Genomic DNA, 57,671 nt, shown 5'->3' on the forward strand with positions numbered 1-57,671 from the left:
CGCCTCGCCCCGGCCTGCAGGAAACACTTCGGCGATTTTCAGCCGGACCATGGCGCTGCGGTAAGTCATTTATTTCAATGGCGTAATGTCATCGCTGAATAAAGAAAAACATTACTGGGGGTCCCTCTCCTGGTGGGAGAGGGTGAAGGCATCAGGCTGCACTGATGCCTCCTCCCCCGTCCTCCTCCCCCAATAAACTGCATCATGATGAGCTAACCTTAACTACCCTGTGGCAAGGTGACGTCAATTTCATCAAAGGGGATTCGTGATGTTGAACGCCTGGCACCTTCCGGTTGCCCCATTTGTTAAGCAAAACAAAGACAACCTTGTGATTACGCTCTGGCTGGCAGGGGAAAATCAGCCCGACCGCGTGATGCTACGCGCTGAAGTGGATAACGAAGAAACCGCATTGACCATGCACAAGCAACGCAGCCAGCCGCAGCCTGGCGTGACGGCATGGCGCGCGAATATCGACCTCAGCAGCGGGCAGCCGCGACGTCGCTACAGCTTCAAGCTGCTGTGGAATAACCGTCAGCTGTGGTTTACCCCGCAAGGCTTTAGCCGTTTTCCACCCGCGCGGCTGGAGCAATTTGCTGTCGATTACCCGGACCATGGTCCGCAGTGGGTCAACGATCAGGTCTTTTATCAAATCTTCCCTGACCGCTTTGCCCGCAGCCAGAAGCGCACGCCGCAGCAGGATAAGGTCTATTACCACCACGCCGCAGGTCACGACATCATCTTTAAAGCCTGGGATGAGCCGCTGACGGCGCAGGCTGGGGGATCGACGTTTTACGGTGGCGATCTGGACGGGATCAGTGAAAAACTGCCGTACCTGAAAAAACTGGGCGTCACGGCGCTGTACCTGAACCCGGTCTTTAAAGCGCCAAGCGTGCATAAATACGATACCGAAGATTATCGCCACGTTGATGAGCAGTTTGGCGGTGATGCCGCGCTGCTGCGTCTGCGGGAAAATACGCAAAAAGAAGGAATGCGCCTGATTCTGGACGGCGTGTTCAACCACAGCGGGGACTCTCACGCCTGGTTTGATCGTCACAATCAGTCGATGGGCGGTGCGTGTCATAACCCGGATTCACCCCAGCGCGACTGGTACAGCTTTAATGACGAAGGCCGGGCGCTGGACTGGTTAGGCTATGCCAGCCTGCCTAAGCTCGATTTCCAGTCACCAACGCTTGTAAACGAGATCTATGGCGGTGATGACAGCATTGTGCGCCACTGGTTAAAGGCACCGTGGAACATGGATGGCTGGCGTCTGGACGTGGTGCATATGCTCGGTGAAGCGGGTGGGGCACGTAATAATATTCAGCACGTCGCCGGGATCACCCGTTCGGCAAAAGTCGCCCAGCCGGAGGCGTTTGTCTTTGGCGAGCATTTTGGTGATGCGCGTCAGTGGCTTCAGGCCGATGCTGAAGACGCGGCGATGAACTATCGCGGCTTTACGTTCCCATTGTGGGGATTCCTTGCCAATACCGACATCTCTTACGATCCGCAGCATATCGACGCCGAAACCTGCATGGCGTGGATGGATAACTACCGCGCCAGCCTGTCGCACCAGCAGCAGCTAAGGATGTTCAACCAGCTGGATAGCCACGACACCGCGCGTTTCAAGTCGCTGCTGGGCAAAGACGTGGCGCGCCTGCCGCTGGCGGTCACCTGGCTCTTCACCTGGCCGGGGATCCCGTGTATTTACTACGGCGATGAAGTGGGGCTGGACGGTAATAACGATCCGTTCTGCCGTAAGACCTTTCCGTGGGATCCGGCAAAACAGGATGTGTCGCTGTTCAGCCTGTATCAGCGTATGGCGAAACTGCGTAAACAGAACCAGGCTTTGCGCTACGGCGGCTGCCAGGTGGTTTACGCCCACGATAACGTTGTGGTGTTTGCCCGTGTTTATAACCAACAGCGCGTGCTGGTGGCCATTAACCGGGGTGAGGCCTGTGAAGTGGTGCTGGATGATTCGCCGCTGCTCAGGGTGAAGGCATGGCAGCTGAAAGAGGGCAAAGGCGATCTGCACGAGGGCATTTTGTCTCTGCCTGCGATTTCGGCCTGCGTCTGGTTCGGTAATTAACCCCTCCTCTGCAACCGGTGTATTACGCCGGTTGCAGAATATTCCCCTAAGTCGTTCGGTTAAATTAAACAGAGCGGACAAATTTCTTTAATATCGTCTAAATCAATTCTCGCTATACTCAATTTGCTTTATCAGACAGGGCCCTTTCTCATTTAGCACACAAAAACGTTGGCTTTTAACACATTGATTAAAAGGTACTTTTATGTCTATTCGTGAACTGATTGACCCGTCCAACTCCGCTCTGATTTTTATCGATCACCAGCCGCAGATGTCCTTTGGCGTGGCAAATATTGACCGTCAGTTATTGAAAAATAATACGGTTGCACTGGCGAAAGCAGGCAAAATTTTTGATGTACCGGTTATCTATACGTCTGTAGAAACAAAAAGCTTCAGCGGCTATATCTGGCCTGAATTGCTGGCCGTCCATCCTGATGTAAAACCTATTGAACGTACCTCTATGAACTCCTGGGAAGATGACGCGTTTGTTGCGGCAGTTAAAGCTACAGGCCGCAAAAAACTCATCATTTCTGCCCTGTGGACAGAAGTATGCCTGACCTTCCCGGCTCTGATGGCGCTGGATGAAGGCTTCGAAGTGTATGTGGTGACAGATACCTCCGGCGGGACCTCTGTTGATGCGCACGAACGCGCTATCGACCGTATGGTGCAGGCTGGTGCAGTGCCTGTGACCTGGCAGCAGGTGTTGCTTGAGTACCAGCGTGACTGGTCACGTAAAGGCACTTATGACGCGGTAATGGATCTGGTGCGTGAGCACAGCGGGGCGTACGGCATGGGCGTTGATTATGCCTATACCCTCGTTCACGGTGCGCCAGAGCGCAAAGCGTAATCCTTTCAGGGCGGGGTTCTCCCGCCCATCAATGACCAGGAAATTTTTATGGCGCAAACATCACATGTGACGCTGGTGATCACTCATACGTTACTCCCGGGACAGGCCGGGCGATACGAACAGTGGCTTGGCAAAATCATGCCCATCGCGGCTGAATTCCCCGGACATCTGGGGGCGAACGTTATCCGCCCGTCCGAAGGACAGAGCCTGTGGACGGTGATTATTCGTTTCGACACCATCGAGCACCTTTATGCCTGGACGCAGTCCGATACCCGTAATGTACTGGTGAAAGAGATTGAGCCGCTGCTGGCGGAAGGCGATAAAACGGAAGTACGCACCGAGGCGGCGTTCTGGTTCACTCCGCCAGAGACAAACGTGCGTAAACCAAAGCAGTGGAAACAGTTTCTTATCACCCTGCTGGTTATCTTCCCCAGTACCAATGTGGTGCCGCTGGTGACGGGCGCGCTGCTTCCTGGCCTGAAAGGCTCTTTACTGCTGCATTTGATTAACGATGCCTGTGTGGTCGCGCTGGTGGTCTGGCTGTGGATGCCCATCGTGACCCGTCTGTTTGCCGGATGGCTGAAAAAAGCCTGATCCGGTTCAAAGGAGTACGTTATGTCTCAAACTGCCACACTGATCTTAACCAAAGGTAAGATCCATACCCTCGATCGCGAAAACCCGCTGACGGAAGCGGTGGCGATCGCCAACGGTAAGATCCTTGCCACGGGTAACCACGATCGCATCATGAGCTATGCGACGCAGGGAACCCAGATTGTTGATTTACAGGGGAGTACGGTGATCCCCGGTTTGAACGATTCCCACCTGCACCTGATCCGCGGCGGGCTGAACTACAACCTCGAATTGCGCTGGGAAGGTGTACCTTCGCTGGCAGACGCGCTACGAATGCTGAAAGATCAGGCCGACCGTACGCCATCACCCCAGTGGGTACGTGTGGTGGGCGGCTGGAGTGAATTCCAGTTTGCCGAGCGCCGGATGCCCACCATTGAAGAGCTTAACGAGGCCGCTCCGGATACCCCGGTGTTTGTGCTACATCTCTACGATCGCGCGCTGCTCAACCGCGCCGCGCTCAAAGCCGTTGGTTATACCAAAGAGACGCCAAACCCGCCGGGTGGCGAAATCGTGCGTGATAACAACGGCAACCCGACCGGGCTGCTGATCGCCAAACCGAACGCGATGATCCTCTACGCAACGCTGGCAAAAGGGCCAAAGTTGCCGCTTGAAATGCAGGTGAACTCTACGCGCCAGTTTATGCGCGAGCTGAACCGCCTGGGGTTGACCAGTGCTATCGATGCCGGCGGCGGTTTCCAGAATTACCCGGAAGATTACGAGATAATCGAGCAACTGCACGCCAAAGAGCAGATGACGGTGCGTATTGCGTACAACCTCTTTACCCAGCGTCCAAAACAAGAGCTGGAAGACTTTGAGCGCTGGACCGATATGCTCAAGCCAGGGCAGGGGACGGATTTCTACCGTGCCAACGGCGCTGGCGAGATGCTGGTCTTCTCGGCGGCGGATTTTGAAGACTTCCTCCAGCCGCGCCCGGATCTGCCGCAAGGTATGGAAGACGAACTGGAGCGCGTGGTGCGTCATCTGGTGGAAAATCGCTGGCCGTTCCGTCTGCACGCGACTTATGACGAATCCATCAGCCGGATGCTGGATGTGTTTGAGAAGGTGAACCGCGATATCCCGTTCAACGGGCTGCACTGGTTCTTTGACCACGCTGAAACCATTACCGAGCGTAACATCGAACGCGTGAAAGCACTGGGTGGCGGGATTGCGGTACAGCACCGTATGGCCTTCCAGGGGGAATACTTTGTTGATCGTTATGGTAAAGATGCGGTGAAACATACGCCGCCGGTGGCGAAGATGCTGGAGCTGGACGTACCGGTAGGATTAGGGACGGACGCGACCCGCGTGGCGAGCTACAACCCGTGGACGGCGCTGTACTGGCTGGTGTCCGGGCGTACCGTGGGCGGGCTGGCGATGTATGACGACAGCAACCGTCTGCCGCGCGATGTCGCGCTGGAGCTGTGGACCGCGGGTAGCGCGTGGTTCTCCAGCGAGCAGGGTAAGAAAGGTCGTCTGGTTGAAGGTCAGCTCGCCGATCTGGTGGTGCTCTCGAAAGACTACTTCAGCGTGTCGGAAGAAGAGATTAAAGGCATTGAGTCGGTGCTGACGATAGTGGATGGCAAGGTGGTGTACGCCGCCGGGCACTTTAGCCCGCTGTCGCCTCCGCCAATCCCAGTTGTGCCGGAATGGTCGCCGGTAGTTAAGGTGCCAGGACATTACCGCTCAGCTCCGCCTGCGGCCAGCAAGGTGGGCGCAGTGGTTCAGATGCACCAGTGTATCGGGAGCTGCGGGGTACATGGGCACGCGCACGGCATTGCCCGTCAGTCGGATATTCCGGTGTCGGACGATCGGGCGTTCTGGGGCGTGCTGGGCTGTTCTTGCTTCGCGTTTTAGCTTGTGCGGTTTGATGCCCTCTCCCACGGGGAGAGGGAGAAAACAAAAAGGCCCGCATAAGCGGGCCTTTTTCGTAAACCGTGCCAATTACAGGCTGGATACGTTCTCGGTCAGGTACTTAGCAACACCTTCTGGAGATGCAGCCATACCTTCTTTCCCTTTTTCCCACTGAGCCGGGCACACTTCACCGTGCTCTTCGTGGAATTGCAGCGCGTCAACCATACGCAGCATTTCGTCGATGTTACGACCCAGTGGCAGATCGTTCACAACCTGGTGACGAACGATGCCGTTCGAGTCGATCAGGAAGGAGCCACGCAGTGCAACGCCAGCGTCCGGGTGTTCGATACCGTAAGCCTGCTGGATTTCGCGTTTGATGTCCGCAACCATTGCGTATTTCACCGCACCGATGCCGCCGTTGTCGACAGGGGTGTTACGCCATGCGTTGTGTACAAATTCAGAGTCGAAGGAGACGCCAACAACTTCTACGCCACGCTTCTGGAATTCTTCGTAACGTTTGTCGAACGCGATCAGCTCAGACGGGCAAACGAAAGTGAAGTCCATTGGCCAGAAGAACAGAACGGTCGCTTTACCGTTGGTGTGCTGTTTGAAGTTGAAGTTTTCAACGATTTCACCGTTGCCCAGAACTGCTGCAGCTGTAAAATCCGGAGCCGGACGAGTTACCAGAACCATATGATTCTCCTGTAGATACTAAGGTTATTTGGAACGCAACGCGGGCCAGTATAGAGAGTGTCCGCGAATAAGACAAAGAGGTGGTGACAATCGTTCCACAAGCTTTCGCCTATCAATCATTCTTTAATTAAAGTTGCTTACTTTTGGCTTGAGCCATCATGCGCGGATAAAACTGCCAGAAACGCGTTTCCAGCGCATCGTAATGTTCGTCCAGGTCATGCCAGGAATCACGCAGCGCATCCAGTCGCGGGCGACGGCTCGCCATGCCGTTCAGCACGTTCTGGATAAAGTCCATCTCGCGATAGCGCTCAAGCCAGCGTTCAGACCACAGGTAATTATTCAGATTCACAAAGCGTGGAGGCGACTCCGGCAAAATAAGAGAAACCTGCTGATGGGCATAGCGCACAAACTCCGGCAATGGCATCTCCGGCGAGAGTTGTGCCCAGTGGCGCGACAGAAAGTGGTCCCACATCACATCCAGCGTAATCGGCGCAACGCGGCGCGTTTCGGGGCGGAACCAGGCTTTGGCTTCCGTCACTTCGGGCAGATTATCAGTCAGCACGTCGATACGGCGGTGCATAAAAATCCCGTCGACTATCTCTGGGGCATAGTTCTCGGCAGGGTTGCCACGGACAAAATCGGCCAGCAAATTGCCGGAAAGAGAGCTGTCAGCGAGATGAGCGAGATGCAGGTGAGCGAGAAAATTCATGCGTTTTATTTGTCCGGTGGCGGCTAGTTGTTGCAGCAAAAGAGTGTGAGCACTAGACTATGCCGCCTGTTTTTAAGTCACGAGTATACGTCATGCGCGTCGCCGATTTTTCCTTTGAACTACCTGATTCCCTGATTGCTCACTATCCAATGCCTGAGCGCAGCAGCTGTCGCTTGCTGTCACTGGACGGGCCAACGGGCGCGCTGACGCACGGTACTTTCACCGATTTGCTCGACAAGCTCAACCCTGGCGATCTGCTGGTCTTTAACAATACCCGCGTGATCCCGGCGCGTCTGTTTGGCCGTAAAGCCAGCGGCGGGAAGATTGAAGTGCTGGTCGAACGTATGCTCGATGATAAACGTATTCTGGCACATATTCGCGCATCCAAAGCACCGAAGCCGGGGGCCGAGCTGCTGCTGGGCGACGACGAGAGCATTAAAGCGACCATGACCGCGCGCCACGATGCGCTGTTTGAAGTGGAGTTCAACGACGAACGCACGGTGCTCGATATTCTGAACACCATCGGCCACATGCCGCTGCCGCCGTACATTGAGCGCCCGGACGAAGAGGCCGACCGCGAGCTTTACCAGACCGTCTACAGCCAGAAGCCTGGTGCGGTAGCCGCGCCGACGGCGGGCCTGCACTTTGATGAACCGTTGCTTGAAAAACTGCGCGCAAAAGGCGTTGAGATGGCGTTTGTGACGCTTCACGTGGGCGCGGGGACTTTCCAGCCGGTTCGTGTCGACAGCATCGAAGACCACATCATGCACTCCGAATATGCTGAAGTGCCGCAGGACGTTGTTGATGCGGTGCTGGCGGCGAAAGCCCGCGGCAGCCGCGTAATTGCTGTAGGGACGACCTCAGTACGTTCGCTGGAAAGCGCCGCGCAGGCCGCCCAAAATGGCCTGATCGAGCCGTTCTTTGGCGATACGCAGATCTTTATTTACCCGGGCTACCAGTACAAGGTGATTGACGCGCTGGTGACCAACTTCCATCTGCCTGAATCGACGCTGATTATGCTGGTTTCCGCATTTGCGGGTTATCAGCACACGATGACCGCATACAAGTCTGCGGTAGAACAAAAATATCGCTTTTTTAGCTACGGGGACGCGATGTTTATCACGTACAATCCGCAGGCTTTGAATGAGCGTGTCGGGGAATAAGTCCGCGGCACCAGAATAATGTGTCGGACTGTTTTTCTGGCACAGAGGAATAAAAATGAAATTTGAACTCGATACCACCGACGGCCGCGCGCGTCGCGGTCGCCTGGTGTTTGATCGCGGCGTGGTGGAAACCCCCGCGTTTATGCCTGTGGGCACCTACGGCACCGTAAAAGGGATGACGCCGGAAGAAGTTGAAGCCACTGGCGCGCAGATTATCCTCGGCAATACCTTCCACCTGTGGCTGCGTCCTGGTCAGGAGATCATGAAGCTGCACGGCGACCTGCATGACTTCATGCAGTGGAAAGGGCCAATCCTCACCGATTCCGGTGGTTTCCAGGTCTTCAGCCTCGGTGATATCCGCAAGATCACCGAGAAGGGCGTTCACTTCCGTAACCCGATCAACGGCGATCCGATTTTCCTCGATCCGGAAAAATCGATGGAGATTCAGTACGATCTCGGTTCCGACATCGTGATGATCTTCGACGAATGTACGCCATACCCGGCGGACTGGGATTACGCGAAACGTTCCATGGAGATGTCTCTGCGTTGGGCGCAGCGTAGCCGCGACCGTTTTGACTCTCTTGAAAACAAAAACGCGCTGTTCGGCATTATCCAGGGCAGTGTTTACGAAGATTTACGCGATATCTCTGTTAAAGGTCTGGTAGAGATAGGTTTTGATGGCTACGCTGTCGGCGGTTTGGCTGTGGGTGAGCCAAAGGAAGACATGCATCGCATTCTTGAACATGTCTGCCCGCAAATCCCGGCAGATAAACCACGTTACCTGATGGGTGTGGGTAAACCAGAAGATCTGGTTGAAGGTGTGCGCCGCGGCATTGATATGTTCGACTGCGTCATGCCAACCCGTAACGCGCGTAACGGTCATCTGTTTGTTACCGATGGCGTGGTGAAAATCCGTAACGCGAAGCATAAGAGTGACACCAGCCCGCTCGATTCTGAGTGCGATTGCTATACCTGTCGCAATTATTCCCGCGCGTATTTGCATCATCTCGATCGTTGCAACGAGATTTTGGGCGCGCGTCTCAATACCATTCATAATCTTCGTTATTATCAGCGCTTAATGGCTGGTTTACGTAAGGCTATCGAAGAGGGTAAATTAGAGAGCTTCGTGACCGATTTCTACCAACGTCAGGGTCGGGATGTTCCACCTTTGAACGTTGATTAATTTTAATAATGAGGGAATTTGAATGAGCTTTTTTATTTCTGATGCGGTAGCAGCAACAGGTGCTCCAGCGCAGGGCAGCCCAATGTCTCTGATTCTGATGCTGGTTGTGTTCGGCCTGATCTTCTATTTCATGATCCTGCGTCCACAGCAGAAGCGCACCAAAGAGCACAAAAACCTGATGAACTCCATTGCGAAAGGCGATGAAGTACTGACCAACGGTGGCCTGGTGGGTCGCGTAACCAAAGTAGCTGAAAGCGGCTACATTGCTATCGCACTGAACGACACCACTGAAGTGGTTATCAAACGTGACTTCGTAGCTGCCGTTCTGCCGAAAGGCACCATGAAGGCGCTGTAATCCCAACTTTTCCCAAAGGGAACTGCCGTGTTAAACCGTTATCCTTTGTGGAAGTACATCATGCTGGTCGTCGTGATTCTCGTCGGCCTGCTGTACGCGCTTCCCAACCTGTATGGTGAGGATCCGGCCGTTCAAATCACTGGCGCGCGCGGTGTCGCCGCCAGTGAGCAAACGCTGATCCAGGTCCAGAAAACGTTACAAGAAGAAAAAATTACCGCTAAGTCTGTGGCACTGGAAGAGGGCGCTATTCTTGCTCGCTTCGACACCACCGACACGCAGCTCCGCGCTCGTGAAGCGCTGATGGGCGTGCTGGGTGATAAATATGTCGTGGCGCTGAACCTTGCTCCTGCAACCCCGCGTTGGCTGGCTGCGTTAAACGCAGAGCCAATGAAACTCGGTCTTGACCTGCGTGGTGGTGTTCACTTCCTGATGGAAGTGGATATGGACACTGCACTGGGCAAATTGCAGGAACAGAATATCGACAGCCTGCGCAGCGATCTGCGTGACAAAGGCATCGCGTACACCACCGTGCGTAAAGAAGATAACTACGGCATGAGCATCACGTTCCGCGACAGCGCGGCACGCGACCAGGCTGTAACTTACCTGTCTCAGCGTCACCGTGATCTGGTGATCACCTCTCAGGGCAGCAATCAGCTGCGTGCGGTGATGACGGATGCACGTCTGAGCGAAGCGCGTGAATACGCGGTTCAGCAGAACATCAACATTCTGCGTAATCGTGTAAACCAACTGGGTGTGGCTGAACCACTGGTACAGCGTCAGGGTGCTGACCGTATTGTGGTTGAACTGCCGGGTATCCAGGACACTGCGCGTGCGAAAGAGATTCTGGGTGCGACTGCAACGCTTGAGTTCCGTCTGGTTAACTCTAACGTCGATCAGTCCGCTGCTGCCGCGGGCCGTATTCCGGGCGACTCCGAAGTGAAACAGACACGTGAAGGCCAGCCGGTTGTGCTGTACAAACGCGTGATCCTGACCGGTGACCATATCACCGACTCCACTTCAAGCCAGGATGAATACAACCAGCCGCAGGTTAACATCTCGCTGGATAGCGCGGGTGGTAACATCATGTCTAACTTCACCAAGGACAACATCGGCAAACCGATGGCGACCCTGTTCGTGGAGTACAAAGACAGCGGTAAGAAAGATGCCAACGGCCGTGCGGTTCTGGTGAAAGAGGAAGAGGTGATTAACATCGCCAATATCCAGTCTCGTCTGGGTAACAGCTTCCGTATCACCGGTATCAGCAACCCGAATGAAGCGCGTCAGCTCTCTCTGCTGCTGCGTGCTGGTGCGCTGATTGCGCCAATCCAGATTGTTGAAGAACGTACCATTGGTCCAACCCTGGGTATGCAGAACATCAAACAGGGTCTGGAAGCGTGTCTGGCGGGTCTGGTTGTTTCAATCCTGTTCATGATCTTCTTCTACAAGAAGTTTGGTCTGATTGCGACAAGCGCGCTGGTAGCGAACCTGGTGCTGATCATCGGTATCATGTCTCTGCTGCCGGGGGCAACGCTGACCATGCCGGGGATTGCGGGTATCGTTCTGACCCTTGCGGTGGCGGTCGACGCCAACGTACTGATCAACGAACGTATCAAAGAAGAATTGAGCAACGGTCGTTCTGTGCAGCAGGCGATTGAAGAAGGCTATAAAGGCGCTTTCAGCTCCATCTTCGATGCGAACGTAACAACACTGATTAAGGTTCTTATCCTGTATGCAGTGGGTACTGGCGCGATCAAAGGCTTTGCGATTACTACCGGTATCGGTGTTGCAACGTCGATGTTTACCGCTATTGTCGGCACCCGTGCCATCGTGAACCTGCTGTACGGCGGCAAGCGCGTCAAAAAGCTGTCTATCTGAGGAGTGCGTTGTGGCACAGGAATATACTGTTGAACAATTGAACCACGGCCGTAAAGTCTGGGACTTTATGCGCTGGGACTACTGGGCCTTCGGCATTTCAGGTTTTCTGCTGATTTTGTCCATCGTCATTATGGGCGTGAAAGGCTTTAACTGGGGTCTTGATTTCACCGGTGGTACGGTGATTGAAATTACTCTGGAAAAACCGGTCGATATGGACCAGATGCGCTTGTCCTTGCAGAAAGCGGGCTTCGAAGAGCCGCTGTTGCAGAACTTTGGCAGCAGCCGCGACATTATGGTGCGTATGCCGCCGGTACACGATGCCAACGGCAGCCAGGAGCTGGGCAGCAAGGTTGTTAGCGTGATTAACGAAACGACCAGCCAGAACGCAACGGTTAAGCGTATTGAGTTCGTGGGCCCAAGCGTGGGTGCTGACCTGGCGCAAACCGGTGCAATGGCGCTGATGGTGGCGCTGATTTCCATCCTGGTCTACGTGGGTTTCCGCTTTGAGTGGCGCCTGGCGGCTGGTGTGGTTATCGCACTGGCGCACGACGTGGTGATCACCATGGGCGTACTGTCTCTGTTCCACATTGAGATTGACCTGACTATCGTGGCATCCCTGATGTCCGTTATCGGTTACTCACTGAACGACAGTATCGTGGTATCTGACCGTATTCGTGAAAACTTCCGTAAGATCCGTCGCGGTACGCCGTACGAAATCTTTAACGTGTCGTTGACCCAGACGCTGCACCGTACCTTGATCACATCCGGTACAACCTTGATGGTTATCCTGATGCTGTATCTCTTCGGTGGCCCGGTGCTGGAAGGCTTCTCACTGACCATGCTGATTGGTGTGACTATCGGTACTGCTTCGTCTATTTACGTTGCATCCGCTCTGGCACTGAAACTTGGCATGAAGCGCGAGCACCTGCTCCAGCAGAAAGTCGAAAAAGAAGGGGCGGATCAGCCGTCAATTCTGCCGTAAGACATGGTCTTATGCGTGATAAAAATCCCGGTCTGTTGGCCGGGATTTTTTTTATCTGCTGCTGACAAACCCTCCTGACAGTATGCTGTCAGGAGGGCTGTCATACACTCCTTCTGAACCCAAACAACAGGCAGGAGGAAGTATGAAAAGTGTCATTAACTGGTTTGAAATCCCCGTCGCAGATATGGATCGTGCCGTCAAATTCTACGAGCCGGTCATGCAGGTCGCGCTGCGTCGTGAAAAAATGGATTGTGCAGAGCTGGCGGTATTCCCGCATGAAGACCCGGCGACGGGCGGCGCGCTGGCTAAATTTGATGGCATTACACCCTCACAGCAGGGCGCTATTATTTATCTGCATACTGACAATCTGGCCGCCACGCTCGACAGGATCGCGTCTGCGGGCGGTGAATGCGTGTTTGGCCCGCTAGAGCTGCCACGTGGTATTGGCACCATTGCCCTGTTTACCGACAGCGAAGGTAACCGGGTTGGCCTCCATCAACCTGCCTGAGAGCTGAAGAGACTATGACCCGACGCGCTGACCGTTTATTTCAGATTGTGCAGATCCTGCGGGGCAGGCGTCTGACGACGGCAGCGCATCTGGCAGAGCGGCTCGGGGTTTCTGAGAGAACCGTTTATCGCGATATCCGCGACCTTTCCCTTTCTGGTGTGCCGGTGGAGGGTGAGGCTGGGAGCGGTTATCGTCTGATGTCCGGTTTTGATTTACCGCCGCTGATGCTGACAAACAAAGAGTCTGAAGCGCTAATGGTGGCTATCCGGTTGCTGAAAACCTGGGGCGGGGAATCACTGTCGCGCGAGCTGGAATCAGCCCAGGAAAAGGTGCTGGCGATCCTGCCGGAAGAGAGTCGTCGTAAGGCGGAGCAAACGCGAATTTATGCGCCAGATATTGCCCTGCAAAACCATTCCCGCAATCACTTCGATGTGATTCATCAGGCGATATCTGCCCAGCGGGTTCTGGCACTGCATTATCGGGATGAAGCCGGGCAGCTCTCAAAGCGTGAGGTTCAGCCGCTGGGGTTGTTCTTCTGGGGGGAACGCTGGCTGCTGGCTGCCTGGTGTGAGCGGCGCGATGACTATCGCTGCTTCCGGCTCGACAGGTGTCTTAACATTGTGCAGACAGAACGACGGTTTAGCGAGAGTGCGGACAGGTCGCTGGCGGATTTTTTACGGAAGGTGAAGCAGTAAAAAGCCGGGTGGCAAGGTAAAAGCAAAACGGCAACGTGTGTTGCCGTTTTTAGTGTTTGTTCCCTCTCCCTGTGGGAGAGGGGCAGGGTGAGGGCATCAGCCCGCACAATCCCGCAGTGATTAGAAGTTGTAACCTACCACCAGGTAACCACCCCAACCGGTAGAACGAACGCTGAAGTCACCGTCGCCGAAGTTCAGGCTAGCGTCGTCGTTCCACTGGCCACCGTTGTGCCAGTAACGCGCAACAACAGAGTAGTGCCAGTGATCGTAGTTCAGCGCCAGGATGTGGCTGGAAGCGATGGAGTTGTTGGTACGCGCTTTCTTACCGTTCAGGTCACGGAAGTCGTTGTCGCCCAGGTCTGAACCCCAGTCAAAGTTGGTGAAGCCGATGTAGCTCAGGTTGCCGCCCCACAGCTGGGTGATTGGCACAAAGTATTTCACTTTGAAACGGTAGCCATCCCACTCGTTCTCGTTCGCGGCACCGTAGTTCTGCCACTGGTATTTCGCGTAGACGTTCATGGACAGGCTCATCGGCAGGCCGGTGTCGATGTCGGTACCCAGACCCATATACCAGGTGCTCTGACGACCGGACTTGTTGCGGCCCATGTCGTAGATGTAGTTGTTTGCGAAGTACCATTCTTTAAATGGACCGAACGCCAGGCTGGTGCCGGTCAGCTTATCAATGGAGAAACGTGGTTCAATTTCCATGAACAGCGGGGAACCGTGGTTCCAGATACCTTTCGCATCGGTGTTACCACCGAAGAATACAGGCGCATCCATATAACCGTAGAAATCAAACCAGTCTTTCTTGGCGAAAGCTTCGTACTCCAGGTAGGTATCGTTACGGATCTGCGGTCCGAAACGGGTGTGGTAGCTGCCTACCACGTTTACGCTCTGGTGCCACCAGTCGGAAAGATATTGTGGTTTGTCGTTTTCCGCTGCGTTAGCAGTGAAAGAGGAGGAAAGTGCCAGTACTGCGCCGGCTGCAAGTAATGTTTTTTTCATAATCATGCCACTGATTGAAATTCCCTTCCGGGAGTGAAAAATGCGCGATTTGCGTTTCAAAATATTTCGTGTTTCTGCGGAGCCTATTATAGGAATCCTTGCTCACAAAAATATGTGTTGTTTCACATATCTCTCACATGCGTAATCGATTGCGTTCACGTTTGCGTACTTTAAACGGCCGGGATTGTAACGGCAAACATTTATGTTGCCAATCCATACGAAATGTAAATGTTAGCGGAGTGACATTGCACCCCGCTGAAAAGGAGGGTTATTGCGCGGCGGGCTGGATATCGTGAATGCGGATAAAACCTAACTGGTCCGGGGTAAGACCGCTCAGCTGAAGCGGGATATCAACATCGCTCGGCGCCAGTGTGCTGGCGGGGGCCGTGAAAAGTTGGTTCTTCACGTTCACTTCCTGGTAGCTCTCGGTGGTGCCCTGGATCTGACCCCACTCTACAGTGCCGCTAAATGCAGGCAGCGGATCGTTGGACTCGCCGTGAATGCGCAATGTTACTCGCGTACCATCTGCATTGGCCGCCACGTTGACCATCGACATTTTCAACGTGCCAATCTGGCTATTGAGCCGGGCAGGGGTATTTGCCCCTGGCAGCAGATAAACGCCGCTGGTGGATTTCACATTCAGCGCATTTTGCTGAGTAATCTTCACTGTCTCTTTATTCAGCTTATCCATGGCTGAATTGAGCGTGCTCACGCTTTGTTTCATCTCGTGAACTTCAGTTTGCTGTGCACAGGCACTGAGTGTGAAGAGGCTTCCCACCAGGAAAATTCTTATGTAACGTCTTGTCATTGCGTTAATTTCCTTGAAATAACGGATTACCGTAATGGTAGCCAGCATCTTACCGTCAGGTATAGATCCTTTGTCTCAAAAAGCTCTTCCTTTGTTGTCAGCCCAGATCAGGGTAAAATAGAGGAAAGTTAACCGGATAGTCAGGACACCGTATGCATTGCCCATTCTGCTCCGCCGTGGATACCAAAGTAATCGACTCTCGTCTTGTGGGCGAAGGCTCGTCTGTACGCCGTCGTCGGCAATGTCTGGTGTGTAACGAACGTTTCACCACTTTCGAAGTGGCTGAACTGGTGATGCCGCGCGTGGTGAAAAGCAACGACGTGCGTGAGCCATTCAACGAAGAAAAACTGCGCAGCGGGATGCTAAAAGCACTGGAAAAACGGCCAGTCAGCGCAGATGACGTTGAAACAGCGTTAAATCACATTAAATCCTATCTTCGTGGTTTAGGGGAGCGTGAGGTGCCGAGTAAAATGATCGGCAACCTGGTGATGGAGCAGCTTAAAAAGCTCGATAAAGTCGCGTATATCCGCTTCGCCTCTGTGTACCGCAGTTTCGAAGACATCAAAGAGTTCGGCGAAGAGATCGCCCGCCTACAGGATTAAGCTCATGCAGGATGAGATTTACATGGCGCGAGCGCTGAAACTGGCGCAGCGCGGGCGTTTTACCACCCATCCCAACCCGAATGTCGGCTGTGTCATTGTGAAAGATGGCGAAATTGTCGGTGAGGGTTTCCATTATCGTGCCGGTGAGCCTCATGCTGAAGTTCATGCCCTGCGCATGGCCGGTGAAAAGGCGCGTGGCGCGACAGCGTACGTCACCCTTGAGCCTTGCAGCCACCACGGGCGTACCCCTCCGTGCTGCGAAGCGCTGATTGCCGCGGGCGTCTCGCGAGTCGTCGCGGCGATGCAGGATCCCAATCCGCAGGTTGCCGGGCGCGGTCTTTACCGACTGCAACAAGAGGGCATCGACGTCAGCCATGGTCTGATGATGCACGATGCCGAAGTCATTAATAAGGGTTTCCTTAAGCGTATGCGCACGGGGTTCCCGTATATTCAGCTGAAGCTGGGCGCTTCGCTTGACGGCCGTACGGCGATGGCGAACGGTGAAAGCCAGTGGATAACGTCACCGCAAGCAAGGCGCGATGTGCAACGTCTGCGCGCGCAAAGCCATGCTATTCTCACCAGCAGTGAAACCGTTCTGGCTGACGACCCGGCGATGACCGTTCGCTGGGATGAGCTGAATGCCGATACTCAGGCGCTGTATCCGCAGGAAAATCTGCGCCAGCCGCTGCGTATTGTGATTGATAGCCAGAATCGCGTAACGCCTGAGCACCGTATCGTCCAGCAGCCAGGTGAAACCTGGTTTGCCCGGACCAAAGCAGACGATCGTAACTGGCCGGAAGGCGTGCGCAGCATTATGGTGCCGGAGCACAACGGGCATCTCGATTTAGTGGTGCTGATGATGCTGCTTGGCAAACAACAGGTGAACAGCATCTGGGTGGAAGCGGGCCCAACGCTTGCCGGTGCGCTGCTCCAGGCTGGGCTTGTGGATGAACTGATTGTCTATGTTGCACCTAAACTGTTAGGAAATGCTGCGCGCGGGTTGTTTGTGCTGCCTGGCCTTGAAAAACTGGCCGATGCCCCACAACTCAAATTCAGCGAGATTCGTCCGGTGGGTCCGGATGTCTGCCTCCATTTAACGACAGCGTAATTGCTCCTGAAATAGGGAAGCAGTGCGCAAAGTATTATGATAAAATCCGCCCCCCTGCGGGGCCAAATGAACCCGTAAAGGAAGAGTATGAACATTATTGAAGCTGCTGTAGCTACCCCGGACGCTCGCGTCGCCATCACCATTGCGCGTTTCAACAACTTCATCAACGACAGCCTGCTGGAAGGTGCAATTGACGCCCTGAAACGTATCGGCCAGGTTAAAGATGACAACATTACCGTTGTTTGGGTTCCAGGTGCTTATGAACTGCCACTGGCAGCAGGCGCGCTGGCAAAAACCGGTAAATACGACGCGGTGATTGCACTGGGTACTGTTATTCGTGGCGGCACTGCGCACTTCGAATACGTTGCGGGCGGTGCAAGCAATGGTCTGGCACACGTAGCGCAGGATGCTGAAATTCCTGTCGCGTTCGGCGTGCTGACCACCGAAAGTATTGAACAAGCCATCGAACGCGCTGGCACCAAAGCCGGTAACAAAGGTGCAGAAGCTGCACTGACCGCGCTTGAAATGATCAATGTATTGAAAGCCATCAAGGCCTGATTTTTTTGTAAGGGGAATTCCGTGAAACCTGCTGCTCGTCGCCGCGCCCGTGAATGTGCCGTCCAGGCACTTTACTCCTGGCAGTTGTCCCAGAACGACATCGCTGATGTTGAATACCAGTTCCTGTCAGAGCAAGACGTGAAAGACGTTGATGTTCTGTACTTCCGTGAACTGCTGTCGGGAGTGGCGACTAATAGCGCGTATCTCGATGGTCTGATGAAGCCATACCTGTCTCGTCTGCTCGACGAGCTGGGTCAGGTTGAAAAAGCAGTGTTGCGTATTGCGCTGTTTGAGCTGTCTAAACGTGATGATGTGCCGTACAAAGTGGCCATCAACGAAGCCATCGAACTGGCGAAAACCTTCGGTGCTGAAGACAGCCACAAATTTGTAAACGGCGTGCTGGATAAAGCCGCACCTGCGATCCGTCCCCACAAAAAGTGATCCGCAAACCGGAGCTTCGCATTGCCTTGCCGGCAGTGCGGCTCCGGTTTTTTCTTTTATCTGCTGAGGCATAACGCATGGCATGTGGAGAATTTTCCCTGATTGCCCGTTATTTCGACCGTGTCAGAACCTCTCGTCTTGATGTTGAAACTGGAATCGGCGACGACTGCGCACTTCTCAATATTCCCGAAAAACAGACGCTGGCGATCAGCACCGACACCTTAGTGTGCGGACGTCATTTCTTACCTGATATCGATCCTGCCGACCTGGCCTATAAAGCGCTGGCGGTAAACGTGAGTGATTTGGCGGCAATGGGTGCCGATCCTGCGTGGCTAACGCTGGCATTAACTCTGCCGAATGTGGATGAAGCCTGGCTCGAAACGTTCAGCGATGCGCTGTTTGAACAACTCAATTATTACGATATGCAGCTGATTGGCGGTGATACCACTGCGGGTCCGCTGTCGATGACGCTGGCTATCCACGGCTATGTGCCTGTTGGGCGAGCGCTTAAGCGCTCGGGAGCAAAACCGGGTGACTGGATCTACGTCACCGGTACGCCGGGTGATAGCGCCGCAGGGCTGGCTATTCTTCAGGATCGTTTAACGGTTGACGATGCCGAGGACGCAGACTATCTGGTGAAACGTCATCTGCGCCCAACGCCGCGAATTCTTCACGGCCAGGCTCTGCGCGAACGCGCGAGTGCGGCTATTGATCTCTCTGACGGGCTGATTTCCGATCTGGGCCATATCCTGAAGGCCAGCGGAACAGGTGCGAGGATTGACCTGGATCTGTTCCCGCTTTCAGCACAGATCCGTCGCCATGTCGAACCCGAGCAGGCCCTGCGCTGGGCACTCTCTGGCGGCGAAGATTACGAGCTGTGCTTTACCGTCCCGGAACTGAATCGCGGTACGCTGGATGTGGCGCTGGGTCACCTTGGCGCGCCGTTTACCTGCATCGGACAGATCCTTCCTGAAAGTGAAGGGATGCAGTTTGTTCGTGAAGGCGCGCCGGTCACGCTCGACTGGAAAGGATACGATCATTTCGGGTGAGTTCTTGCCGGGTGGCGGCTTCGCCTTACCCGGCCTACAAAACAGCTAAAGCGAAGCCGCCACCCGGCGTTTGTTTATTTAAATCCCACCACCGGATGCGGCTCATACGGCGTTTCCAGCTCGGCAATCTGCTCCGGCGTCAGGGTTATATCCACGGCATTGAGCAACTCGTCCAGCTGCTCTTCCCGCGATGTACCAATGATCGGTGCCGCAACCCCACGCTTGCTCAGCAACCACGCCAGCGCCACCTGAGCTCGTGTAGCCCCGGTATCGTCGGCAATGCCCGCCAGACGTTCGGCAATCAGGGCATCGCTGGCCTCTGTGGCGTCATACAGCGTTTTACCAAATGCATCCGACACCGAGCGGGCGGTGGTTTCACCCCACGGACGGGTTAAACGCCCACGAGCCAGCGGGCTCCACGGAATAACCGCGACGCCTTCCTGATAGCAGAGCGGCAGCATCTCGCGCTCTTCTTCGCGATAAATCAGATTGTAGTGATCCTGCATGGTGACAAAGCGCGCCCAGCCGTGCTGTGCCTGGAGGTTTAACGCGGTAGCAAACTGGGCTGCGTGCATAGAAGAGGCACCGATGTACCGTGCTTTACCGGCTTTGACCACGTCATTAAGCGCTTCCAGCGTCTCTTCAACTGGCGTGTTGTAATCCCAACGGTGGATTTGCAGAAGATCGACGTAATCCATATTCAGGCGTCTGAGGCTATCATCAATGGAACGCAGGATCTGCCCGCGTGAAAGCCCTTCCGGTAAATCGCCAGTCTTATGGAAGACCTTTGTCGCCACTACCACGTCATCGCGGCGGGCAAAGTCTCGCAGGGCGCGCCCAACAATCTCTTCACTGCTGCCGTCTGAGTAACTGTTGGCGGTATCAAAGAAGTTAATGCCGCCGTCGATGGCGCGTTTGATGATAAGACGGCTGCTCTCTTCCGGCAGTGTCCAGGCGTGATTTCCCCGGTCAGGCTCGCCAAATGTCATACAGCCGAGACATAGTCGGGAAACCTTAAGGTCTGTTTTTCCTAATGTATTGTATTGCATGGTTCCACTCCTGCTGATTGCGTAAAGCGTTACCTTTAAGCATAGCAGGAGCGGAAAGGGGAGGGCTTAGGCCAGCCAGGAACGAATTTTAGCTTCAATACCTGCGGCATCAAGGCCGATGGCTGCACGGGCTTCGTCTTGCGTCCCTTGCGGGATAAAGTGATCCGGCAGACCGAGGTTCAGCACTGGAACGGCTTTACGGTGTGCCATCAGCACTTCGTTCACGCCGCTGCCAGCCCCGCCCATGATGGCGTTCTCTTCGAGCGTCACCAGCACGTCATGGCCTTCAGCCATGCTCAGGATCAGGGATTCATCAAGAGGCTTAACAAAACGCATATCCACCAGGGTGGCATTCAGCGTTTCGGCAACCTTAGCAGCTTCCGGCATCAGTGTACCGAAGTTCAGAATCGCCACTTTTTCACCGCGACGTTTCACCAGACCTTTGCCAATGGTCAGTTTTTCCAGCGGTTGCAGCTCCACGCCCACTGCGTTGCCGCGCGGGTAGCGAACGGCACTTGGGCCATCCTGATAGTGGTAGCCGGTAAACAGCATCTGGCGACATTCGTTTTCGTCGCTTGGGGTCATGATAACCATGTCCGGGATGCAGCGCAGGAAGGAGAGGTCAAATGCCCCCTGATGCGTCTGCCCGTCGGCCCCAACAATCCCTGCGCGGTCGATGGCGAACAGCACCGGCAGTTTCTGGATGGCGACGTCATGGATCACCTGGTCATAGGCTCGTTGCAGGAAGGTGGAGTAAATCGCGACAACCGGTTTGTAGCCGCCGATCGCCAGCCCTGCCGCGAACGTCACCGCGTGTTGTTCCGCAATCGCAACGTCGAAATACTGGTCAGGGTATTTTTTCGAAAACTCCACCATGCCAGAGCCTTCGCGCATGGCCGGGGTGATGGCCATCAGCTTGTTATCTTTGGCCGCCGTTTCGCACAGCCAGTCGCCGAAGATTTTTGAATAGCTCGGCATCCCGCCGCTGCTTTTTGGCAGGCAGCCGCTGGTTGGGTCAAACTTCGGTACCGCGTGGAAGGTAATTGGATCTTTTTCCGCAGGTTCGTAACCACGCCCTTTTTTGGTCATGATGTGCAGGAACTGCGGGCCTTTCAGGTCGCGCATGTTCTTGAGTGTGGACACCAGCCCCAGAACGTCGTGGCCGTCGACCGGGCCGATATAGTTAAAGCCCAGCTCTTCAAACAGCGTGCCAGGCACAACCATGCCTTTGATATGTTCTTCGGTACGTTTGAGCAGCTCTTTGATTGGCGGAACGCCAGAGAAGACTTTTTTACCACCTTCGCGAAGCGTGGAGTACAGCTTGCCGGAGAGCAACTGCGCCAGGTGGTTATTCAGCGCGCCAACGTTCTCCGAGATGGACATCTCGTTGTCGTTGAGAATAACCAGCATGTCCGGTTTGATATCACCCGCATGGTTCATGGCTTCAAACGCCATACCGGCGGTGATCGCCCCGTCGCCAATCACGCAGACGGTGCGGCGCTGCTTGTTCTCTTTTTCGGCAGCGACAGCAATACCGATACCCGCAGAAATGGAGGTAGAAGAGTGGCCGACGCTTAATACATCGAATTCGCTCTCTCCGCGCCACGGGAACGGATGCAGGCCGCCTTTCTGGCGAATAGTGCCAATCTTATCGCGACGGCCGGTCAGAATTTTGTGCGGATATGCCTGGTGACCCACGTCCCAGATTAACTGATCAAACGGCGTGTTATAGACGTAATGCAGCGCCACGGTCAGTTCAACCGTGCCAAGCCCGGAGGCGAAATGGCCGCTGGAGCGGCTAACGCTGTCGAGCAGGTAGCGACGCAGTTCGTCGCACAATTTCGGCAGGCTCTCTTTCGGCAACAGGCGCAACTCCTGAGTGGAGTCAACTAACGCCAGTGTCGGGTATTTGGCAATATCAAAACTCATCAAAGGCTCATCGAGATATATAGTTTATTTATCACGCTGGATTATATAGTCCGCTAGCGCTTCCAGTGCCGAGGTATCCAGTGATTGCGCGGCCAGTTGATTCAGTGACTGGCGGGCATCATCAATCAGGTCCCGGGCTTTTCGTTGGGCTTGCTCAAGGCCCAGAAGGGCGGGATAGGTGCTTTTGCCAAGCTGCTGATCGGCACCCTGACGTTTACCCAATGTTGCAGTATCGCCCACCACATCCAGAATGTCATCCTGAACCTGGAACGCCAGACCGATACTTTCTGCGTATCTGTCCAGAATCGGCAGGGCTTTGCGTCCCTGTTCACCCGCACTCAGCGCGCCCAGACGAACGGCTGCGCGAATTAACGCACCCGTTTTGTGGCGGTGAATACGCTCAAGCTGTTCCAGATTAACCTGACGTCCTTCGGCCTCAAGATCCAGCGCTTGTCCGCCGCACATCCCTGCAACGCCACTGGCCATGGCCAGTTCGGAAACCATTGCCAGGCGATCGCGATCGGCCACTTCGGCCATTGGCGCATCGCTTAAAATCGAAAATGCCAGCGTTTGCAGGGCATCGCCTGCCAGAATGGCATTCGCTTCGCCAAACTTGATGTGGCAGGTTGGCTGACCACGACGCAAATCGTCGTCGTCCATGGCCGGCAAATCATCATGGATCAGCGAATAAGCGTGGATGCATTCCACGGCGGCTGCCGGCGCATCCAGGGTGTTTTCGCTGATGCCAAACATCTTTCCGGTGGCGTAGACCAGGAACGGGCGCAGGCGCTTTCCACCCAAGAGTGCGCCATAGTGCATGGCCTCAACCAGTGGAGTGTTCTGAAAAGGCTGCGGCTCAATAAAGCGGCGCAACGCATCGTTGGCACGCACAACGCACGCCTGAAGCTGTGTGGAAAAAACCATTTACTCGGCGTCCGGTGTGAAAGGTGTTGTCGCGGCGTCTTCGGCTTCGGAGAGCAGGATCTGCACGCGCTGCTCAGCCTGTTGTAATTTAATCTGCCCCTGGCGTGCGAGCTGCACCCCACGTTCAAATTCGTTAAGTGCGTCTTCCAGCGGCAGATCGCCACTCTCAAGACGGGTGACAATTTGCTCCAGTTCACTCAGCGCAGTTTCGAAACTGGCCGGTGCGTCATTTTTCTTCGGCATAGTGAATGTCTGACTCTCATATTTTCTGCCCTGTCATGGTAACGGACTCGGGCGGATAAGCAAATAACGCGCAATGTGCACAGGAGCCGCGCGATGGTGGTATACTTGCGCGCCTGGATGCAGCCTTCGGTATAGGGGCTGTTGTACTTTTCCATTACAAGCCTTAATAAGCTTGCCTAAGAAACATTGCCGCCATGAAGTTTATCATTAAATTGTTCCCTGAAATCACTATCAAAAGCCAATCTGTGCGTTTGCGCTTTATTAAAATTTTGACCGGGAACATCCGTAACGTTCTGAAGCATTATGACGAAACGCTGGCCGTTGTTCGTCACTGGGATCACGTTGAAGTTCGCGCCAAAGACGAAAACAAACGTCTTGATATCCGCGATGCGCTGACCCGTATCCCGGGGATCCACCATATTCTGGAAGTGGAAGATGTCCCGTTCACCGACATGCACGACATCTTCGAAAAAGCGCTGGTGCAGTACCGCGACCAGATCGAAGGTAAAACCTTCTGCGTTCGCGTGAAGCGTCGTGGCAAACACGAATTCAGCTCGATTGAAGTGGAACGTTACGTGGGGGGTGGCCTGAACCAGCACGTTGAGACTGCGCGCGTGCGCCTGACCAACCCGGACGTGACCGTTAACCTGGAGATCGAAAACGATCGCCTGTTGCTGGTGAAAGGCCGCTACGAAGGTATCGGCGGCTTCCCGATCGGGACGCAGGAAGATGTGTTGTCCCTGATTTCCGGCGGTTTTGACTCCGGTGTTTCCAGCTACATGCTGATGCGCCGTGGCTGCCGCGTTCACTACTGCTTCTTTAACCTTGGCGGCGCGGCGCATGAGATCGGTGTCCGTCAGGTGGCACATTACCTGTGGAACCGCTTCGGCAGCTCGCATCGCGTGCGTTTTGTCGCGATCAACTTTGAGCCGGTGGTTGGCGAAATTCTCGAAAAAGTGGACGACGGTCAGATGGGCGTGGTGCTGAAGCGTATGATGGTACGCGCAGCGTCCAGAGTGGCGGAGCGTTATGGCGTGCAGGCGCTGGTGACTGGTGAAGCGCTGGGCCAGGTGTCCAGCCAGACGCTGACCAACCTGCGTCTTATCGACAACGTGTCTGATACCCTGATCCTGCGTCCGCTGATCTCTCACGATAAAGAACACATCATCGATCTGGCACGCGAAATCGGCACCGAAGATTTTGCCCGCACTATGCCGGAATACTGTGGCGTTATCTCAAAAAGCCCAACGGTAAAAGCGGTGAAGGCGAAGATCGAAGCGGAAGAAGAGAACTTCGATTTCGCTATTCTGGAGAAGGTGGTGGCGGAAGCGTCCAACATCGATATCCGCGAGATTGCCCAGCAGACCCAGCAGGAAGTGGTTGAAGTTGAAACCGTCAGCGGTTTTGGCGCCAACGATGCGATTCTGGATATCCGTTCTGTTGATGAGCAGGATGATAAGCCGCTGAAAGTTGACGGTGTGGAAGTGGTTTCCCTGCCGTTCTACAAGCTGAGCACGAAGTTTGGTGACCTCGACCAGAGCAAAACGTATCTGCTGTGGTGTGAACGAGGGGTGATGAGCCGCTTGCAGGCGCTGTATCTGCGCGAGCAGGGCTTTGCTAACGTGAAGGTGTACCGCCCGTAGCGTTTTGTCGGGGAGTGCGGCCTGATGCCCTCACCCCGGCCCTCTCCCACGGGGAGAGGGAGAACCCCTTAAAACGGCAACCTATACGGTTGCCGTTTTGCTTTTATTCGTAGTAATTATAAATCCCCGCCGGCATGACCAGCGACGACGCGACCTCGTATGCTTTTTCACGCCCGACCAGCAGGTCGATAATCTTCAGTGCAAAATCAATCGCGGTTCCCGGCCCCTGGCTGGTGAGCAGGTTGACGCGCGGATCCCAGACCACGCGTTTATCGACCCACTGGTCTTCCGGAATACGGTCTTTCAGCGTCGGGAAACCGGTCATATTGCCGATCGGGAAAATATCGTGCGGCACCAGCACCGTTGCGGCCGCGGCGCAAATTGTGGCGACGATACGGCCAGAGAGGTGAAACTGCCTGACCGTTTCGACGAGCAGTGGGCTGTCGCGAAAACACTCTGCGCCCTTCAGGCCGCCGGGCAGAACGATAATGTCGTAATCACCGTCAGCCACCTGTACCAGCGGGGCATCCGCAAGGATTTTCACCCCGCGTGAGCAGGTGATAGCCAGATTACCGTCGCTGGCAACGCTCGCGGTGGTGACATTAATACCGCCACGTACCATCAGGTCGATGGTGGTGACGGCTTCCATTTCTTCGCTACCAGGGGCGAGGCATACCAGTGCCGACGCGCTCATACTCACTCTCCTTACGTTTAACCAGGTCATACAGGCGGGCGTTTTCCGGTACGGCAATACCGTGCGCACGGGCGCGCTTTAACAGATACCCGGTGATGTAGTCTACCTCGGTGTGGCGCAACGCCCGAACGTCCTGCAACATCGAAGAGATATTTTCTGCCGTACTATCAATAACCTGCTCAACATAATAGCGTAAATCGTCTGCCGACGTGTGTAAGCCTTCACGTTCGATCACAGAGGCCACTTCAGCACACAGTGCGGCGACCTCTTGCGGATGGTTTTTTAGCTCGCCGTTAGGGCAATCCCACAGCGCCGTAAGTGGGTTAATGACGCAATTAACTGCCAGCTTGCGCCACAGCTGCGGGCGAATGTTGTTGTGCCAGGCGACGTCTGGCAGCACCTTTTGCAGAACATCAGCCAGATAACTGTAATCCCCATCCTGTTCGCGGGCCGGGCCAATATGGGTAACGCCGCTGGCGACATGCACAATGATATTGCCATCACGCCGTGCGGCATGAGTGGTTGTCGCCATCAGCAGCGGCTGCGGGATGCTTTTCAGCTCATCAATGGTTCCCATGCCGTTATGCAGCAGCAGAATGGGGGATGTCGGGGGCAGTTGCGCCGCCAGCGCTTTCACGGCATCCGACACCTGCCATGCTTTGAGCGTGACCAGCAGCAGGTCGCTTTGCGCCAAAAAATCAGGATCATTTGCAGTGAGTGATTCGTTAAAGATGCTTCCGTCTTCATCTATCAGGTTTACACTACAGTAGGGCTGGGGCACACGCAGCCAACCTTGTACCTCGTGTCCGTGTTTGCATAGTGCCGTCAGCCATAATTGACCAAGGGCTCCGCATCCGAGCACTGTAATTTTCATTGTTCCTCCTCACCTGCAACTGCGCCAGGTGTTACGGCCTAAGTATAGCGCCGTCAGCTAAGCTTCTCGTTATGCCTCGTTGCGGGTATTATGCAACGCAACAAAAATGAAGGGAGAAGAAAAGATGCCATCTTTCGATATTGTTTCCGAAGTTGATATCCAGGAAGTTCGTAACGGCGTTGATAACGCAAGCCGTGAAGTCGAGTCACGTTTTGATTTTCGTGGCGTTGAGGCGACTTTTGAGCTGAACGATGCAAATAAGACTATCAAGGTTCTGAGCGAGTCTGATTTCCAGGTCAATCAGCTGCTTGATATTCTGCGTGCCAAGTTGCTGAAACGCGGCATTGAAGGCGCGTCTCTTGATGTGCCAGAAGAGTTCGTGCATAGCGGTAAAACCTGGTTTGTTGAAACCAAACTGAAGCAGGGCATTGAGAGCGCGGTGCAGAAAAAGCTCGTTAAGCTCATCAAAGACAGCAAGCTGAAAGTGCAGGCGCAGATTCAGGGTGAAGAGATCCGTGTGACCGGGAAATCCCGTGACGATCTGCAATCCGTTATGGCGCTGGTTCGCGGCGGCGATCTGGGACAACCGTTCCAGTTTAAAAACTTCCGCGATTAAGACAAAAATGCCCGGTTAAACCGGGCATTTTTTCAGGCTTTCAACGCCTGCTCTACTTCAAAGCGGTTGGTCACTTTGCTGTCGATTTTGACATACGCACTGCGTTCATCCGGCACAATCATCACTTCGTTCACGCCGTCTGTGGCTTCCAGTCGCTGCTTCAGCGCATCGCTAATGTCAACGTCTTCCGGGATTTCTACACGCAGACTACTGACATAGCGTGGCTCTTTCATGGTACTGGCGACCAGTAGCCAGACCATTGCCAGCAGTGCGCCCGCCAGGAACACGGTTTGCGAATCAAACAGGCCATCCACCCAGCCGCCGAGCGAGCCGCCAATAGCGACGCCGATAAATTGGCTAGTGGAGTAAATACCCATTGCCGTGCCTTTATATCCCGCAGGGGACTCTTTGCTGATAAGCGAGGGCAGCAAGGCTTCCATCAGGTTAAATGCCAGGAAGAAGAGCTGAACGCCCGCCACCAGTTCCCAGAAGTGCGGACCGGAACCCCACAATACGATCTCCGCAATCAGCAGTAGCGCAACGCAGGCGAGAAATACGCGTTTCATCTTGCGCTTCACTTCGGCGTAAATGATAAACGGCACCACGGAGACGAACGAAATCAGCATTGTCACCAGATAAATTTTCCAGTGCTCAGACGCCGGGAAACCCGCTGCCGCCAGTTGGCCGGGAAGGGCAACGAAGGTCGACATCAGCAGAATGTGCAGGCACATAATGCCAAAATTCAGCTTCAGCAGGCGCGGCTCGACAATGACTTTGCTAAAGCAGCCTTTGACCATGCCGGACTCGCGGTTCAGCACGTGGTTTTTGCTGTCCGGTACGACCCACAGCGTTAACGCAATGCCGATAGTCGCCAGAATGGCAATCATCCAGAACAGGGCATGAAGACCCAGTTGATGCGTAATGATCGGGCCGAGCACCATTGCAATCGCAAAGGTCACGCCAAAGCTCACGCCAATAAACGCCATGGCTTTGGTGCGGTTTTGTTCGCGGGTTAAATCCGACAGCAGCGCCATTACCGCGGCGGCAATCGCCCCGGAACCTTGCAACGCGCGGCCAAGAATAATGCCCCAGATAGAGTGGGAGAGGGCGGCTATTACGCTACCGAGCACAAAGACCAGCAGCCCGCCGACAATCAGCGGTTTACGACCTACGCGGTCAGAAAGCAGGCCAAAGGGGATCTGGAATACTGCCTGCGCTAAACCATAGATACCAATCGCCAGGCCAATCAGCGCTTCGCTGGCGCCTTGCAGTGCCATACCGTACGTGGTCAGAACAGGCAGGACCATAAACATGCCAAGCATCCGTAGCGAGAAAACAGTCCCTAAACCCCAGGTCGCGCGCAATTCGCCTGGCGTCATTTTATTATCGTTCATTACCACCTCAGTTCAAAAGCAGGCCATAGTGTAGTGCGGGGAAGGGGCGGGGTAAATAAAGGGTTATTTAACAAATATTACATGCGTTATTAATAGATTCAGTAAATAAAAAAGGGTGCCGAAGCACCCCTTTATTCACTTGCTATGGCTTACCAGACGTAAGTCAGCAGATTGTGAGAATCTGGCACCATAAAGTCTACAGACATCATTACGGACAACGAGGTGATGGCAACGATTGAGAACACAAACAGTTTGCGCGCCCAGACTTTGTCATCTTCCACTTTGTAACCGCGCAGAGCCATACCGAGCCACCAGACGCTTACTGCGGCTGCCACCACCAGATATTTGTATCCAGCGTAACCGCCCAGAGAGAGCATCAGCGTCGCTACTGCGAAGGCAATGATGTACAGCGTGATATGGTTTTTAGCAACCGAGATGCCTTTCACGACCGGTAGTACCGGAATGTTCGCTGCCTGATAATCCTTGAAGCGGAAAATCGCAATGGCGTAGGAGTGCGGCATCTGCCACAGGCTAAAGATAGCCAGCAGGATCAGCGCACCGCTGTCGAACTCGTTCGTGACGGCACAGTAGCCAATCACCGGCGGCGCAGCGCCGGAGAGAGAACCAATCAGCGTACCGTAGACGGAGTGACGTTTCATATACAGGCTGTAAACGCCCACATAAACCACGAACCCCATCACCCCCAGCCAGCAGGCCAGAGGGTTAGCACCAAACCACAGCAGCATAAAGCCAGCAATACCCAGCAAGGTGGCGTACACCAGCGAGACGGAAGGGGCGATCAGGCCTTTAACCAGCACCCGATTTTTAGTCCTTTCCATCTTCTTGTCGATATCCATGTCGATGTAGTTGTTAAATACACAACCGGACGCAACAACCAGTGACACACCGACCAGCGTGTAGATAAAGAGGGTGTAATCAATGCTGCCCTTAGAGGCCAGCAGGAACCCTCCGATCACGGAGATCAGGTTGCCAAAGATGATGCCTGGTTTCGTTACTTGCAGGTATTGCTTAAACATACTCGCCGCTCTTAGTGAACCATCATGTTGTAGTTGAGGTTCCACATAATCCAGATGGAACCGACTACCAGGATAGCGATGATAATCACGGTAAAGATAAAGGCAGTCATATTCCAGCCTTCATCGGACTTGGTGTTCATGTGCAGGAAGCAAACCAGATGCACCAGAATCTGTACCACTGCGGTGACCAGGACAGTGCCCAGAATCGCCGCGTGAGAAGCAGAACCGCTCATCACCATCCAGAACGGGATAACCGTCAGGATGATCGACAGGATGAAACCTGTCATGTAGGTTTTTACGCTACCGTGGGAAGCGCCATGATCGGTTGAATGACTCATTACATCGCCCCCATCAGATAGACAACAGAGAACACGCAGATCCATACCACGTCCAGGAAGTGCCAGAACAGACTCAGGCACATGATACGGGTACGGTTAGTGCTGGTCAGGCCGCGACGGGATACCTGGAACATCAGTACCGCCATCCAGATAAGACCAGAGGTCACGTGCAGACCGTGAGTACCTACCAGTGCGAAGAACGCAGACAGGAAGCCACTACGATCCGGGCCCATACCTTCAGCAATCAGGTGATGGAATTCATAGAGTTCCATCCCGATAAATCCAGCACCAAACAACCAGGTCAACGCCAGCCAGGAGACAACCTGGCTCTTGTTATTTTTGTACATGGCGATAGCCGCCATGCCGTAGGTGATGGAGCTGAATAACAGCAGTGCGGTTTCTACCAGGACGAACGGCAGTTCAAAAATGTCCTTACCGGTCGGGCCGCCAGCAGTGCCGTTCACCAGAACGGCATACGTCGCGAACAGACAGCAGAACAGAATGCAGTCGCTCATCAGGTAGATCCAGAAACCGAATACTTTCGTCGGCCCTGTATCGTGGTGCGCATGGTCATGCGCGTGGGCAGTTGAGTGTGCCAAAGTATCAGTTGCCATTTTTCAGCCCCGCTTTAGAAATCTCATCGAAATGCTGGTTTTCCAGTTTTTCGACTTCACGGACTGGTACGTAGTAGTCCACGTCCTCGTCAAAGCTCTTCACAATCCAGCTGATCAGGATGCCGGCAAAGCCAACAATCGCCAACCACCAGATGTGCCAGATCATTGCGAAACCAAATACCGTTGCGAAGGCGGCAATAACAATGCCCGCGCCGCTGTTTTTCGGCATGTGGATCTCTTCGTAATGAGCAGGTTGCTTGTACGCTTCACCTTTTTCTTTCATTTCCCAGAATGCGTCGCGCTCATGGATCTGCGGCACAATGGCGAAGTTATAGAACGGAGGTGGAGAAGAGGTCGCCCACTCCAGCGTACGGCCACCCCATGGGTCACCGGTCAGGTCACGGTTCTGTTCGCGGTCGCGAATAGACACGTAGTACTGAATCAGCTGGCACGCGATACCACAGGCAATCAGCACCGCACCACATGCTGCAACAACCAGCATTGGGTGGAATTGCGGATCAATCTGCTGGCTCAGACGACGGGTCATACCCATGAAGCCCAGCACGTACAGCGGCATAAATGCAACGAAGAAGCCGATGATCCAGAACCAGAACGCGCGTTTACCCCAGGTTTCGTTCAGCGTGAAGCCAAACGCTTTTGGCCACCAGTAGGTTACGCCAGCGAAGCAGCCGAAGACCACACCACCGATGATAACGTTATGGAAGTGCGCAATCAGGAACAGACTGTTGTGCAGAACGAAGTCAGCACCCGGTACAGCCAGCAGTACGCCGGTCATACCACCCACGGAGAAGGTCACGATGAAGCCGATGGTCCACAGCATTGCTGAGTGGAACACGATGCGACCCTGATACATGGTGAACAGCCAGTTGAAGATCTTAACCCCGGTAGGGATTGCGATAATCATGGTGGTAATACCGAAGAAGGCGTTTACGTTCGCGCCGGCACCCATAGTGAAGAAGTGGTGCAGCCAAACGATGAACGACAGAACGGTAATACACACAGTTGCCCACACCAGAGAGGTGTAACCGAACAGGCGCTTACGCGAGAAGGTTGCTGCGATTTCGGAGAACACACCGAACACAGGCAGAACCAGGATGTACACTTCAGGGTGACCCCAGGCCCAAATCAGGTTGATGTACATCATCATGTTGCCACCCATATCATTCGTGAAGAAATGGGTGCCCAGGTAGCGGTCCAGGGTCAGCAGCGCGATGGTGACAGTCAGAATCGGGAATGAAGCAATAATCAGGATGTTTGCGCACAGAGATGCCCAGGTAAACACTGGCATCTTGAACATGGTCATGCCAGGGGCACGCATCTTGATAATGGTCACGAAGAAGTTAATACCGGTCAGGGTTGTACCGATACCGGAGAGCTGAAGCGCCCAAATCCAGTAGTCGACACCTACACCAGGACTGTATTCAATTCCTGAGAGCGGTGGGTACGCCAGCCAGCCGGTCTGTGCGAATTCGCCCACACCCAGTGACAGGTTAACCAGGATTACACCGACAACCGTGAACCAGAAGCTCAGGTTGTTCAGGAACGGGAACGCAACGTCACGCGCGCCGATTTGCAGCGGCACAACCACGTTCATCAGACCGATAACCAGCGGCATCGCCACGAAGAAGATCATGATAACGCCGTGAGCGGTAAAGATCTGATCGTAGTGGTGCGGCGGCAGGAAGCCCGCTTCGCCCGCAGAGGCAAGCACCTGCTGGCTACGCATCATGATAGCATCCGCAAAGCCACGAATTAACATGACGATACCGACGATGCAGTACATGATGCCGAGTTTTTTGTGGTCAACCGAAGTCAGCCACTCGTTCCACAGGTAGCTCCACTTACCGAAGTAAGTGATTAAGGCCAGTAAGGCCGCACCACCGATGATAATTGCAGCCACCGTAACCACGATAATGGGTTCATGGTAGGGCACTGCATCCAGTGTCAATTTTCCGAACATTTTCTTCCTCGGCCCCTTAGTGAGCGGTTTCCGCGTGGCTCATGTCCATGCCTTCCATACCTTCGTGCGCGCTATGCTCGCCTTCTGGCTGGGACATATTCATGCTCTTGCCGTGATCCATAAATTTGCCAATAACTTCTTTGAACAAATCTGGTTTCACGTTAGAGAAGTACTCCACCTTGTTGTATTCGCTAGGTGCAGCCACTTTGTCGAACGCCGCCATGTCAGACATGGTGTTCTGAGACTGCTTCGCTTTTTCAACCCACTGGTCGAATGCGGCACGGTCTGGCGTCGCGATAGCTTTGAACTTCATACCTGAGAAGCCCGGGCCGCTATAGCTGGCGGAGATACCATCGTAGGTGCCTGCTTCATTCGCGATCAGGTGCAGGTTAGTCTGCATCCCAGCCATCGCGTAAATCTGGCTACCCAGACGCGGGATGAAGAAGGAGTTCATCACGGAGTTGGAGGTCACTTTGAACTGAACCGGAGTGTTCGCCGGGAAGGCGATTTCATTCACGGTAGCAATGCCCTGTTCCGGGTAGATGAAGAACCATTTCCAGTCCATGGAGACGACTTCGATGGTAATCGGTTTTTCATCGTGAACCAGCGGTTTGCTCGGCTCAAGCGAGTGAGTGGTTTTCCATGTCAGCACGGCAAGGAACAGGATGATCAGAATAGGCACTGTCCAGACCACAGCTTCCACTTTATTGGAGTGTGACCAGTTAGGGCTATACTTCGCATCTTTATTGCTCGCACGATACTTCCAGGCGAAACCAACAGCCATCAAAACGGCAGGAATAACCACAATCATCATCAGGCCAAAAGCCGTCAGAATCAATGAACGTTGTTCCAGTCCAATCTGTCCTTTGGGGTCAAGTAGTGCAGAATCGCAGCCACTGAGTAATACAGTGCCTGCAAATAATGACAACCATCCCAAACTTTTATTGTATTTCCTGAGTCTCATTTAACGACCTCAATTCCACGGGAGTCTGGTGGCGTTTAAAGTGTGGGGGCATTTTACGGGAAGGTTACATTACTGTAAACATCATTAGGCCTGTGTCAGGAAGGTGTTACCGGGTTCTGCCGCACATGTCACAAGTGTTGCAAATTATGTCGGTTTTTAAGGCGAAAGCCGCGCGGCACGGGCGTTATAACGAAAGGACCCCCAAGCATACCCTAAAAGGGGCAATTGGTATAACCATTATCAAAAATATACAAATAATTAACAATTAATTATCAATAAAAAGACAACTGAAAAACGAAAATTCAATCTTTCAAATGCTGAATCGTTTAATGAAAAATAGCGCAGCGTAATGGGCTCCAATAATTTCCAAATTCTATCCCGCACAAAACAACAAATATTTTTTTTGCCGGCTGGCGGTTATTTCACCGTTATAATTTCGCTTAGTGATTACAACGGGAAATAACCTTTCGTTTTTTACTTCAGGTTGTGGGCATTTTACGTAATGCCAGGAAATCGAGCGCGCCGCCAGTCAGGATCCCGGCGATAGCCAGCAGGGCTCCAGCGTCGAGCAGAAGGGCTTCGAAGGGAAGCGTAAGAGGGGTTGTTGCATTAATAATTAACACCACGAGCCATAATGCCAGCGCCAGGCAACCCACCATCAACAGGCGTAAAGCAAATCGATAGGCGTGTTGATATTCGGTGCGCGGCATAAAATGTTCGGTTTTCTGCGTATATTCCAGCGTCTGACGACAAACCAGTAACAATAAGATCCCCGGCACCGCAGCGACAACAGAGAAAAGATAGAATGTCGGCCAGCCGTGTGCTTCAACAAACCAGCCTGCAATCGGGCCAACATAAACACGCCCTACGGCCGAAAGCGCCGAGAGTAGGGCAAACTGGGTGGCGGAAAACGACTTGTTGCACAAGGTCATCAGCAGCGCGACAAATGCCGCCGTTCCCATGCCGCCGCACAGGTTTTCAAAGAAAACGGCGGTGGCCATACTGATCATGTGCTTGTCGGTAATCGACAACATCCAGTACCCGGCGTTTGAAATACCCTGCAAGATACCGAAGATTAGCAGCGCCCGGAACAGCGTCAGCCGTTGCATCAACACACCGCCGTACAGCGCGCCGACGATAGTGGCAAAGAGGCCCAGCGTTTTGTTGACCACGCCGACTTCACCCGCATCAAACCCGACGCCACGGATCAGGAAGGTGGTTGTCAGGCTCATGGCGAATGCATCGCCAAGCTTATAAAGGACAATCAGCAGCAGAATAAGCCAGGCATTATTCCGGCCAAAGAAGTCACGCAGAGGTTCGGCTACCGCCTGTTCCAGGGAACGAGGCACGGGGATCACATCGCTCGGTTCTGGTGCGAACAGGGTGGCGATAATGCACGGGATAAGCAGGGCGGCCATCAGCCAGTACATGCCCTGCCAGCCGAGGTAACGGTCGGCAAGCCACAGCGCCAGCCCGCCTGAAACCAGCATGCCCAGACGATACCCCAGCACGCTGATAGCCGCGCCAGCACCGCGTTCCTCTGCGGGTAGAACGTCCGTTTTCCAGGCATCAAACACGATGTCCTGAGAGGCTGAACAGAATGCGATCACCACGGCCAGCGCCGCCATCCAGCGCAGCTGGGACGTTGGCTCAAGGAACCCCATAGCGGCAATTGCCAGCAACAGCAGAATTTGGGTCATCACCAGCCAGCCGCGCCGACGCCCCAGGAACGGAGGGGTGTAGCGGTCCATAACCGGTGACCACAAGAATTTGAAAACGTAAGCCTGCCCCACCAGAGAGAAGAAACCGATGGTTTTAAGATCGATGTTTTCTACGGTCATCCAGGCCTGAAGCGTGCCGGAGGTGAGCGCGAGCGGTAAACCGGAGGCGAAGCCGAGGATCAGCAGAATGGCTGATTTCGGTTGCTGGAAAATGCGTAAGTAGTGACTGGACATGAGTCTATAGCGCTGACCCGGCGAAGCGCCGGGTCAGGAAGCAGGATTAACGAGCGTTCTGCTTGATAAAGTCGTGGATGCTGGTGTCCTGAGCCATATCTGCGATGGTGTCGGTCAGCACGCTGTTAACAGCGTCAGCAATATTTTTGTTGGAGGCCTGGAAAGCTCCTTCAACGGAGTAGCTGGCGCGGTAGTTTTTGTTCATCTTGTTGCCGTTTTTCGCGGTAGCAATGATGGCGATATCCGCTTTGGTGGCGATGTTGTAACGCACGTTACCCTGGGAAACGTCTGCGTACAGGTTGTTCACGATGATCTGCAAATCAACAGCGCCGCTTGGGCCAACCATATAACCGCGCGCGGTCATTTGCTTCTCGAGCACTTCCTGCAACAGGAAGCGCAGGTCGCGTGAGGCGGTCAGCGTTACCTGCTGGTTGTCACGGGTCACTTTTGCCAGTGCCTGATCCTGACGCTGGTCAGCACCGTTAATGCTCACGGTCACGCCCATCAGACTAGGATCCTGCTGAGGCAGGGTGATTTTTGGTGAGACATCAATAGTTGTTGGCGGGGTAGCGCAGCCTGCCAACATAAAAAGTGCTACCAACGGAAAGAAGATTTTTTTTAACATTTTCAGGTTCTCAACGAATCGTAAGCATATAGAGAGAAAAATTGCCGCCATCATAACATCGCCAACGGCCAGGGGAAGTGGTCAACGCATGTAAATTCATCGCCTTGTCTGAAAACTGACCAGCTTACTGTTTTTCTCCGCCTGTGAATGACAAAACGTATGAGCCTCACAGTGAACTTCATTCGTTTGGCTGAGAAAATCAGACGAAAGCTAAATATTTGTTGTGTTGTTGTAATGGAACCGGTAAAAGCGGCTAACATTTAAAGGGATGGGTGACATCTTAGCGTTGTCGGAGGAGTAATTTCATGATGATACGTGAGCAAATAGAAGACAAATTAAGGGCAGCGTTCAACCCCGTTTTCCTCGAAGTCGTCGATGAAAGCTATCGTCACAACGTACCGGCAGGGTCTGAAAGTCATTTTAAAGTGGTGTTGGTAAGTGACCGCTTCGCTGGAGAGCGTTTTCTTAATCGACACCGTATGATCTACGGCACGTTAACCGAAGAACTTTCGGCAACGGTTCATGCACTGGCGCTTCATACTTACACCATCAAAGAATGGGAAGGCTTGCAGGATACGGTTTTTGCATCGCCACCTTGTCGTGGTGCAGGCACCATCGCCTGAAAAATCGTATTTGCAACCGCTGGAGTTTTTCCAGTATGTTGCTAGCAGATTACGTCAAAACGGCCTCCGGGCCGTTTTGTTTTGTCTGAGTTTTGAGCGTATGGTGCGTTTTTAAGGCTAAAAATAGCCTTAAAGTGTGAAAAAAGCCGCAGCAACATGCCCTAACCGTTCTCGACTCACCTAAGTGATGCCGCTATAATGCCGCGTCTTAATGAATGTCTTCGGGATGATTCTGGCGACAGGGAATGTGAATCTGCTAAATAGAGAGCATCCCGGTATTGCGAGACAGATTCAGAGTTGACCGAGCACTGTGATTTTTTTGAGGTAACAAGATGCAAGTTTCAGTTGAAACCACTCAAGGCCTTGGCCGCCGTGTAACGATTACTATCGCTGCTGACAGCATCGAAACTGCTGTGAAAAGCGAGCTGGTCAACGTATCCAAAAAAGTACGTATTGACGGCTTCCGTAAGGGTAAAGTACCGATGAATGTTGTTGCTCAGCGTTATGGCGCCTCCGTGCGTCAGGATGTGCTGGGTGACCTGATGAGCCGCAACTTTATCGATGCGATCATCAAAGAAAAAATCAATCCAGCTGGCGCGCCGAACTACGTTCCAGGCGAATACAAACTGGGCGAAGACTTCACCTACTCTGTAGAGTTCGAAGTGTACCCAGAAGTTGAGCTGAAAGGTCTGGAATCTATCGAAGTTGAAAAACCGATCGTTTCCGTTACCGACGAAGACGTAGACGGGATGCTGGACACCCTGCGCAAGCAGCAGGCGAACTGGAAAGATAAAGAAGGCGCTGTTGACGCGGAAGACCGTGTCACCATCGACTTCACTGGTTCTGTAGATGGTGAAGAGTTCGAAGGCGGTAAAGCGTCTGACTTCGTACTGGCAATGGGCCAGGGTCGTATGATCCCAGGCTTCGAAGACGGTATCAAAGGCCACAAAGCTGGCGAAGAGTTCACTATCGACGTGACCTTCCCGGAAGAATACCACGCTGAAAACCTGAAAGGTAAAGCAGCGAAGTTCGTTATCAACCTGAAAAAAGTTGAAGAGCGCGAACTGCCAGAACTGACTGAAGAATTCATCAAACGTTTCGGCGTTGAAGATGGTTCTGTAGCTGGTCTGCGTACCGAAGTACGTAAAAACATGGAACGCGAGCTGAACGGCGCTGTGCGTAACCGTGTGAAATCTCAGGCGATCGAAGGCCTGGTGAAAGCGAACGAAATCGACGTTCCAGCTGCACTGATTGACAACGAAATCGACGTTCTGCGCCGTCAGGCTGCTCAGCGTTTCGGTGGCAACCAGCAACAAGCGATGGAACTGCCGCGCGAACTGTTCGAAGAGCAAGCTAAACGCCGTGTGGTTGTTGGCCTGCTGCTGGGCGAAGTGATTCGTACCCACGAACTGAAAGCTGACGAAGAGCGTGTGAAAGGCCTGATCGAAGAGATGGCTTCTGCATACGAAGATCCGTCAGAAGTTGTTGAGTTCTACGGCAGCAACAAAGAACTGATGGACAACATGCGCAACGTAGCGCTGGAAGAGCAGGCTGTTGAAGCGGTACTGGCGAAAGCTAAAGTGTCCGAAAAAGCGACCTCTTTCAACGAACTGATGAACCAGCAGGCGTAATTTCGTCTCAACGGTTTAAAGTTTGAACAAAAAACCCGTTGCCTTCCGGCGACGGGTTTTTTTTATCGCACCAATAGCCCAGGAAGAGTGCTAAAACGCCCTTTCAGTGTTAGCGTAACAACAAAAGGTTGTTATGCTTGAAATAGGGCGATGCGAACCCCATAAGTATGTAATCACGATGAATGAGACTGGCTGATAATCCGTCCATAAGGTTACAATCAGTACAGCAGGTGTTTTCAATTTTGATCCAGGAGACGGAAATGTCATACAGTGGCGAACGAGACAACTTTGCACCCCATATGGCTCTGGTGCCAATGGTTATTGAACAGACCTCACGTGGTGAGCGTTCTTTTGATATCTATTCCCGTCTGCTCAAGGAACGCGTTATCTTTCTGACCGGCCAGGTGGAAGACCACATGGCTAACCTGATCGTGGCGCAGATGCTGTTTCTGGAAGCGGAAAACCCGGAAAAAGACATTTACCTGTATATCAACTCACCTGGTGGCGTGATCACGGCGGGTATGTCTATCTACGACACCATGCAATTCATCAAGCCGGATGTGAGCACCATCTGTATGGGACAGGCGGCATCAATGGGCGCCTTCCTGTTAACCGCAGGTGCGAAAGGTAAACGCTTCTGCCTGCCAAACTCCCGCGTGATGATTCACCAGCCGCTGGGCGGATATCAGGGCCAGGCGACGGATATCGAAATCCACGCCCGCGAAATTCTGAAAGTAAAAGCGCGCATGAATGAACTTATGGCGCAGCATACGGGTCAATCCCTTGAGCAGATCGAGCGCGATACCGAGCGCGATCGCTTCCTCTCTGCACCAGAGGCAGTTGAGTACGGCTTAGTCGACTCCGTATTGACCCATCGTAATTGATGCCCGCGACGCGAGTGTGCCGCTATACTAAGGTAGGGCGGCACGCTGCTTGATAGCAGCTTGCGTCTGAGAATGGCATTTGCGTCGTCATGTGCGGCACAAAGAACTTAAAAAGAGGTTTGGACTCATGACAGATAAACGCAAAGATGGTTCGGGCAAACTGCTGTACTGCTCTTTTTGCGGCAAAAGCCAGCATGAAGTGCGTAAACTGATTGCCGGGCCGTCCGTGTATATCTGCGACGAATGTGTCGACTTATGTAATGACATCATTCGCGAAGAGATTAAAGAAGTAGCACCTCACCGTGAGCGTAGCGCGTTGCCAACCCCGCATGAGATTCGTCATCACCTTGACGACTATGTCATCGGTCAGGAACAAGCTAAAAAAGTGCTGGCGGTGGCGGTTTATAACCACTACAAACGCCTGCGTAACGGCGATACCAGCAATGGCGTAGAACTGGGTAAAAGTAACATTCTGCTGATCGGCCCTACCGGGTCCGGTAAAACGCTGCTGGCTGAAACGCTGGCGCGACTGCTGGATGTTCCGTTCACGATGGCTGATGCCACCACGCTGACCGAAGCAGGTTACGTGGGTGAAGATGTTGAAAACATCATCCAGAAATTGTTGCAGAAGTGCGATTACGATGTTCAGAAAGCGCAGCGTGGGATCGTTTATATCGATGAGATCGATAAAATCTCCCGCAAGTCCGACAACCCATCCATTACGCGTGACGTATCGGGCGAAGGCGTGCAGCAGGCGCTGCTGAAGCTTATCGAAGGTACCGTTGCTGCTGTTCCACCGCAGGGTGGTCGTAAACATCCGCAGCAGGAATTCCTGCAAGTGGATACCTCCAAGATCCTGTTTATCTGTGGTGGTGCGTTTGCGGGTCTGGACAAAGTTATCTCACACCGCGTTGAAACTGGCTCAGGCATCGGTTTTGGCGCGACGGTGAAGTCGACGTCTGAAAAACCGAACGAAGGCGAACTGCTGTCGCAGGTTGAACCGGAAGATCTGATCAAATTTGGTCTGATCCCTGAGTTTATCGGCCGTCTGCCAGTTGTTGCAACGCTGAACGAACTGAGCGAAGACGCTCTGATTCAGATCCTGAAAGAACCGAAAAATGCACTGACTAAACAGTATCAGGCGTTGTTCAATCTGGAAGGCGTTGAGCTGGAGTTCCGTGACGAAGCGCTGGATGCCATTGCGAAAAAAGCAATGGTGCGTAAAACCGGTGCTCGTGGTCTGCGCTCCATCGTTGAAGCTGCGCTGCTCGATACCATGTACGATCTTCCCTCTATGGAAGACGTCGAAAAAGTGGTTATTGATGAGTCAGTCATTGGTGGTCAGACGAAGCCGCTGCTGATTTACGGTAAGCCTGAAGCACAGCAGGCATCTGGCGAATAATTCACCAAATCATACAAGCAGTTATTAAAAAAGGGGGGATTTTATCCCCCCTTTACTTTTTCCGTATTCATGGCGTTGAATGTGTGGGAAACATCCCCATATACTGCTTACATGTTAATGGTTGTGTGAAGCACAGTTACACAACCTGATTACCTGGCGGACACTAAACTAAGAGAGAGCTCTATGAATCCTGAGCGTTCTGAACGCATTGAAATCCCCGTATTGCCGTTGCGCGATGTGGTGGTTTATCCGCACATGGTCATACCCTTATTTGTAGGGCGGGAAAAATCTATCCGTTGCCTTGAAGCCGCCATGGATCATGATAAAAAAATCATGTTGGTTGCGCAGAAAGAAGCTTCAACGGATGAGCCGGGTGTAAACGATCTTTTCACCGTCGGGACCGTGGCCTCTATTTTACAAATGCTGAAACTGCCAGACGGCACCGTCAAAGTGCTGGTCGAAGGTTTGCAGCGTGCGCGTATTACCACTCTGTCTGACAATGGCGAACACTTCTCTGCAAAAGCAGAGTACCTCGATTCGCCACAGCTTGATGAACGTGAGCAGGAAGTGCTGGTGCGCACGGCCATTAGCCAGTTTGAAGGCTATATCAAGCTGAACAAGAAAATCCCACCAGAAGTGCTGACGTCGCTGAACAGCATTGACGATCCTGCACGTCTGGCGGATACCATCGCTGCTCACATGCCGCTGAAACTGGCAGATAAACAGTCTGTGCTGGAGATGTCCGACGTGAATGAACGTCTGGAATATCTGATGGCAATGATGGAATCCGAAATCGATCTGCTCCAGGTTGAGAAACGCATTCGCAACCGCGTGAAAAAGCAGATGGAGAAATCCCAGCGCGAGTACTATCTGAACGAGCAAATGAAGGCGATTCAGAAAGAGCTCGGCGAAATGGACGACGCTCCGGACGAAAACGAAGCGCTGAAGCGTAAGATCGACGCGGCAAAAATGCCGAAAGAGGCGAAAGAAAAAGCCGAAGCAGAACTGCAAAAGCTGAAAATGATGTCTCCGATGTCGGCTGAAGCGACCGTTGTTCGCGGCTACATTGAGTGGATGGTTCAGGTTCCGTGGAATGCCCGCAGCAAGGTCAAAAAAGACCTGCGTCAGGCTCAGGAAATCCTCGATACCGACCACTACGGCCTTGAGCGCGTCAAAGACCGTATCCTTGAGTATCTCGCGGTGCAGAGCCGTGTGAATAAGCTGAAGGGCCCAATCCTGTGCCTGGTCGGGCCTCCAGGGGTAGGTAAAACCTCTCTGGGTCAGTCTATTGCCAAAGCGACCGGGCGTAAGTACATCCGTATGGCACTTGGCGGCGTGCGTGATGAAGCTGAAATCCGCGGCCACCGTCGTACTTACATCGGTTCAATGCCGGGCAAACTGATTCAGAAGATGGCGAAAGTGGGGGTTAAAAACCCGCTGTTCCTGCTCGATGAAATCGACAAAATGTCGTCTGACATGCGTGGCGATCCTGCATCAGCACTGCTTGAAGTGCTGGATCCAGAGCAGAACGTCGCATTCAGCGATCACTATCTGGAAGTTGACTACGATCTGAGCGATGTGATGTTCGTAGCGACCTCTAACTCCATGAACATTCCGGCTCCATTGCTGGATCGTATGGAAGTGATCCGTCTGTCCGGTTACACCGAAGACGAAAAACTGAACATCGCCAAACGCCATCTGCTGTCTAAGCAGATTGAGCGTAACGCACTGAAAGATAGCGAGATCACGGTTGACGATAGTGCCATTATCAGCATTATTCGTTACTACACGCGTGAAGCGGGTGTCCGTAGTCTTGAGCGTGAAATCTCTAAACTGTGCCGTAAGGCGGTTAAACAGCTGCTGCTGGATAAGACCCTGAAGCACATCGAGATTAACGGCGACAACCTGCACGAATATCTGGGTGTTCAGCGTTTCGACTACGGTCGTGCGGACAGCGAGAACCGTGTAGGTCAGGTTACCGGTCTGGCATGGACGGAAGTGGGCGGCGATCTGCTGACCATCGAAACCGCCTGTGTTCCGGGCAAAGGTAAGCTGACGTACACCGGCTCCCTGGGTGAAGTGATGCAGGAGTCCATTCAGGCTGCGCTGACTGTGGTGCGCGCGCGCGCGGAAAAACTGGGTATCAACCCGGATTTCTACGAAAAACGCGATATCCACGTCCACGTACCTGAAGGTGCAACACCGAAAGATGGCCCAAGCGCCGGTATTGCCATGTGCACGGCATTGGTTTCGTGTCTGACCGGGAACCCGGTGCGTGCCGATGTGGCGATGACGGGCGAAATCACGCTGCGTGGTCAGGTTCTGCCAATTGGCGGTCTGAAAGAAAAACTTCTGGCTGCACACCGTGGTGGGATCAAAACCGTATTAATTCCGCACGAAAATAAGCGCGACCTGGAAGAGATTCCGGACAACGTTATTGCCGATTTGGACATCCATCCGGTGAAGCGTATTGAGGAAGTTCTGACTCTCGCATTGCAGAATGAACCCTCTGGAATGCAGGTTGTAACTGCAAAATAGTGACCTCGCGCAAAGAGCGTCAATAAAAACAAGGCTGGTAAGTCATTTCGGACTTGCCAGCCTTTTTTTGTATAGCTAATTTAGATTGCTGATTGGGCTAGCCATCAACAACGGGTGTTGTAAGGTCATGGCAGGCCTGATATAACTGCTGCGCGGTCGCGCTGTGAAGGATTCAGGTGCGATATAAATTATAAAGAGAGGAAGAGAACAGTGAATAAATCTCAACTGATTGACAAAATTGCTGCGGGTGCTGATATTTCTAAAGCTGCAGCTGGACGTGCGTTAGATGCTTTAATTGCTTCTGTTACTGAATCTCTGCAAGCTGGGGACGATGTTGCACTGGTAGGTTTCGGTACTTTTGCGGTTAAAGAGCGTGCTGCCCGTACTGGCCGTAACCCTCAGACCGGTAAAGAGATCACCATTGCTGCTGCTAAAGTGCCGGGCTTCCGTGCCGGTAAAGCGCTGAAAGACGCAGTAAACTGATTGCTTTCTTGTTTCAGGGAAGCTGAAAAGTACAAGGGCGCATCATTTGATGTGCCTTTTTTGTTTGTCCAGACCTGATTTGTTCGAGTTTATGCGAGTTGTGGGCTGACAATTGCCCCGGTTTCTTGTCACAATACGACTTTACGCGCGACGGTCAGGATTTTCCGTCAGCGTCAGGTAACCAGTCACCTACAGCGGAGTGTTGTTACACCATGATGGACAGCTTACGCACGGCTGCTAACAGTCTCGTGCTCAAGATTATTTTCGGTATCATTATCGTGTCGTTCATTTTGACCGGCGTGAGCAGTTACCTTATCGGCGCTGGCGCCAACTATGCCGCAAAAGTGAATGGCCAGGAAATCAGCCGTGGACAGTTCGAGAACGCTTTCGCGGGTGAACGTAACCGTATGCAGCAACAGCTGGGCGATCAGTTCTCAGAGCTGGCGGCAAATGAAGGTTACATGAAAACTCTGCGTCAGCAGACGCTGAACCGCCTGATTGACGAAGCGTTGCTTGACCAGTATGCCAGGAACCTGGGTCTGGGTATCAGCGACGAACAGGTGAAAAAAGCCATTTTATCTACCCAGGCATTTCAGTCTAACGGCAAATTCGATAACGCACGCTACAACAGCATCGTTAATCAGATGGGCATGACTGCTGACCAGTACGCCCAGGCGCTGCGCAATCAGCTGACAACTCAGCAGCTGATCAACGCCGTAGTGGGTACCGATTTTATGCTCAAAGGCGAAACTGACGAGCTGGCTGCACTGGTGTCTCAGCAGCGTGTTGTCCGTGAAGCAACGATTGATGTTGCTGCCCTGGCTGCGAAACAGCAGGTGAGCGATGACGAAGTTAACGCTTACTATGAGCAGAACAAGAACGCCTTCGTTGCGCCAGAACAATTCCGTGTAAGCTACATCAAACTGGATGCTGCTGCGTTGCAGGAAACGGCCTCTGACGCGGACATTCAGTCTTACTACGATCAGCATCAGGATCAGTTCACTCAGCCTCAGCGTAACCGTTACAGCGTGATTCAGACCAAAACTGAAGCTGATGCTAAAGCCGTGCTGGATGAGCTGAACAAAGGTGCTGATTTCGCGACAGTAGCCAAAGCAAAATCCACTGACATTATCTCCGCAAAAAATGGCGGTGATATGGGCTGGCTGGAAGACGCAACGACTCCGGATGAACTGAAAAACGCCGGCCTGAAAGAGAAAGGCCAGCTGTCTGGTGTTATCAAATCTTCCGTTGGCTTCCTGGTTGCACGTCTTGACGACATTGAAGCGGCGAAAACCAAACCACTGGCTGACGTTCGTGACGATATCGCCTCGAAAGTGAAACAGGAAAAAGCGCTGGATGCCTTCTATGCCTTGCAGCAGAAAGTGAGTGACGCTGCCAGCAATGACAACGAATCACTGGCGGGTGCAGAGCAGGCTGCCGGCGCGAAAGCGGTTGAGACGGGCTGGTTTGGTCACGACAACCTGCCGGAAGAGCTGAACTTTAAACCGGTTTCTGATGCCATCTTCAACGGTGGTCTGGTGGGCGAGAACGGCACACCGGGTAGCAACTCTGACATCATTACCGTAGACGGCGACCGTGCATTCGTTCTGCGTGTGACCGAGCACAAAGCAGAGGCGGTAAAACCGCTGGCAGAAGTGAAAGATCAGGTTGTCGCACAGGTTAAGCACAACAAAGCAGAGCAGCAGGCGAAACTGGATGCTGAGAAGATCCTTGCTGACCTGAAAGCAGGTAAAGATGATGCGCTGAAAGCGGCGGGTCTGAGCTTCGGTGAGGCGAAAACGCTGAGCCGCACGGGTCAGGATCCTGTCAGCCAGGCGGCATTTGGTCTTAGCCTGCCTGCGAAAGATAAGCCAAGTTTCGGCACAACCTCCGACATGCAGGGTAACATTGTTCTGCTGGCGCTGGATGAAGTGAAAGCAGGCACCATGCCAGAAGCGCAGAAGAAAGCGATGGTTCAGGGCATTACGCAAAACAATGCCCAGATCGCATTCGAAGCAATGATGAGCAACCTGCGTAAAGAAGCCAAAATCAAGCTGGGTGACATCATTACTCAGCAGCAATAATTACGTATCTGCTCGCAGATTTTCGTAACGTACTGCAATATCTAAAGGCCGCTTTCGCGGCCTTTTCCATTTTTGCAATCTGCTGTTTGTACCTGTTTTGCGGCGCGGCTATCGTGATGTGGCTGTCAACAAACAAGGAGATAACAGCATGAAACGTGGAATCAAAGCGCTCTTCATTACTCTGGCGCTTGCCAGTGGTGGGATTGTACAGGTGGCAAATGCTGCCACGGCAGTTGATAAAACACCGGCTGTGCAGACTAAAGCCGAGTCATCGGTAAATGGGCAGACGGCTTCTCCATCAAAAGCAGTGCCTGGCGCCAAAAGCGTAAATGATGACGGTACGCGAGTCAGTATCAACTCAGCGACTGCGGAAGATCTCGCCCGCGCAATGAACGGTGTCGGGCTGAAAAAAGCGCAGGCTATCGTCAGCTACCGTGAAGAGTATGGTCCTTTTAAAACCATCGACGATCTTAAGCAAGTTCCGGGCATGGGCAGTTCACTGGTTGAGCGCAATCTCTCACACCTGACGTTGTAATCACGCAATTACTTGCACAGCGGCAAAAATTTGCCAGGATAAAGAGGTCATACCAGTTATGACCTCTAATCCTATAACAACAGTAAAGGCTATTGCGCTATGCAGACAAAAATCAAAGTCCGCGGGTATCACCTCGATGTGTACCAGCATGTGAATAATGCCCGCTATCTCGAATTTCTTGAAGAGGCTCGCTGGGACGGGCTGGAAAACAGCGAAAGCTTTCAGTGGCTGACCGCGCATAACATCGCATTCGTGGTCGTCAACATTAATATCAACTACCGTCGTCCGGCTGTGCTGGGAGATGTCCTTACCGTCACCAGCCAGGTTCAGCAGCTAAACGGGAAAAGTGGTGTGTTAAGCCAGGTGGTAACACTTGATCCTGAAGGGCAGGTGGTTGCCGATGCGCTGATCACCTTTGTCTGTATTGATCTTAAAACCCAGAAAGCGCTGCCGCTGGAAGGTGAACTGCGTGAAAAACTGGAGTTGATGATCGTGTAGGAGATGTTCAGGAGTCACCCGTGCTGCCGGCGTAAAACTGTTCGACAGCACGGCGAAGTAACTTATTTCAGCCCGGTCTTTTTCTGCAAGGCTGCCATCACGCCAGCTTTATCAGCCAGATAATGGTTGAGCCCATTCGCACGCAGATTACAGGCCGCGCACTGGCCGCAACCGTCGCCCTTAATGCCGTTGTAGCAGGTGAGGGTTTCGCTGCGGACCATATCCAGTTTGCCCCAGTAGTCGGCCAGCGCCCAGGTCTCTGCTTTATCGAGCCACATCAGCGGCGTTTCAAAGCGGATATCTTTCGCCATCCCCAGATTTACCGCGTGATTGAGCGCTTTAACAAACTCATCGCGGCAGTCCGGGTAGCCGGAGAAGTCGGTTTCACAGACGCCGGTGATCACGGCTTCGGCTTTCACCTGATAGGCGTAAATCGCAGTCAGGGTCAGGAACAGGATGTTACGGCCTGGTACGAAGGTATTCGGAATGCCGCTGGCATCAGGTTCGTAGTCAGGAACAGGAATACTGTCGCGGGTGAGGCTACTGACGGCCAGTTCATTCAGCAGCGTAACGTCCAGTACCTTGTGCGCACGCGCGCCCAGTTTCAACGCCAGTTCGCGGGCAACGTCGATTTCAGCACGATGACGCTGGCCATAATCGAAAGTTACACAGTGAACTTCATCATACTGATGAAGGGCCTGAACCAGGCAGGTAGTGGAATCTTGTCCTCCGCTGAACACGACGACGGCACGTTTCATAAATTATCTCGACAGTGACGGTAAAGCGTCATGTTACCGCCTGACCACGACGGCGACCAGCTTCTTCACGATTTCGGTGCTGGCAACCAGGCCTGCGTGAAATCAAACCAGCCACGGGTATTCAGTTGGATACCGTTCACACCCGGAGGGGCGCTGATTTGATACTGGTAGTTGAACAAGGGCGTCAGCACTGCGCTCTCCATTAATCCAGTGAATATAGTTTTAAGACCGATATGCCGTGCTTGCTCATCGGCCTGGGTCTGAACCGCATCCAGTGTAGCCTGCAAATGGGCAAACTGAGGGGCGCTCAGCAGATGCGGCCAGAGCGCATCGCAGCGTAGCCACTGCTCAAGGGTATATTCCGGTGCTTCGCCGATTAATCTGTCACCCATCATGATGTCCGCATCTGCAAGCCTCAGACAGCCATCCCACGTTTTCGCGTCGTGGAATATCACCGTAAGGTCACATCCTTGCTGCGCAAGATATTGTTTTAACTGGCTCGCCATCGTGTGTAGCTCGACGGGCAGATGGTAAATCAGGGTCAGCGTTTTCGGCAGTTGAACATCCCTGAGCACCGGCCACTGCGGAATACTCCATCCGGGGAGCATTTCCTGCGTTGGGGTAATCAGCCCCTCGTTCAGCGGTAGCGTATGCAAGAGTTCAGTGAGGTGGATGATATTGATCAGCCGTCTTGCCTGCATTTCGTTTAATCGTGGGCTCTGTTTCAGGGTGAGATAGCAAAAGCCCAGGCTGGTGCTATTACTCACCAGACGCAGGCTGGCCAGTTCGTCGGGCTCCCCAATGGCGATTTGCACGGGATGACGGCAGCTTGTACCCAGCCCATAGTCAAAGAGTGTCGGTGTTATCCAGAACTCAATCGCTTTTAACAGGGGATGGCTCAGGTGATATTGCTCGTGACTCTCCAGGCGAACCAGATCGGGATCATACACGGTCAGACGGAACGGCCCGCTGCCCGTCATGGCCTGTTCAGGATGCGCCAGGCGGCTGCAATACGTCGCCAGCCGGTGCGCAAGCCAGTAATCCGGCTGATGCAAAATAAAGGTCAGGCACTGGGGATGCGTCACGTCGATGCGCGAGACACTCTGGAACAGTTTACGCAGGGCCGGTAAGGCCAGCAGTGCTGTCAGACTTTGCTGTAGCTGCACCGTTTCGACTTTATCGCCGTTGTGCCAGTGCAGCGTGGAGCGGATGTAAAAATCCCAGCGTAGCCCATCGGCTGATACCTCCCAGTGGTGAGCAAGATCGCCCGTGGGTTCGCTGCTGGTGCCGTTAAAACGCGTCAGCCCGGAGAACACTTGCCCTGCCAGGTGCTGCTCTGCTCGCCCGGGTAAAAAGCCCGGGACAAGTGGATCCAGGGAACGGTAATAGGGGATCCGCAGCGTCGGGGTGTCATTTTGCCAAAGCCCTCCCAGATAAGGGTGGAGCAGCGCGCGCAAATCTTCCGGCGCAAGCTGCGCCAGCTCCAGCGCGTTATGCTGGTGCCCGCTTTTGAGTGCCTCTTCCATCATCTCATTACGCAGCGATTCCGGCGTGACATGAAACGTGAGAGTGCCGCGCTTACCGCGCCCGGACTGGGCCTGCCAGCTTAACCAGCCAGCCTCCTGTGCCTGGCGCAAGAGTGTGCGCACATGCCGCTCACTGCAAAAACAGCGGCTGGCGAGCTCAGTAATGGTGACCTGCTGCGGCGCACCTGCTGAAGGTTGCCACAGGCGTTGATACTGGTTGAGGCGATTAAGCTGGCGCATGATAAACCCGGAACAATAATTTCCATCTATTCACTATTACTTCCGTATATCTCAGGCAATACTGATGCACAAGTTAAACGCATCACATTTTCGGGAGTAATCATGGCCAGGCTCGCTGCATTTGATATGGACGGCACTCTGTTAATGCCGGATCACCGTTTAGGCGATAAAACCCTGAATACCCTGAAGCGCCTGCATGAGCATGATATTACCCTGACTTTTGCCACGGGCCGCCATGTGCTGGAAATGCGCCATCTGCTCGGGGCTTTTTCGCTGGATGCGTTTCTGATAACCGGCAACGGGACGCGAATTCACTCCGTTGAAGGGGATGTATTGCATCGTCAGGATCTCAGCCCGGAAGTGGCGGATATTGTGCTGCACAGTACCTGGGATACCCAGGCCAGCGTGCATGTCTTTAATGACGAAGGGTGGTTTACCGGGCGAGAAATACCGGAAATGCTGCACGCACATGTCTATAGCGGTTTTAAATATCAGTTAATCGATCTCCGCCGTATTCCCGCGCACTCGGTGACGAAAATCTGTTTCTGCGGCGATCATGACGATCTGTGCCGTCTGCGCATTCAGCTTAATGAGGCATTAGGCGACCGTGCACATTTGACGTTCTCAGCGGTTGATTGCCTGGAGGTGCTGCCAGTGGGCTGCAATAAAGGTTCCGCGCTGGCGGTACTGAGCAACCATCTGGGCTTCACGATGCAGGATTGTATGGCGTTTGGCGACGCCATGAACGACCGCGAGATGCTGGGAAGCGTCGGCCGCGGTCTGATTATGGGGAATGCGATGCCGCAGCTTAAAGCGGAGCTACCTCATCTGCCCGTTATTGGACACTGCCGTAACGAAGCCGTGTCCCACTTTTTGACTCATTGGCTGGACAAAAACAACCTCCCATATTCCCCCGAATAGTGAGACCCTTCCAGCAAGCCAGACTTCGGTCTGGCTTTTTTTATTTCAGCAGCTGCGCGATTTGCGCCTTTCAGGGTTCAATATCACCGATATTCGCCTGCACCCACTCTGCGTTGTAATAGGTATCAAGATAACGCTCGCCGCTGTCGCACAGCAGCGTAACGATAGAGCCGGTGCGACCTTCATCGCGCATCCGCACGGCCAGTTGCAACGCGCCCCACATGTTTGTGCCCGTAGAGGCACCCACTTTGCGGCCGAGCTGTGTTTCCAGCCAGTGCGCTGTCGCAACGCTTGCTGCATCTGGTACGCGCAGCATTTCGTCGACGACATCAGGAATAAACGAGGGCTCAACGCGCGGGCGGCCAATACCTTCAATTTTACTTCCCACCGGGCTACGCAGTGCGGCATCGCGGGTTTGCCAGTAGTCGAGAAATACGGAGTTCTGCGGGTCAACCACCATCAACTGTGTGTCGTAACCCTGGCAGCGGATGTAGCGGCCAATGGTGGCCGACGTGCCGCCCGTGCCTGCGCTCATCACAATGTATGAAGGAACGGGATGAGGTTCGTGCGTCATCTGGCGGAAGATACTGTCCGCGATGTTGTTATTCCCGCGCCAGTCCGTTGCCCGCTCGGCAAAAGTGAACTGATCCATATAGTGACCATTCAGCTCGCGAGCCAGCATTTCAGAAGCGGCGTAAATTTCGCAGGCGCTTTCCACAAAGTGGCAACGCCCGCCGTAAAACTCAATTTGCTCAATTTTGCGTTTGGCCGTGCAGTAGGGCATGACGGCGATAAACGGCAGGCCTAACAGCCGGGCAAAATAGGCTTCGGATACCGCGGTGGAGCCTGATGACGATTCAATGATCGTGGTGCCTTCTTTAATCCAGCCGTTACACAGACCGTATAAGAATAGCGAGCGGGCCAGACGATGTTTCAGGCTACCGGTAGGATGAGTGCTTTCATCTTTCAGGTAGAGCTGAATGCCCGCAAATCCAGGCAGAGCGAGGCGGATTAAATGGGTATCTGCCGAGCGCTGATAGTCGGCATTTATTTCGCTGATGGCATGTTTGACCCAGGTGCTATTCATCGTATGTATCCGTTTGTCATTTTGTGCCCAGCATAGCGAAAAGCACAGAAAAAATTGTTGCTATCTGACCTTTAAAATAGAATGAAGGGAGAAAAATTTTCTCTGCGAGGTGGGTATGCTAGATAAAATTGACCGCAAGCTTCTTTCATTGTTGCAAAGCGACTGCACCCTCTCTTTGCAGGCGCTGGCAGATGCCGTTAATCTGACCACCACACCGTGCTGGAAGCGCCTCAAAAAGCTGGAAGATGACGGCATTTTGCTGGGGCGTGTTGCACTTTTAGATCCCGAAAAATTGGGGCTTGGACTGACCGCATTTGTCCTGATAAAAACGCAGCATCACAGCAGCGACTGGTATTGCCGCTTTGTCACTCAGGTCTCTGAAATGCCGGAGGTTCTCGGGTTCTGGCGCATGGCAGGGGAATATGACTATCTGATGCGCGTCCAGGTGGCCGATATGAAGCGTTACGATGATTTTTATAAGCGACTGGTCAACAGTGTACCGGGCTTGTCGGACGTCACATCGAGCTTTGCTATGGAACAAATAAAATACACCACAGCATTACCTATTGAATAACTTCGTAAAATACCTTCAGGAAAATACCGCGTGCGATTATTTGCCCAACTAAGCTGGTACTTTCGTCGGGAGTGGCAACGCTATCTCGGCGCAGTCTGCCTGCTTATTATCATTGCCATTCTGCAACTGATCCCGCCCAAAGTGGTGGGATATGTGGTGGATGGCGTCACCGAACAGCATTACACCACCGCACGGGTGTTGATGTGGATTGGCACGCTGGTGCTGACAGCGGTGATTGTCTACCTGCTGCGCTACGTCTGGCGCGTCCTGTTATTCGGGGCGTCTTATCAGCTCGCCGTTGAGCTGCGCGAAGACTTTTACCGCCAGCTGAGTCGCCAGCATCCCGAGTTTTACCTGCGTCACCGCACCGGGGATTTAATCGCCCGCGCCACCAACGACGTTGACCGCGTGGTGTTTGCCGCCGGGGAAGGGGTGTTAACCCTGGTGGACTCTCTGGTGATGGGGTGCGCGGTACTGATTGTGATGTCGACACAAATCAGCTGGCAGCTGACGCTGCTGGCCCTGCTGCCAATGCCGCTGATGGCGCTGGCGATCAATCGCTACGGCGAAAAGCTGCATGAGCGTTTCAAACTGGCGCAGGCGGCGTTTTCATCACTCAACGACCGCACCCAGGAGAGCATGACCAGTATCCGCATGATCAAAGCCTTTGGTCTGGAAGACAGACAGTCCGCGCTGTTTGCTGCCGATGCGGCGGATACCGGAGCGAAAAACATGCGGGTGGCGCGGATCGACGCGCGTTTTGACCCGACGATTTATATCGCTATCGGTATGGCGAACCTGCTGGCTATCGGCGGCGGTAGCTGGATGGTGGTACACGACATGATGACGCTTGGCCAGTTAACCAGTTTCGCGATGTATCTGGGGCTGATGATTTGGCCAATGCTGGCACTGGCCTGGATGTTTAACATTGTTGAGCGAGGCAGCGCTGCCTACAGCCGTATTCGTGCCATGCTGGCCGAAGCGCCAGTGGTTAACGACGGCAGTGAAACGGTGCCGGAAGGGCGCGGGATAATGAAAGCGGATATCGGTTCGTTTGCCTACCCGCAAACGGAACATCCGGTGCTTGAAAACGTCAATTTCACGCTGCAACCGGGCCAGATGTTGGGCGTTTGCGGCCCGACGGGTTCCGGCAAAAGCACTCTGCTTTCGCTTATCCAGCGTCACTTTGATGTGACTCAGGGCGATATTCGTTTCCACAATGTCCCGCTGACACGCCTGCTGCTGGACGACTGGCGCAGCCGCCTGGCAGTAGTCAGCCAGACGCCATTTTTATTCTCTGACACCGTCGCGAATAACATTGCTCTCGGCCACCCCACGGCGACGCAGGAAGAGATTGAACATGTCGCGCGTCTTGCCAGCGTTCATGACGATATTTTGCGTCTGCCGCAGGGTTATGACACCGAAGTGGGCGAACGTGGCGTAATGCTGTCCGGTGGGCAAAAACAGCGTATTTCGATTGCCCGCGCGCTGCTGCTGAACGCTGAAATCCTGATCCTGGATGATGCGCTTTCGGCGGTGGATGGCCGTACTGAACATCAGATCCTGCACAACCTGCGCCAGTGGGGCGAAGGGCGTACGGTGATCATTAGCGCGCACCGCTTGTCGGCGCTGACCGAAGCCAGTGAAATTCTGGTAATGCAACACGGGCACATCGCCCAGCGCGGGCAACACGACCAGCTGACAGAACAACCCGGTTGGTATCGCGATATGTATCGTTATCAGCAGCTTGAAGCTGCGCTGGATGATGCTCCGGAGCAGGATGAGGAGACCACCAATGCGTAAGCTGGGAACGATGTGGCCAACGTTAAAACGACTGCTTTCCTATGGTTCGCCGTGGCGCAAACCGCTGTCGATTGCCGTGCTTCTGTTGTGGATCGCGGCGATTGCTGAAGTGAGCGGCCCGCTGCTCATCAGTTATTTTATCGATAACATGGTGGCGAAACACTATCTGCCGCTGGGGCTGGTGGCGGGATTAGGCGTTGCCTACGTTGGGCTACAGCTGACGGCTGCCGGGCTGCACTATGCGCAGTCGTTGCTGTTTAACCGCGCGGCCGTCGGCGTCGTGCAGCAGTTACGCACGGACGTGATGGATGCGGCGCTGCGCCAGCCGCTGAGCGAATTCGATACTCAGCCTGTCGGGCAAGTTATCTCGCGGGTGACCAACGATACGGAAGTTATCCGGGATCTGTATGTCACCGTCGTGGCGACGGTATTACGCAGTGCGGCGTTGATTGGCGCAATGCTGGTGGCGATGTTTAGCCTCGACTGGCGCATGGCGCTGGTGGCGATCACCATCTTCCCGGCAGTGCTGATTGTGATGGTTATCTATCAACGCTACAGCACGCCGATTGTTCGTCGCGTGCGTGCGTATCTGGCCGATATCAATGATGGCTTCAACGAAGTGATCAACGGCATGAGCGTCATCCAGCAGTTCCGCCAGCAGGCACGTTTTGGCGAGCGAATGGGGGAGGCCAGTCGTTCACACTACATGGCGCGAATGCAGACGCTGCGCCTGGATGGTTTCCTGTTACGTCCTTTGCTGAGTCTTTTCTCTGCGCTGGTGCTCTGCGGCTTGCTGATGCTGTTTGGTCTGACGTCAGGCGGCACTATTGAAGTGGGCGTGTTGTATGCCTTTATTAGTTATCTTGGGCGTCTCAATGAACCGCTGATTGAGCTCACCACGCAGCAATCCATGCTGCAACAGGCCGTGGTTGCGGGAGAGCGCGTCTTTGAGCTTATGGACCGGCCGCGTCAGACCTACGGTGATGATGACCGTAGTCTGCAAAGCGGTGCTATTACCTTTGATAATGTCTCATTTGCTTATCGTGATGACCGGCTTGTCCTCCAGGACGTTAGCCTTGATGTGCCGTCACGCGGCTTTGTGGCGCTGGTGGGCCATACCGGTAGCGGTAAGAGCACCCTCGCCAGTTTGCTGATGGGTTACTACCCGCTGACAAAAGGGGAGATCCGCCTGGACGGGCGTCCACTGTCTTCCCTGAGCCACAATGTGCTGCGTAAAGGGGTGGCAATGGTGCAGCAAGACCCGGTGGTACTGGCGGATACCTTCTACGCCAACGTCACGCTGGGTAGGCCTTATACGCATGAGCAGGTCTGGGCGGTGCTGGAAACCGTGCAGCTGGCAGAGCTGGCACGCGGTCTGCCCGAGGGTATCGACACCCGACTGGGCGAGCAGGGGAACAATCTCTCGGTTGGGCAAAAACAGCTGCTGGCGCTGGCGCGGGTACTGATTGAAACGCCGCAAGTGCTCATTCTTGATGAGGCAACCGCCAGTATCGACTCCGGTACGGAGCAGGCTATCCAGCAGGCGCTGGCAGCCGTGCGCGATCATACAACGCTTGTCGTCATCGCCCACCGCCTGTCAACGATTGTTGATGCCGATACTATTCTGGTGCTGCATCGCGGCCAGGCCGTTGAGCGCGGGACGCATCGCCAGCTGTTAGAGGCGAAAGGGCGTTACTGGCAGATGTACCAGTTGCAGCTGGCGGGTGAAGAGCTGGCTGCCAGTGCGCGCGAAGAGGAGTCGCTCAGCGCCTGATGCACCAAAATCAGGCAAGGCGCTAACACTCACAACTGTTGGTGCAAAACTGAAACGCATCATGCACTGTCATGGTGCGTTTTTTTTCGCCACTCCATCACTGAATGCCCTGCCGTGCTCATTGCGCCGCTTTTTCCCCCTTTTTTCAATTCTGGCACACCCCTTGCAATATCTCCTGCGTGTTAGCTGCGGCCATTACCGAATTCTGACTGGAGGGGATTTATGAAGCTGGTTACGGTTGTAATCAAACCATTCAAACTTGAAGACGTTCGTGAAGCATTGTCTTCCATGGGTATTCAGGGACTGACTGTCACCGAAGTGAAAGGCTTTGGTCGTCAGAAAGGTCATGCCGAGCTTTATCGTGGGGCGGAATACAGCGTTAACTTCCTGCCTAAAGTGAAGATTGATGTCGCAATCGCTGACGATCAGCTTGATGAAGTGATTGATGTCATTAGCAAAGCGGCCTACACCGGCAAAATTGGCGACGGCAAAATTTTCGTTGCCGAGTTGCAGCGCGTGATTCGTATCCGTACGGGCGAATCCGACGAAGCGGCATTGTAAGTAACTCCTGGCACACAGTGATAGGGATCGAGAAAATGAAGATAGCAACAATCAAAACGGGTCTGGGTTCGCTGGCACTGCTGCCAGGCCTGGCAATGGCTGCCCCTGCGGTGGCAGACAAAGCCGATAACGCCTTTATGATGATCTGCACCGCGCTGGTGCTGTTCATGACTATCCCGGGCATTGCGCTGTTCTACGGCGGCCTGATCCGCGGTAAAAACGTCCTCTCCATGCTGACGCAGGTTGCCGTGACGTTCGCACTGGTGTGCGTGCTGTGGGTGGTCTACGGTTACTCGCTGGCCTTCGGCGAAGGCAATGCCTTCTTCGGCAACCTCAACTGGGCGATGCTGAAAAATATCGAACTGACCGCGCTGATGGGCAGCTTCTATCAGTACATCCACGTTGCCTTCCAGGGGTCGTTCGCCTGTATCACTGTGGGGCTGATTGTTGGTGCACTGGCTGAGCGTATTCGCTTCTCTGCGGTGCTGATCTTTGTGGTGGTCTGGTTGACGCTCTCCTACGTGCCGATTGCGCATATGGTGTGGGGCGGTGGTCTGCTGGCGACGCACGGTGCGCTGGACTTCGCGGGCGGTACTGTTGTGCACATTAACGCTGCGGTAGCAGGCCTGGTTGGTGCATACCTGATTGGCAAACGTGTGGGCTTTGGCAAAGAAGCCTTCAAACCACACAACCTGCCAATGGTGTTTACCGGTACGGCTATCCTCTACTTTGGCTGGTTCGGTTTCAACGCCGGTTCAGCAAGTGCTGCGAACGAAATCGCTGCGCTGGCCTTCGTGAATACCGTGATTGCAACGGCGGGCGCTATCCTCTCCTGGGTATTTGGCGAGTGGGCTGTTCGCGGTAAACCTTCTCTGCTGGGTGCATGTTCTGGTGCGATCGCCGGTCTGGTTGGTATCACCCCTGCGTGTGGCTATGTAGGTGTAGGCGGCGCGCTGCTTATCGGTCTGGTTGCGGGGCTGGCTGGCCTGTGGGGTGTGACTGCGCTGAAACGTGTTCTGCGCGTTGATGACCCTTGCGATGTGTTCGGCGTGCACGGCGTGTGCGGCATCATCGGTTGTATCATGACCGGTATCTTCGCGGCGAAATCACTGGGTGGAGTGGGTTACGCAGAAGGCGTCACCATGGTTCACCAGGTGCTGGTACAGCTGGAAAGTATCGCCATCACCGTTGTCTGGTCTGCCGTTGTGGCCTTTATCGGCTATAAACTGGCTGACATGACCGTCGGTCTGCGTGTTCCGGAAGAGCAGGAACGCGAAGGTCTGGACGTCAACAGCCACGGCGAGAATGCGTATAACGCCTGATAAACAGCAAAACGGCAACCTCAGGTTGCCGTTTTTTGTGTTTGTCCCCTCTCCTGGTGGGAGAGAATCAGGGTGAGGGCATCAGGCCGCACAAAATTACCCCCGATTACGCATTACCCCTTCCTGCACCGTCGATGCCACCAGAATGCCATCCTGAGTATAAAACTCGCCGCGTACAAACCCGCGAGCGCTGGATGCCGACGTACTTTCCACGCTGTAGAGTAACCAGTCATTCATATCGAACGGGCGGTGGAACCACATGGAGTGGTCTATCGTCGCAACCTGCATCCCTTTTTCCAGGAACCCAACGCCGTGTGGTTGTAGGGCAACCGGCAGGAAGTTGAAGTCTGATGCGTAACCCAGCAGATACTGATGGACGCGGAAATCCTCCGGCACAGTGCC

At 53.8% G+C, this 57,671-nt stretch carries 55 protein-coding genes (1 of these 55 running past the window's edge); 33 read left to right on the forward strand and 22 right to left on the reverse strand.

What is annotated here, in order from left to right; genetic code table 11:
- Positions 1-268 precede the first annotated feature (268 nt).
- From malZ to M987_RS10465, 4 genes are all read left to right on the forward strand, one after another.
- On the forward strand, positions 269-2,086 hold the full coding sequence (gene malZ / locus M987_RS10450; RefSeq protein WP_014069091.1) for a maltodextrin glucosidase: 1,818 nt from the start codon (positions 269-271) through the stop codon (positions 2,084-2,086).
- Positions 2,087-2,288: 202 nt separating this feature from the next.
- Entirely contained in the window at positions 2,289-2,930 is a 642-nt protein-coding gene (locus M987_RS10455) for a hydrolase (protein ID WP_014069092.1), read from the forward strand.
- A gap of 48 nt (positions 2,931-2,978) precedes the next feature.
- A complete protein-coding gene (locus M987_RS10460; protein ID WP_014069093.1) occupies positions 2,979-3,524 on the forward strand; it encodes an antibiotic biosynthesis monooxygenase in 546 nt (181 codons plus the stop codon).
- Between the two features lie 21 nt (positions 3,525-3,545).
- Positions 3,546-5,414, forward strand: a complete 1,869-nt coding sequence (locus M987_RS10465; protein WP_014069094.1) for an amidohydrolase — start codon at positions 3,546-3,548, stop codon at positions 5,412-5,414.
- Between the two features lie 87 nt (positions 5,415-5,501).
- Here the strand turns inward: M987_RS10465 and M987_RS10470 are convergent, their stop codons facing one another.
- Both M987_RS10470 and acpH read right to left on the reverse strand, forming a co-directional pair.
- Entirely contained in the window at positions 5,502-6,104 is a 603-nt protein-coding gene (locus M987_RS10470) for a peroxiredoxin C (protein ID WP_014069095.1), read from the reverse strand.
- Positions 6,105-6,231: 127 nt separating this feature from the next.
- A complete protein-coding gene (gene acpH / locus M987_RS10475; protein WP_014069096.1) occupies positions 6,232-6,813 on the reverse strand; it encodes an ACP phosphodiesterase in 582 nt (193 codons plus the stop codon).
- A gap of 92 nt (positions 6,814-6,905) precedes the next feature.
- Here acpH and queA point away from each other — a divergent pair, with 92 nt between their 5' ends.
- The 7 genes from queA to M987_RS10510 all read left to right on the forward strand — a co-directional run bounded on the left by queA (position 6,906) and on the right by M987_RS10510 (position 13,574).
- A complete protein-coding gene (gene queA, locus M987_RS10480) occupies positions 6,906-7,976 on the forward strand; it encodes a tRNA preQ1(34) S-adenosylmethionine ribosyltransferase-isomerase QueA (protein ID WP_014069097.1) in 1,071 nt (356 codons plus the stop codon).
- 55 nt (positions 7,977-8,031) lie between these two features.
- The gene (gene tgt, locus M987_RS10485) at positions 8,032-9,159 is read left to right on the forward strand and encodes a tRNA guanosine(34) transglycosylase Tgt (protein WP_014069098.1); all 1,128 of its coding nucleotides are present in this window, start codon (positions 8,032-8,034) and stop codon (positions 9,157-9,159) included.
- Between the two features lie 22 nt (positions 9,160-9,181).
- Positions 9,182-9,514, forward strand: a complete 333-nt coding sequence (gene yajC / locus M987_RS10490) for a preprotein translocase subunit YajC (protein WP_003021544.1) — start codon at positions 9,182-9,184, stop codon at positions 9,512-9,514.
- A 27-nt stretch (positions 9,515-9,541) separates the two neighbouring features.
- A complete protein-coding gene (gene secD / locus M987_RS10495; RefSeq protein ID WP_041162003.1) occupies positions 9,542-11,389 on the forward strand; it encodes a protein translocase subunit SecD in 1,848 nt (615 codons plus the stop codon).
- A 10-nt stretch (positions 11,390-11,399) separates the two neighbouring features.
- A complete protein-coding gene (secF, locus tag M987_RS10500) occupies positions 11,400-12,371 on the forward strand; it encodes a protein translocase subunit SecF (protein ID WP_014069100.1) in 972 nt (323 codons plus the stop codon).
- Positions 12,372-12,513: 142 nt separating this feature from the next.
- Positions 12,514-12,879 carry a VOC family protein gene (locus M987_RS10505; protein ID WP_014069101.1) on the forward strand — a complete coding sequence of 122 codons (366 nt, stop codon included), beginning with the start codon at positions 12,514-12,516 and terminating at the stop codon, positions 12,877-12,879.
- Positions 12,880-12,893: 14 nt separating this feature from the next.
- Positions 12,894-13,574 carry a helix-turn-helix transcriptional regulator gene (locus M987_RS10510; protein ID WP_014069102.1) on the forward strand — a complete coding sequence of 227 codons (681 nt, stop codon included), beginning with the start codon at positions 12,894-12,896 and terminating at the stop codon, positions 13,572-13,574.
- Positions 13,575-13,694: 120 nt separating this feature from the next.
- On the opposite strand, the gene M987_RS10515 is transcribed toward M987_RS10510, so the two are convergent.
- Together M987_RS10515 and M987_RS10520 are read right to left on the reverse strand one after the other, a co-directional pair.
- Positions 13,695-14,579 carry a nucleoside-specific channel-forming protein Tsx gene (locus M987_RS10515; protein ID WP_041162195.1) on the reverse strand — a complete coding sequence of 295 codons (885 nt, stop codon included), beginning with the start codon at positions 14,577-14,579 and terminating at the stop codon, positions 13,695-13,697.
- A gap of 268 nt (positions 14,580-14,847) precedes the next feature.
- Positions 14,848-15,387, reverse strand: a complete 540-nt coding sequence (locus tag M987_RS10520; RefSeq protein ID WP_014069104.1) for a SadB/YajI family lipoprotein — start codon at positions 15,385-15,387, stop codon at positions 14,848-14,850.
- 152 nt (positions 15,388-15,539) lie between these two features.
- Here M987_RS10520 and nrdR point away from each other — a divergent pair, with 152 nt between their 5' ends.
- The 5 genes from nrdR to thiL all read left to right on the forward strand — a co-directional run bounded on the left by nrdR (position 15,540) and on the right by thiL (position 19,145).
- Entirely contained in the window at positions 15,540-15,989 is a 450-nt protein-coding gene (gene nrdR, locus M987_RS10525; RefSeq protein WP_014069105.1) for a transcriptional regulator NrdR, read from the forward strand.
- Between the two features lie 4 nt (positions 15,990-15,993).
- On the forward strand, positions 15,994-17,097 hold the full coding sequence (gene ribD, locus M987_RS10530) for a bifunctional diaminohydroxyphosphoribosylaminopyrimidine deaminase/5-amino-6-(5-phosphoribosylamino)uracil reductase RibD (RefSeq protein WP_014069106.1): 1,104 nt from the start codon (positions 15,994-15,996) through the stop codon (positions 17,095-17,097).
- Positions 17,098-17,184: 87 nt separating this feature from the next.
- Positions 17,185-17,655: a 6,7-dimethyl-8-ribityllumazine synthase gene (gene ribH / locus M987_RS10535; RefSeq protein ID WP_006176874.1), complete on the forward strand. Its 471-nt coding sequence runs from the start codon at positions 17,185-17,187 to the stop codon at positions 17,653-17,655.
- 21 nt (positions 17,656-17,676) lie between these two features.
- Positions 17,677-18,096, forward strand: coding sequence for a transcription antitermination factor NusB (gene nusB / locus M987_RS10540; RefSeq protein ID WP_014069107.1), 420 nt, complete (start codon positions 17,677-17,679; stop codon positions 18,094-18,096).
- 77 nt (positions 18,097-18,173) lie between these two features.
- A complete protein-coding gene (gene thiL, locus M987_RS10545; RefSeq protein ID WP_014069108.1) occupies positions 18,174-19,145 on the forward strand; it encodes a thiamine-phosphate kinase in 972 nt (323 codons plus the stop codon).
- Positions 19,146-19,219: 74 nt separating this feature from the next.
- Here the strand turns inward: thiL and M987_RS10550 are convergent, their stop codons facing one another.
- The 4 genes from M987_RS10550 to xseB form a co-directional block, all read right to left on the reverse strand.
- On the reverse strand, positions 19,220-20,194 hold the full coding sequence (locus tag M987_RS10550; RefSeq protein ID WP_014069109.1) for an aldo/keto reductase: 975 nt from the start codon (positions 20,192-20,194) through the stop codon (positions 19,220-19,222).
- A gap of 66 nt (positions 20,195-20,260) precedes the next feature.
- The gene (gene dxs / locus M987_RS10555) at positions 20,261-22,123 is read right to left on the reverse strand and encodes a 1-deoxy-D-xylulose-5-phosphate synthase (RefSeq protein ID WP_014069110.1); all 1,863 of its coding nucleotides are present in this window, start codon (positions 22,121-22,123) and stop codon (positions 20,261-20,263) included.
- Positions 22,124-22,147: 24 nt separating this feature from the next.
- Complete coding sequence (ispA, locus tag M987_RS10560) at positions 22,148-23,047, reverse strand: (2E,6E)-farnesyl diphosphate synthase (RefSeq protein ID WP_014069111.1); 900 nt, start codon at positions 23,045-23,047, stop codon at positions 22,148-22,150.
- Positions 23,048-23,290 carry an exodeoxyribonuclease VII small subunit gene (gene xseB / locus M987_RS10565; protein WP_014069112.1) on the reverse strand — a complete coding sequence of 81 codons (243 nt, stop codon included), beginning with the start codon at positions 23,288-23,290 and terminating at the stop codon, positions 23,048-23,050.
- A 194-nt stretch (positions 23,291-23,484) separates the two neighbouring features.
- Between xseB and thiI the strand changes: the two genes are divergently transcribed.
- Positions 23,485-24,933, forward strand: a complete 1,449-nt coding sequence (thiI, locus tag M987_RS10570; protein ID WP_014069113.1) for a tRNA uracil 4-sulfurtransferase ThiI — start codon at positions 23,485-23,487, stop codon at positions 24,931-24,933.
- 103 nt (positions 24,934-25,036) lie between these two features.
- On the opposite strand, the gene yajL is transcribed toward thiI, so the two are convergent.
- Both yajL and panE read right to left on the reverse strand, forming a co-directional pair.
- Entirely contained in the window at positions 25,037-25,627 is a 591-nt protein-coding gene (yajL, locus tag M987_RS10575) for a protein deglycase YajL (RefSeq protein ID WP_014069114.1), read from the reverse strand.
- On the reverse strand, positions 25,590-26,501 hold the full coding sequence (gene panE, locus M987_RS10580) for a 2-dehydropantoate 2-reductase (protein ID WP_014069115.1): 912 nt from the start codon (positions 26,499-26,501) through the stop codon (positions 25,590-25,592). Before panE ends, yajL begins: the two co-directional genes overlap by 38 nt.
- Before the next feature lie 124 nt (positions 26,502-26,625).
- Here panE and M987_RS10585 point away from each other — a divergent pair, with 124 nt between their 5' ends.
- On the forward strand, positions 26,626-27,117 hold the full coding sequence (locus M987_RS10585) for a YajQ family cyclic di-GMP-binding protein (protein ID WP_014069116.1): 492 nt from the start codon (positions 26,626-26,628) through the stop codon (positions 27,115-27,117).
- Positions 27,118-27,149: 32 nt separating this feature from the next.
- On the opposite strand, the gene M987_RS10590 is transcribed toward M987_RS10585, so the two are convergent.
- The 8 genes from M987_RS10590 to M987_RS10630 form a co-directional block, all read right to left on the reverse strand.
- Positions 27,150-28,511, reverse strand: coding sequence for an MFS transporter (locus M987_RS10590; protein WP_014069117.1), 1,362 nt, complete (start codon positions 28,509-28,511; stop codon positions 27,150-27,152).
- A gap of 149 nt (positions 28,512-28,660) precedes the next feature.
- On the reverse strand, positions 28,661-29,548 hold the full coding sequence (gene cyoE / locus M987_RS10595; RefSeq protein ID WP_010428092.1) for a heme o synthase: 888 nt from the start codon (positions 29,546-29,548) through the stop codon (positions 28,661-28,663).
- An 11-nt stretch (positions 29,549-29,559) separates the two neighbouring features.
- Positions 29,560-29,886 carry a cytochrome o ubiquinol oxidase subunit IV gene (locus M987_RS10600; RefSeq protein ID WP_014069118.1) on the reverse strand — a complete coding sequence of 109 codons (327 nt, stop codon included), beginning with the start codon at positions 29,884-29,886 and terminating at the stop codon, positions 29,560-29,562.
- Positions 29,886-30,500 carry a cytochrome o ubiquinol oxidase subunit III gene (locus M987_RS10605; RefSeq protein WP_014069119.1) on the reverse strand — a complete coding sequence of 205 codons (615 nt, stop codon included), beginning with the start codon at positions 30,498-30,500 and terminating at the stop codon, positions 29,886-29,888. Before M987_RS10605 ends, M987_RS10600 begins: the two co-directional genes overlap by 1 nt.
- Entirely contained in the window at positions 30,490-32,481 is a 1,992-nt protein-coding gene (gene cyoB / locus M987_RS10610; RefSeq protein WP_014069120.1) for a cytochrome o ubiquinol oxidase subunit I, read from the reverse strand. The genes M987_RS10605 and cyoB overlap by 11 nt, the downstream gene beginning before the upstream one ends.
- Before the next feature lie 16 nt (positions 32,482-32,497).
- Positions 32,498-33,445, reverse strand: a complete 948-nt coding sequence (gene cyoA, locus M987_RS10615) for a cytochrome o ubiquinol oxidase subunit II (protein ID WP_014069121.1) — start codon at positions 33,443-33,445, stop codon at positions 32,498-32,500.
- A gap of 479 nt (positions 33,446-33,924) precedes the next feature.
- Positions 33,925-35,400 (reverse strand): muropeptide MFS transporter AmpG, encoded by a 1,476-nt coding sequence (gene ampG / locus M987_RS10625; protein ID WP_014069122.1) that lies wholly within the window; start codon positions 35,398-35,400, stop codon positions 33,925-33,927.
- Positions 35,401-35,446: 46 nt separating this feature from the next.
- Positions 35,447-36,025 (reverse strand): lipoprotein, encoded by a 579-nt coding sequence (locus tag M987_RS10630; RefSeq protein WP_014069123.1) that lies wholly within the window; start codon positions 36,023-36,025, stop codon positions 35,447-35,449.
- 305 nt (positions 36,026-36,330) lie between these two features.
- On the opposite strand from M987_RS10630, the gene bolA reads away from it, so the two are divergent.
- The 9 genes from bolA to M987_RS10675 all read left to right on the forward strand — a co-directional run bounded on the left by bolA (position 36,331) and on the right by M987_RS10675 (position 46,703).
- Entirely contained in the window at positions 36,331-36,648 is a 318-nt protein-coding gene (gene bolA / locus M987_RS10635; RefSeq protein ID WP_041162004.1) for a transcriptional regulator BolA, read from the forward strand.
- A 332-nt stretch (positions 36,649-36,980) separates the two neighbouring features.
- Positions 36,981-38,279, forward strand: coding sequence for a trigger factor (gene tig, locus M987_RS10640; RefSeq protein ID WP_014069125.1), 1,299 nt, complete (start codon positions 36,981-36,983; stop codon positions 38,277-38,279).
- A gap of 260 nt (positions 38,280-38,539) precedes the next feature.
- On the forward strand, positions 38,540-39,163 hold the full coding sequence (gene clpP / locus M987_RS10645) for an ATP-dependent Clp endopeptidase proteolytic subunit ClpP (RefSeq protein ID WP_014069126.1): 624 nt from the start codon (positions 38,540-38,542) through the stop codon (positions 39,161-39,163).
- Between the two features lie 127 nt (positions 39,164-39,290).
- Positions 39,291-40,565 carry an ATP-dependent protease ATP-binding subunit ClpX gene (gene clpX, locus M987_RS10650; RefSeq protein WP_010428107.1) on the forward strand — a complete coding sequence of 425 codons (1,275 nt, stop codon included), beginning with the start codon at positions 39,291-39,293 and terminating at the stop codon, positions 40,563-40,565.
- Between the two features lie 183 nt (positions 40,566-40,748).
- Positions 40,749-43,103 (forward strand): endopeptidase La, encoded by a 2,355-nt coding sequence (gene lon / locus M987_RS10655; RefSeq protein WP_014069127.1) that lies wholly within the window; start codon positions 40,749-40,751, stop codon positions 43,101-43,103.
- Between the two features lie 210 nt (positions 43,104-43,313).
- Positions 43,314-43,586, forward strand: coding sequence for a nucleoid-associated protein HU-beta (gene hupB, locus M987_RS10660; RefSeq protein ID WP_002444653.1), 273 nt, complete (start codon positions 43,314-43,316; stop codon positions 43,584-43,586).
- 212 nt (positions 43,587-43,798) lie between these two features.
- Positions 43,799-45,670 carry a peptidylprolyl isomerase gene (ppiD, locus tag M987_RS10665; protein WP_014069128.1) on the forward strand — a complete coding sequence of 624 codons (1,872 nt, stop codon included), beginning with the start codon at positions 43,799-43,801 and terminating at the stop codon, positions 45,668-45,670.
- A gap of 148 nt (positions 45,671-45,818) precedes the next feature.
- On the forward strand, positions 45,819-46,205 hold the full coding sequence (locus tag M987_RS10670) for a helix-hairpin-helix domain-containing protein (RefSeq protein ID WP_014069129.1): 387 nt from the start codon (positions 45,819-45,821) through the stop codon (positions 46,203-46,205).
- Between the two features lie 99 nt (positions 46,206-46,304).
- The gene (locus tag M987_RS10675; protein ID WP_014069130.1) at positions 46,305-46,703 is read left to right on the forward strand and encodes a YbgC/FadM family acyl-CoA thioesterase; all 399 of its coding nucleotides are present in this window, start codon (positions 46,305-46,307) and stop codon (positions 46,701-46,703) included.
- Positions 46,704-46,765: 62 nt separating this feature from the next.
- On the opposite strand, the gene queC is transcribed toward M987_RS10675, so the two are convergent.
- Both queC and M987_RS10685 read right to left on the reverse strand, forming a co-directional pair.
- The gene (gene queC, locus M987_RS10680; RefSeq protein WP_014069131.1) at positions 46,766-47,461 is read right to left on the reverse strand and encodes a 7-cyano-7-deazaguanine synthase QueC; all 696 of its coding nucleotides are present in this window, start codon (positions 47,459-47,461) and stop codon (positions 46,766-46,768) included.
- Between the two features lie 65 nt (positions 47,462-47,526).
- A complete protein-coding gene (locus tag M987_RS10685; RefSeq protein ID WP_014069132.1) occupies positions 47,527-49,227 on the reverse strand; it encodes an SgrR family transcriptional regulator in 1,701 nt (566 codons plus the stop codon).
- Positions 49,228-49,329: 102 nt separating this feature from the next.
- Between M987_RS10685 and cof the strand changes: the two genes are divergently transcribed.
- A complete protein-coding gene (cof, locus tag M987_RS10690; RefSeq protein WP_014069133.1) occupies positions 49,330-50,148 on the forward strand; it encodes an HMP-PP phosphatase in 819 nt (272 codons plus the stop codon).
- 70 nt (positions 50,149-50,218) lie between these two features.
- On the opposite strand, the gene M987_RS10695 is transcribed toward cof, so the two are convergent.
- On the reverse strand, positions 50,219-51,235 hold the full coding sequence (locus M987_RS10695) for a PLP-dependent cysteine synthase family protein (protein WP_014069134.1): 1,017 nt from the start codon (positions 51,233-51,235) through the stop codon (positions 50,219-50,221).
- A 115-nt stretch (positions 51,236-51,350) separates the two neighbouring features.
- On the opposite strand from M987_RS10695, the gene M987_RS10700 reads away from it, so the two are divergent.
- The 5 genes from M987_RS10700 (at position 51,351) to amtB (ending at position 57,269) form a co-directional block, all read left to right on the forward strand.
- Positions 51,351-51,809: an Lrp/AsnC family transcriptional regulator gene (locus M987_RS10700; protein WP_014069135.1), complete on the forward strand. Its 459-nt coding sequence runs from the start codon at positions 51,351-51,353 to the stop codon at positions 51,807-51,809.
- Between the two features lie 30 nt (positions 51,810-51,839).
- Positions 51,840-53,612 (forward strand): SmdA family multidrug ABC transporter permease/ATP-binding protein, encoded by a 1,773-nt coding sequence (locus M987_RS10705; RefSeq protein WP_014069136.1) that lies wholly within the window; start codon positions 51,840-51,842, stop codon positions 53,610-53,612.
- Positions 53,605-55,386, forward strand: coding sequence for a SmdB family multidrug efflux ABC transporter permease/ATP-binding protein (locus M987_RS10710; RefSeq protein ID WP_014069137.1), 1,782 nt, complete (start codon positions 53,605-53,607; stop codon positions 55,384-55,386). The genes M987_RS10705 and M987_RS10710 overlap by 8 nt, the downstream gene beginning before the upstream one ends.
- A gap of 222 nt (positions 55,387-55,608) precedes the next feature.
- Positions 55,609-55,947 (forward strand): P-II family nitrogen regulator, encoded by a 339-nt coding sequence (glnK, locus tag M987_RS10715; protein ID WP_008503304.1) that lies wholly within the window; start codon positions 55,609-55,611, stop codon positions 55,945-55,947.
- A 35-nt stretch (positions 55,948-55,982) separates the two neighbouring features.
- Positions 55,983-57,269, forward strand: a complete 1,287-nt coding sequence (gene amtB / locus M987_RS10720; protein ID WP_014069138.1) for an ammonium transporter AmtB — start codon at positions 55,983-55,985, stop codon at positions 57,267-57,269.
- Positions 57,270-57,365: 96 nt separating this feature from the next.
- Here amtB and tesB read toward each other — a convergent pair whose 3' ends face one another.
- A protein-coding gene (gene tesB / locus M987_RS10725; protein ID WP_014069139.1) for an acyl-CoA thioesterase II crosses the window boundary here: on the reverse strand, positions 57,366-57,671 show its end. Its footprint extends 555 nt past the window's final position; 306 of the gene's 861 nt are visible here — the last part of the coding sequence; its start codon lies off the right edge, out of view — the gene reads right to left on this strand; its stop codon occupies positions 57,366-57,368.

Source organism: Enterobacter soli ATCC BAA-2102 (genome assembly GCF_001654845.1).
In the GTDB taxonomy this organism is placed as follows: domain Bacteria; phylum Pseudomonadota; class Gammaproteobacteria; order Enterobacterales; family Enterobacteriaceae; genus Enterobacter; species Enterobacter soli.

Coding starts and splice junctions, on each gene's coding strand:
- malZ (WP_014069091.1), top strand. CDS start 269: ATGTTGAACGCCTGGCACCTTCCGGTTGCCCCATTTGTTAAGCAAAAC.
- M987_RS10455 (WP_014069092.1), top strand. CDS start 2,289: ATGTCTATTCGTGAACTGATTGACCCGTCCAACTCCGCTCTGATTTTT.
- M987_RS10460 (WP_014069093.1), top strand. CDS start 2,979: ATGGCGCAAACATCACATGTGACGCTGGTGATCACTCATACGTTACTC.
- M987_RS10465 (WP_014069094.1), top strand. CDS start 3,546: ATGTCTCAAACTGCCACACTGATCTTAACCAAAGGTAAGATCCATACC.
- M987_RS10470 (WP_014069095.1), bottom strand. CDS start 6,104: ATGGTTCTGGTAACTCGTCCGGCTCCGGATTTTACAGCTGCAGCAGTT.
- acpH (WP_014069096.1), bottom strand. CDS start 6,813: ATGAATTTTCTCGCTCACCTGCATCTCGCTCATCTCGCTGACAGCTCT.
- queA (WP_014069097.1), top strand. CDS start 6,906: ATGCGCGTCGCCGATTTTTCCTTTGAACTACCTGATTCCCTGATTGCT.
- tgt (WP_014069098.1), top strand. CDS start 8,032: ATGAAATTTGAACTCGATACCACCGACGGCCGCGCGCGTCGCGGTCGC.
- yajC (WP_003021544.1), top strand. CDS start 9,182: ATGAGCTTTTTTATTTCTGATGCGGTAGCAGCAACAGGTGCTCCAGCG.
- M987_RS10505 (WP_014069101.1), top strand. CDS start 12,514: ATGAAAAGTGTCATTAACTGGTTTGAAATCCCCGTCGCAGATATGGAT.
- M987_RS10510 (WP_014069102.1), top strand. CDS start 12,894: ATGACCCGACGCGCTGACCGTTTATTTCAGATTGTGCAGATCCTGCGG.
- M987_RS10515 (WP_041162195.1), bottom strand. CDS start 14,579: ATGAAAAAAACATTACTTGCAGCCGGCGCAGTACTGGCACTTTCCTCC.
- M987_RS10520 (WP_014069104.1), bottom strand. CDS start 15,387: ATGACAAGACGTTACATAAGAATTTTCCTGGTGGGAAGCCTCTTCACA.
- nrdR (WP_014069105.1), top strand. CDS start 15,540: ATGCATTGCCCATTCTGCTCCGCCGTGGATACCAAAGTAATCGACTCT.
- ribD (WP_014069106.1), top strand. CDS start 15,994: ATGCAGGATGAGATTTACATGGCGCGAGCGCTGAAACTGGCGCAGCGC.
- ribH (WP_006176874.1), top strand. CDS start 17,185: ATGAACATTATTGAAGCTGCTGTAGCTACCCCGGACGCTCGCGTCGCC.
- thiL (WP_014069108.1), top strand. CDS start 18,174: ATGGCATGTGGAGAATTTTCCCTGATTGCCCGTTATTTCGACCGTGTC.
- M987_RS10550 (WP_014069109.1), bottom strand. CDS start 20,194: ATGCAATACAATACATTAGGAAAAACAGACCTTAAGGTTTCCCGACTA.
- dxs (WP_014069110.1), bottom strand. CDS start 22,123: ATGAGTTTTGATATTGCCAAATACCCGACACTGGCGTTAGTTGACTCC.
- ispA (WP_014069111.1), bottom strand. CDS start 23,047: ATGGTTTTTTCCACACAGCTTCAGGCGTGCGTTGTGCGTGCCAACGAT.
- xseB (WP_014069112.1), bottom strand. CDS start 23,290: ATGCCGAAGAAAAATGACGCACCGGCCAGTTTCGAAACTGCGCTGAGT.
- thiI (WP_014069113.1), top strand. CDS start 23,485: ATGAAGTTTATCATTAAATTGTTCCCTGAAATCACTATCAAAAGCCAA.
- yajL (WP_014069114.1), bottom strand. CDS start 25,627: ATGAGCGCGTCGGCACTGGTATGCCTCGCCCCTGGTAGCGAAGAAATG.
- panE (WP_014069115.1), bottom strand. CDS start 26,501: ATGAAAATTACAGTGCTCGGATGCGGAGCCCTTGGTCAATTATGGCTG.
- M987_RS10585 (WP_014069116.1), top strand. CDS start 26,626: ATGCCATCTTTCGATATTGTTTCCGAAGTTGATATCCAGGAAGTTCGT.
- M987_RS10590 (WP_014069117.1), bottom strand. CDS start 28,511: ATGAACGATAATAAAATGACGCCAGGCGAATTGCGCGCGACCTGGGGT.
- cyoE (WP_010428092.1), bottom strand. CDS start 29,548: ATGTTTAAGCAATACCTGCAAGTAACGAAACCAGGCATCATCTTTGGC.
- M987_RS10600 (WP_014069118.1), bottom strand. CDS start 29,886: ATGAGTCATTCAACCGATCATGGCGCTTCCCACGGTAGCGTAAAAACC.
- M987_RS10605 (WP_014069119.1), bottom strand. CDS start 30,500: ATGGCAACTGATACTTTGGCACACTCAACTGCCCACGCGCATGACCAT.
- cyoB (WP_014069120.1), bottom strand. CDS start 32,481: ATGTTCGGAAAATTGACACTGGATGCAGTGCCCTACCATGAACCCATT.
- cyoA (WP_014069121.1), bottom strand. CDS start 33,445: ATGAGACTCAGGAAATACAATAAAAGTTTGGGATGGTTGTCATTATTT.
- ampG (WP_014069122.1), bottom strand. CDS start 35,400: ATGTCCAGTCACTACTTACGCATTTTCCAGCAACCGAAATCAGCCATT.
- M987_RS10630 (WP_014069123.1), bottom strand. CDS start 36,025: ATGTTAAAAAAAATCTTCTTTCCGTTGGTAGCACTTTTTATGTTGGCA.
- bolA (WP_041162004.1), top strand. CDS start 36,331: ATGATGATACGTGAGCAAATAGAAGACAAATTAAGGGCAGCGTTCAAC.
- tig (WP_014069125.1), top strand. CDS start 36,981: ATGCAAGTTTCAGTTGAAACCACTCAAGGCCTTGGCCGCCGTGTAACG.
- clpP (WP_014069126.1), top strand. CDS start 38,540: ATGTCATACAGTGGCGAACGAGACAACTTTGCACCCCATATGGCTCTG.
- clpX (WP_010428107.1), top strand. CDS start 39,291: ATGACAGATAAACGCAAAGATGGTTCGGGCAAACTGCTGTACTGCTCT.
- lon (WP_014069127.1), top strand. CDS start 40,749: ATGAATCCTGAGCGTTCTGAACGCATTGAAATCCCCGTATTGCCGTTG.
- ppiD (WP_014069128.1), top strand. CDS start 43,799: ATGATGGACAGCTTACGCACGGCTGCTAACAGTCTCGTGCTCAAGATT.
- M987_RS10670 (WP_014069129.1), top strand. CDS start 45,819: ATGAAACGTGGAATCAAAGCGCTCTTCATTACTCTGGCGCTTGCCAGT.
- M987_RS10675 (WP_014069130.1), top strand. CDS start 46,305: ATGCAGACAAAAATCAAAGTCCGCGGGTATCACCTCGATGTGTACCAG.
- queC (WP_014069131.1), bottom strand. CDS start 47,461: ATGAAACGTGCCGTCGTCGTGTTCAGCGGAGGACAAGATTCCACTACC.
- M987_RS10685 (WP_014069132.1), bottom strand. CDS start 49,227: ATGCGCCAGCTTAATCGCCTCAACCAGTATCAACGCCTGTGGCAACCT.
- cof (WP_014069133.1), top strand. CDS start 49,330: ATGGCCAGGCTCGCTGCATTTGATATGGACGGCACTCTGTTAATGCCG.
- M987_RS10695 (WP_014069134.1), bottom strand. CDS start 51,235: ATGAATAGCACCTGGGTCAAACATGCCATCAGCGAAATAAATGCCGAC.
- M987_RS10700 (WP_014069135.1), top strand. CDS start 51,351: ATGCTAGATAAAATTGACCGCAAGCTTCTTTCATTGTTGCAAAGCGAC.
- M987_RS10710 (WP_014069137.1), top strand. CDS start 53,605: ATGCGTAAGCTGGGAACGATGTGGCCAACGTTAAAACGACTGCTTTCC.
- glnK (WP_008503304.1), top strand. CDS start 55,609: ATGAAGCTGGTTACGGTTGTAATCAAACCATTCAAACTTGAAGACGTT.
- amtB (WP_014069138.1), top strand. CDS start 55,983: ATGAAGATAGCAACAATCAAAACGGGTCTGGGTTCGCTGGCACTGCTG.